Origin of the sequence: Faecalicatena contorta (assembly GCF_021531995.1) — a bacterium.
Classification (GTDB): domain Bacteria; phylum Bacillota; class Clostridia; order Lachnospirales; family Lachnospiraceae; genus Dorea_A; species Dorea_A contorta_A.
On sequence record NZ_JAFBIZ010000012.1, the window covers coordinates 1 to 44711 of the forward strand.

Annotated in this window: 35 protein-coding genes and 1 pseudogene; 34 read left to right on the top strand and 2 right to left on the bottom strand. The window is 43.2% G+C overall.

The genetic code is table 11. From position 1 onward, the window contains the following. The first annotated feature begins 57 nt into the window (after window positions 1-57). From JQM82_RS02910 to JQM82_RS02965, 12 genes and pseudogenes are all read left to right on the top strand, one after another. Entirely contained in the window at window positions 58-543 is a 486-nt protein-coding gene (locus JQM82_RS02910; RefSeq protein ID WP_235248500.1) for a class II glutamine amidotransferase, read from the top strand. Then, window positions 533-979: pseudogene (locus JQM82_RS02915) on the top strand (tRNA threonylcarbamoyladenosine dehydratase); the annotation flags it as partial. The gene JQM82_RS02910 and the pseudogene JQM82_RS02915, both read left to right, overlap by 11 nt. A gap of 117 nt (window positions 980-1096) precedes the next feature. Further along, complete coding sequence (gene dapA / locus JQM82_RS02920) at window positions 1097-1987, top strand: 4-hydroxy-tetrahydrodipicolinate synthase (protein ID WP_235248501.1); 891 nt, start codon at window positions 1097-1099, stop codon at window positions 1985-1987. Window positions 1988-2086: 99 nt separating this feature from the next. Continuing rightward, complete coding sequence (gene dapB, locus JQM82_RS02925) at window positions 2087-2845, top strand: 4-hydroxy-tetrahydrodipicolinate reductase (RefSeq protein WP_235248502.1); 759 nt, start codon at window positions 2087-2089, stop codon at window positions 2843-2845. A gap of 72 nt (window positions 2846-2917) precedes the next feature. Further along, window positions 2918-4870 (top strand): fructose-1,6-bisphosphatase, encoded by a 1953-nt coding sequence (locus JQM82_RS02930; RefSeq protein ID WP_235248503.1) that lies wholly within the window; start codon window positions 2918-2920, stop codon window positions 4868-4870. A gap of 123 nt (window positions 4871-4993) precedes the next feature. Beyond that, on the top strand, window positions 4994-5308 hold the full coding sequence (locus tag JQM82_RS02935; RefSeq protein ID WP_235248504.1) for a hypothetical protein: 315 nt from the start codon (window positions 4994-4996) through the stop codon (window positions 5306-5308). A gap of 153 nt (window positions 5309-5461) precedes the next feature. Beyond that, window positions 5462-6238 carry a phosphoribosylformimino-5-aminoimidazole carboxamide ribotide isomerase gene (hisA, locus tag JQM82_RS02940; protein WP_235248505.1) on the top strand — a complete coding sequence of 259 codons (777 nt, stop codon included), beginning with the start codon at window positions 5462-5464 and terminating at the stop codon, window positions 6236-6238. A 131-nt stretch (window positions 6239-6369) separates the two neighbouring features. Then, a complete protein-coding gene (gene secA / locus JQM82_RS02945; RefSeq protein WP_235248506.1) occupies window positions 6370-8934 on the top strand; it encodes a preprotein translocase subunit SecA in 2565 nt (854 codons plus the stop codon). Between the two features lie 44 nt (window positions 8935-8978). Beyond that, window positions 8979-10086 (top strand): peptide chain release factor 2 gene (gene prfB / locus JQM82_RS02950; RefSeq protein WP_235248543.1). Its coding sequence is split into 2 segments (ribosomal slippage): window positions 8979-9053 and window positions 9055-10086, totalling 1107 coding nucleotides; the frame shifts between segments, so codons are not numbered across the junction. A 12-nt stretch (window positions 10087-10098) separates the two neighbouring features. Beyond that, the gene (locus JQM82_RS02955; protein ID WP_235248507.1) at window positions 10099-11328 is read left to right on the top strand and encodes a homoserine dehydrogenase; all 1230 of its coding nucleotides are present in this window, start codon (window positions 10099-10101) and stop codon (window positions 11326-11328) included. A 65-nt stretch (window positions 11329-11393) separates the two neighbouring features. Beyond that, on the top strand, window positions 11394-12605 hold the full coding sequence (locus JQM82_RS02960; protein WP_235248508.1) for a cofactor-independent phosphoglycerate mutase: 1212 nt from the start codon (window positions 11394-11396) through the stop codon (window positions 12603-12605). Further along, on the top strand, window positions 12599-13807 hold the full coding sequence (locus tag JQM82_RS02965; protein WP_235248509.1) for an aspartate kinase: 1209 nt from the start codon (window positions 12599-12601) through the stop codon (window positions 13805-13807). Before JQM82_RS02960 ends, JQM82_RS02965 begins: the two co-directional genes overlap by 7 nt. Here the strand turns inward: JQM82_RS02965 and JQM82_RS02970 are convergent. Further along, a complete protein-coding gene (locus tag JQM82_RS02970; RefSeq protein WP_235248510.1) occupies window positions 13804-14211 on the bottom strand; it encodes a helix-turn-helix transcriptional regulator in 408 nt (135 codons plus the stop codon). The genes JQM82_RS02965 and JQM82_RS02970 overlap by 4 nt on opposite strands. A 111-nt stretch (window positions 14212-14322) precedes the next feature. After that, the gene (locus JQM82_RS02975; RefSeq protein WP_235248512.1) at window positions 14323-14766 is read right to left on the bottom strand and encodes a CYTH domain-containing protein; all 444 of its coding nucleotides are present in this window, start codon (window positions 14764-14766) and stop codon (window positions 14323-14325) included. 121 nt (window positions 14767-14887) lie between these two features. Between JQM82_RS02975 and JQM82_RS02980 the strand changes: the two genes are divergently transcribed. The 22 genes from JQM82_RS02980 to JQM82_RS03085 all read left to right on the top strand — a co-directional run bounded on the left by JQM82_RS02980 (window position 14888) and on the right by JQM82_RS03085 (window position 44699). After that, the gene (locus JQM82_RS02980) at window positions 14888-15433 is read left to right on the top strand and encodes a DJ-1 family glyoxalase III (RefSeq protein ID WP_235248513.1); all 546 of its coding nucleotides are present in this window, start codon (window positions 14888-14890) and stop codon (window positions 15431-15433) included. Between the two features lie 13 nt (window positions 15434-15446). Continuing rightward, complete coding sequence (locus tag JQM82_RS02985; protein WP_235248515.1) at window positions 15447-16124, top strand: hypothetical protein; 678 nt, start codon at window positions 15447-15449, stop codon at window positions 16122-16124. A gap of 103 nt (window positions 16125-16227) precedes the next feature. Further along, window positions 16228-17514 (top strand): trigger factor, encoded by a 1287-nt coding sequence (gene tig, locus JQM82_RS02990; RefSeq protein ID WP_235248517.1) that lies wholly within the window; start codon window positions 16228-16230, stop codon window positions 17512-17514. A gap of 38 nt (window positions 17515-17552) precedes the next feature. Further along, window positions 17553-18134, top strand: a complete 582-nt coding sequence (clpP, locus tag JQM82_RS02995) for an ATP-dependent Clp endopeptidase proteolytic subunit ClpP (RefSeq protein WP_235248519.1) — start codon at window positions 17553-17555, stop codon at window positions 18132-18134. Between the two features lie 33 nt (window positions 18135-18167). Beyond that, entirely contained in the window at window positions 18168-19424 is a 1257-nt protein-coding gene (gene clpX, locus JQM82_RS03000) for an ATP-dependent Clp protease ATP-binding subunit ClpX (RefSeq protein ID WP_235248521.1), read from the top strand. A gap of 81 nt (window positions 19425-19505) precedes the next feature. Next, window positions 19506-21860 carry an endopeptidase La gene (gene lon / locus JQM82_RS03005; RefSeq protein WP_235248523.1) on the top strand — a complete coding sequence of 785 codons (2355 nt, stop codon included), beginning with the start codon at window positions 19506-19508 and terminating at the stop codon, window positions 21858-21860. Window positions 21861-21870: 10 nt separating this feature from the next. Beyond that, window positions 21871-22482 (top strand): ribosome biogenesis GTP-binding protein YihA/YsxC, encoded by a 612-nt coding sequence (gene yihA, locus JQM82_RS03010; protein WP_235248525.1) that lies wholly within the window; start codon window positions 21871-21873, stop codon window positions 22480-22482. Between the two features lies 1 nt (window position 22483). Next, the gene (locus JQM82_RS03015; protein ID WP_235248527.1) at window positions 22484-24022 is read left to right on the top strand and encodes a nitrite/sulfite reductase; all 1539 of its coding nucleotides are present in this window, start codon (window positions 22484-22486) and stop codon (window positions 24020-24022) included. A 140-nt stretch (window positions 24023-24162) separates the two neighbouring features. Next, window positions 24163-25110 (top strand): FHA domain-containing protein, encoded by a 948-nt coding sequence (locus JQM82_RS03020; RefSeq protein WP_235248528.1) that lies wholly within the window; start codon window positions 24163-24165, stop codon window positions 25108-25110. A 21-nt stretch (window positions 25111-25131) separates the two neighbouring features. After that, entirely contained in the window at window positions 25132-26166 is a 1035-nt protein-coding gene (locus JQM82_RS03025; protein ID WP_235248529.1) for an AAA family ATPase, read from the top strand. 29 nt (window positions 26167-26195) lie between these two features. Continuing rightward, a complete protein-coding gene (locus JQM82_RS03030) occupies window positions 26196-28490 on the top strand; it encodes a serine/threonine protein kinase (protein WP_235248530.1) in 2295 nt (764 codons plus the stop codon). 2 nt (window positions 28491-28492) lie between these two features. Further along, window positions 28493-29332: a PP2C family protein-serine/threonine phosphatase gene (locus JQM82_RS03035; RefSeq protein ID WP_235248531.1), complete on the top strand. Its 840-nt coding sequence runs from the start codon at window positions 28493-28495 to the stop codon at window positions 29330-29332. 18 nt (window positions 29333-29350) lie between these two features. Next, window positions 29351-29605, top strand: a complete 255-nt coding sequence (locus JQM82_RS03040; protein WP_235248532.1) for an EsaB/YukD family protein — start codon at window positions 29351-29353, stop codon at window positions 29603-29605. Window positions 29606-29615: 10 nt separating this feature from the next. Further along, window positions 29616-34154 carry a type VII secretion protein EssC gene (gene essC, locus JQM82_RS03045; RefSeq protein WP_235248533.1) on the top strand — a complete coding sequence of 1513 codons (4539 nt, stop codon included), beginning with the start codon at window positions 29616-29618 and terminating at the stop codon, window positions 34152-34154. Continuing rightward, window positions 34141-34434: a WXG100 family type VII secretion target gene (locus JQM82_RS03050; RefSeq protein ID WP_235248534.1), complete on the top strand. Its 294-nt coding sequence runs from the start codon at window positions 34141-34143 to the stop codon at window positions 34432-34434. Before essC ends, JQM82_RS03050 begins: the two co-directional genes overlap by 14 nt. 93 nt (window positions 34435-34527) lie before the next feature. Next, window positions 34528-34992, top strand: a complete 465-nt coding sequence (locus JQM82_RS03055) for a YwqH-like family protein (RefSeq protein ID WP_235248536.1) — start codon at window positions 34528-34530, stop codon at window positions 34990-34992. 2 nt (window positions 34993-34994) lie between these two features. Then, on the top strand, window positions 34995-35270 hold the full coding sequence (locus JQM82_RS03060) for a hypothetical protein (protein WP_235248537.1): 276 nt from the start codon (window positions 34995-34997) through the stop codon (window positions 35268-35270). Window positions 35271-35284: 14 nt separating this feature from the next. Next, window positions 35285-35566, top strand: a complete 282-nt coding sequence (locus JQM82_RS03065; protein WP_235248538.1) for a hypothetical protein — start codon at window positions 35285-35287, stop codon at window positions 35564-35566. Window positions 35567-35584: 18 nt separating this feature from the next. Next, window positions 35585-36847 (top strand): hypothetical protein, encoded by a 1263-nt coding sequence (locus tag JQM82_RS03070; protein WP_235248539.1) that lies wholly within the window; start codon window positions 35585-35587, stop codon window positions 36845-36847. 34 nt (window positions 36848-36881) lie between these two features. Further along, on the top strand, window positions 36882-37934 hold the full coding sequence (locus JQM82_RS03075; RefSeq protein WP_235248540.1) for a tetratricopeptide repeat protein: 1053 nt from the start codon (window positions 36882-36884) through the stop codon (window positions 37932-37934). A 164-nt stretch (window positions 37935-38098) separates the two neighbouring features. Beyond that, window positions 38099-43768, top strand: coding sequence for a leucine-rich repeat protein (locus JQM82_RS03080; RefSeq protein ID WP_235248541.1), 5670 nt, complete (start codon window positions 38099-38101; stop codon window positions 43766-43768). 208 nt (window positions 43769-43976) lie between these two features. Next, the gene (locus JQM82_RS03085; RefSeq protein WP_235248542.1) at window positions 43977-44699 is read left to right on the top strand and encodes a hypothetical protein; all 723 of its coding nucleotides are present in this window, start codon (window positions 43977-43979) and stop codon (window positions 44697-44699) included. The last annotated feature ends 12 nt before the right edge of the window (window positions 44700-44711 follow it).

A 44711-nucleotide genomic window follows, 5' to 3' on the forward strand; every position in this document is an offset into this window, starting at 1 on the left:
ATATAATACATATTAAACTGATAGGAATAATATATAAACGAAGAAGGGAGACATCATATGTGCGAATTATTTGGAGTTAATTCAGTGGATTATATTCAGGTGAATGACTATTTAAAAGAATTCTATTCTCACAGCATCGAGCATCCACATGGCTGGGGGCTGGCATGTATGGAAGGATCAGAAGTTCAGATAGAAAAAGAACCTGTGCAGGCAACGAATAGTGCTTATCTGAAACAGCGTCTGTCCGTTCCTGTTACAGTGAAAAATGCATTTGCACATATCCGATATGCAACTATAGGTAATGTAGAGTATAAAAATTGCCATCCATATACCAGAAAAGATGAAAGCGGAAGGTCATGGACGCTGATTCATAATGGAACGATTTTTGATTATCCAAGACTGAATCGATATGTAACTGTGCAGGAAGGGGATACAGACAGTGAAAGAATTCTGCTATATCTGCTGGATCTGACCCCTTACTTTCAGAATCCGATTGCAATGGGAGCAGATCTGATCATTCACAGCGGGACAAAACGAGTTTGATTTTACACAATATTCATACATTATAGATGCGGTGGATACGGTAACTGCCAAGATTCAGCTGGTTCTGGAAGCAAAAGATGCCGGTGTGCCGATCATCAGCAGTATGGGTGCGGGAAACAAACTGGATCCGACGGGATTTCAGGTAGCTGATATCTATCAGACGTCTGTCTGCCCGCTTGCAAAAGTCATGCGGCGGGAATTAAAGAAGCGAAATATTGAACATTTGAAAGTTGTATATTCGAAAGAAAAGCCGATTCGTCCGATCGAAGATATGTCGATCAGCTGCAGAACTCATTGTATCTGTCCACCCGGAGCAAAGCATAAATGTACGGAACGAAGAGATATCCCGGGGTCAACCGCGTTTGTACCGTCGGTAGTGGGGCTGATCATAGCAGGAGAAGTGGTCAGAGATCTGGCAGGTGTCAGTCTGAAATAGAACAGGTTTGGTGATTCGCATGCCGGTATATGTAAGTAAATAGACTTTCTTCCATTGACATCACATTTCTTTGATGATAGAATTTTGATAGTTATAAGGAAAGGCAGGAGAAGTAAAATGGCTATTTTTACAGGAGCCGGTGTGGCAATCGTTACACCATTTCATGAAGATGGAAGTATTAATTATGATAAACTGGACGAATTGATTGATTTTCACTGCGAGAAAAAGACAGACTCTATTATAATATGCGGAACAACAGGTGAATCTGCTACGATGACTGAGGAAGAGCACATGGAATGTGTGAAGTTCACAATCAATCGCGCAAAGGGAAGAATTCCGGTTATTGCAGGAACCGGATCCAACTGTACCAGAACTGCAATTGATATGTCAAAAGAGGCAGCAGAATACGGAGCAGACGGACTGCTTCTGGTGACACCGTATTATAACAAGGCAACACAGAATGGCCTGATCGCTCATTTTACAGCCGTTGCAAAGGAAGCAAAAGCACCGATCATCATGTATAGTGTTGCGAGCAGAACCGGATGCAATATCGAGCCTGCAACAGTTGCGGAACTCGTGAAAAATGTAGATAATATTGTCGGAATTAAGGAAGCTTCCGGTAATATTTCTCAGATTGCAAAAATTATGGCTATGACAGACGGTAAGATTGATCTGTATTCCGGCAATGATGACCAGATTGTTCCAATTCTTTCTCTTGGCGGAAAGGGTGTTATCTCTGTACTATCCAATGTTGCACCGGATGAAACACATGATATCTGCGAAAGATTCTTTAACGGTGATATTGTTGGAAGTGCGGCACTGCAGTTAAAGGCGCTTCCGCTGGTTGAGCAGTTATTCTGTGAAGTGAATCCGATCCCGGTAAAAAAAGCGATGCAGCTGATGGGTGTAGACTGCGGACCGCTTCGTATGCCACTGACAGAGATTTCAAAAGCTCATGAGGAATCACTGGCAAAAGCAATGAAAGAATTTGGTATTAAGCTGGCTTAATAATAGAAAAAGTTGTATAATAAAAATTAGAAGGATATCATATCTGATGATACAATATGATATCCTTTTTTCACATGATATAACAGGAGGATGAAAAAGATGGTACAGGCAATCATGCATGGATGCAATGGACATATGGGACGTGTAATCACGGATATTATTAAGAACAGTGAAGGGATTGAACTGGTTGCCGGAATTGATAAATACATGGGAATCCCGAATGAATATCCCGTTTTTGACAGTATTGAAAAGTGTAATATAAAAGCGGACGTGATTATTGATTTTTCAAACGCGGCAGCGATAGATGCACTTCTTGATTACTGTGTGGAAAGAAAGGTTCCGGTTGTACTGTGTACGACGGGTCTTTCTAATGAGCAGCTTGCAAAAGTAGAAGAGGCCGCAAAAAAAGTGGCTGTCCTGAAGTCTGCCAATATGTCGCTTGGAATTAATCTGCTGTTAAAGCTTCTGCAGGATGCAACAAAGGTACTTTCTCCTGCAGGCTACGATATTGAACTGGTGGAAAGACATCACAATCAGAAACTGGATGCACCGAGTGGGACTGCAATCGCTCTGGCAGATTCTATTAATGAATCCGTAGGAAATCCGTATACATATGTATATGACAGAAGCCAGGTGCGTCAGAAAAGGGGAGGAAAAGAGATTGGAATCTCTGCGGTTCGCGGTGGAACGATCGTTGGGGATCATGAAGTGATCTATGCCGGAACGGATGAAGTGATCGAATTCAGACATACGGCTTATTCCAAAGCGGTATTTGGAAAAGGTGCTGTGGAAGCGGCAAGATTTCTGGCTGGGAAACCGGCGGGAAGATATGATATGTCGGATGTGATTCAATTTTAAGACGGGTATGCCTATATTCAGTTTGGAAGGAACTGTATGATATAGAATGTTATTATATTATGGGAGGAAGTTATGAAAGAGTTAGAAGAGAGGTATCTGGAGAGACTTTCTCAGCTTTATCCAACCATCGCCAAAGCATCGACGGAGATTATTAATCTGCAGGCGATTCTGAATCTGCCGAAAGGCACGGAACATTTTTTGACTGATATTCATGGTGAATATGAGGCTTTTTCGCATGTTCTTAAGAATGGCTCGGGATCAGTGCGCCGTAAAATCGATGATGTATTCGGAAATACTATGAGTAGCAGGGAGAAACAGACCCTTGCTACTCTAATTTATTATCCGAAGGAAAAGATGGACAGAATTAAAAAGACTGAGGAAAACATGGAAGACTGGTATAAGATTACATTGTACCGTCTGATCGAGGTGTGTAAGAGAACGGCAAGCAAATATACCCGTTCCAAGGTCAGAAAGGCACTGCCGCCTGATTTTGCGTACGTGATTGAAGAATTGATCACCGAAAAATCGGAGATTACGGATAAGGAATCCTATTACAATTCCATTGTTAATACGATTATTCAAATCGGACGGGCAGAGAAATTTATTATTGCGCTGTGCGAGCTGATTCAGAGACTGACGGTCGATCATCTGCATATTGTTGGGGACATATTTGACAGAGGGCCGGGACCACACATTATTATGGATAAGTTGATAAGCTATCATTCTGTAGATATTCAATGGGGAAATCATGATGTGTTGTGGATGGGAGCTGCCGCCGGGCAGAGAGGATGCATTGCCAATGTAATTCGAATCTGTGCGCGGTACGGCAATCTGGACATTCTGGAAGAAGGTTACGGAATCAATCTGCTTCCTCTGGCGACGTTTGCAGTGAGTACATACAGGGATGATCCATGTGAGTGCTTTAAGTTGAAAGGTCATCCGAACTATAACCCGAGCGAAATGTTGATGGATATCAAGATGCACAAGGCAATCTCAGTGATCCAGTTCAAGGTTGAAGGACAGATTATCAAGAAAAATCCGGGATTTAAGCTGGAAAAGAGAAATCTTCTGCATCATATTGATTATGAAAAAGGAACCATAGAACTGGATGGACAGGAATATGAACTGCTTGATAAGAACTTCCCTACGATTGATCCGAAAAAACCATACGCTCTTACCAAAGAGGAAGAGGATATCATGGAGCGTCTGGAACGGGCATTTACTAATTGTGAGAAGCTGCAGAGTCATATGAAGTTCCTCCTGAATAAAGGAGGACTGTATAAGGTATATAATGGCAATCTGCTGTATCATGGCTGTGTTCCGCTGAATGAAGACGGAACTTTGAAAAGAGTGCGTCTTTATGGACATACATATAAAGGAAAGAGTCTCTATGAGATTCTGGAGAGCTATGTAAGAAAAGGCTTCTATGCGGTGGACTCGAAGGAAAGAGAACGTGGAAAAGATATGATGTGGTACATCTGGCTCAGTGAGAATTCGCCGCTGTTTGGAAAGGATAAGATGGCCACGTTTGAACGGTATTTCCTTGCGGAAAAAGAGACGCATAAAGAGAAAAAGAATGCATATTACCGCCTGCTGGAAGACGAGAAAGTGGTCAATAATATTCTGAAGGAATTCGGACTTCCAAGTGAGGGCTCATATATTGTGAATGGTCATGTTCCGGTGAAGAGCAAGGACGGAGAAAATCCGATCAAATGCGGTGGAAAAGTCCTGGTTATTGACGGCGGATTTTCCAGAGCCTATCAGAAAGAAACCGGAATTGCAGGATATACACTGATCTACAATTCCTATGGACTGATTCTTGCTGCACATGAGCCGTTTGAATCCACAGAAGCAGCAATCGAAAAGGAAAGTGATATTCATTCGGACAGTACAGTTGTAGAACGGGTTCTGGAACGTAAAAAAGTAGGAGATACGGATACTGGAAGAGAACTGAAAGAACAGATTGAGGATCTGGAAATCCTGATGGCAGCATATCGCAGCGGTCAGATTGCAGAACGGCTGTAAAAAAAGAATAATTAGTAAAAAATCCCATGATTTCCATGGTATATGTCGGGCATAATCTGCAAATATTACAAGCAACAAGTAATACTTGATTATAGATGAATATACATGAAAGGGAGATCAAAAATGAAACAGTTGAAAAAATGGGTATTTATTCTGATGTGTACAGGAGTGATGATGGGGCTTACAGCCTGCGGCAATAATACAAATGATGACAATGCAGCCAATGACAATGCTGCGACGGAAGGAACCACAGATAACAATAACAATAACAATAACAATGGCGGTGTTGTTGAAGATATTGGAAATGATGTGCAAGACGGTATTGATAATATAGAAAACGGTCTGGATAACAATAACAATACGGATAATACTGCGAATGATACTGCGAATGATATGACAGACAATACAAACAATACGGTAGAAGAAAATCAGAAATAACAAGATCCTTTGGATCAGAAACCAGGAGCTGCAGGAAGTGCTGAAAAGAAATGGAGGCATTTCCTGTGGCTCTTTTACTGGACTTAAATGCTTTAGTGTGGTAAAATATGCCGATAAGAACAGCAGATACTATACAAGGAGTACATAGATAGAATGAAATTCAGACCATGTATTGATATTCATAATGGAAAAGTTAAGCAGATTGTGGGAGGGAGTCTTACGGATGAAAATGATCAGGCGGTGGAGAATTATTCATCCGTTCAGGATGCAGATTATTATGCACATCTGTATCAGAAAGACGGATTGAAGGGAGGACATGTGATCCTTTTGAATCCGCCGTCTTCCAGATATTATGAACAGACAAAGATGCAGGCAGTAAAGGCGCTGACAGCATATCCGGGCGGACTTCAGGTCGGTGGAGGCATTACAGCTGAAAATGCCGCGGAGTATATTGAGGCAGGGGCAAGTCATGTGATCGTGACTTCATATGTGTTTCAGGATGGAAAGATCCGATGGGAACGAATGGAGGAGCTTTGCAAGGCGGTAGGAAAAGAGCATGTAGTGATCGATGTAAGCTGCCGAAAAAGGGACGGAGAATATTATATCGTGACAAACCGGTGGCAGACCTTTACTCAGGTGAAACTGGATGCAGAGATACTTCAAAAGATTTCTTCATACTGTGATGAATTCCTGGTGCATGGAGTAGATGTGGAGGGCAAGGCTTCCGGCGTGGAGGATGATCTGATTGGAATCCTGAGCGCACAGCAGCAGATACCCGTCACTTACGCCGGGGGGATCGGAAGTCTGGAGGATCTGCGGCATTTTCAGAAGATTTCACATGGAAAGCTGGATTTTACCATAGGAAGTGCACTGGATCTGTTTGGAGGAACGATTCCTTATCAGAAAGTAAAACAGTACAGGCAGGAGTGAACTGTAACAGTGAGGTAAACAGTTTGTGAACACTTTATAAACGGGTTGAATTGAATTATAGATAGTGCTAGAATGGGGATTAGAGTGGTCGTATTGTGACTATAATTAGTAGTAAGGAGCATACAGTCAATATGGGTTTAATACAGAAATTATTTGGAACGCACAGTGAAAATGAATTGAAAAGAATCTATCCGATCGTAGATGCAATTGAAGCACTGGATTCTGAGATGCAGAGCCTTTCGGATGCAGAGTTAAGAAATAAAACGAAAGAATTCAAAGAGCGTCTGGTAAATGGTGAGACTCTGGATGATATTCTCCCGGAAGCATATGCGGCCGTTCGAGAAGCAGCATATCGTGTACTTGGAATGAAGCATTATCGTGTACAGCTGATTGGTGGAATTATTCTTCATCAGGGACGTATTGCTGAGATGAAGACTGGTGAAGGAAAGACGCTGGTTGCAACACTTCCGGCATATCTGAATGCATTGTCCGGAAAAGGAGTTCACGTTGTAACGGTCAATGATTATCTGGCAAAGCGAGATGCTGAGTGGATGGGACAGGTTCATGAATTCCTGGGACTGACGGTCGGAGTTGTATTGAACGGCATGGATAATGATGAACGGCGTGCGGCATACAATTGTGACATTACTTATGTTACGAATAATGAGCTGGGATTCGATTATCTGAGAGACAATATGGTTATATATAAGGAACAGCTGGTTCAGAGAGGACTGAATTATGCCTTGATCGATGAGGTTGACTCTGTATTGATCGATGAAGCAAGAACTCCGCTGATCATATCCGGACAGAGTGGAAAGTCAACAAAGCTCTATGATGCGTGTGATATTCTTGCACGGCAGCTGGAACGGGGAGAAGCCAGTGGAGAGTTCTCCAAGATCAATGCCATCATGGGTGAAGAGATTGAAGAGACTGGTGATTTTATTGTCAATGAGAAAGAAAAGAATATTAATCTGACAGAGGATGGTGTGAAAAAGGTTGAGAAGTTCTTCCATATTGACAACCTTGCAGATCCGGAAAATCTGGAAATTCAGCATAACATCATTCTGGCACTCCGGGCACATAATCTGATGTTCCGGGATAAGGATTATGTTGTAAAAGACGATGAAGTTCTGATTGTGGATGAATTTACAGGTCGTATTATGCCCGGACGTCGTTATTCGGATGGACTTCATCAGGCAATTGAAGCAAAGGAGCATGTAAAGGTAAAGCGGGAAAGTAAGACATTGGCAACCATTACGTTCCAGAACCTGTTTAATAAGTTTACAAAGAAAGCAGGTATGACAGGTACTGCATTGACGGAGGAAAAAGAATTCCGTGAGATCTATGGAATGGACGTTATTGAGATCCCGACCAATGTTCCGGTTATACGTAAGGATCTTGAGGATGCAGTATATAAAACACAGAAAGAAAAGTTTCGTGCTGTCTGTGATGCAATTGAAGAAGCCCATGAAAGACATCAGCCGGTACTGGTTGGTACGATTACGATTGAAAATTCTGAACTTCTGAGTGGCATGTTGAAACGCCGCGGAATCAAACATAATGTGTTGAACGCCAAATTTCATGAGATGGAAGCTGAAATCGTTGCACAGGCAGGTGTACATGATGCAGTAACCATCGCTACCAATATGGCCGGACGTGGTACGGATATTAAGCTGGATGATGAAGCGAGGGCAGCAGGAGGTCTGAAGATCATTGGTACTGAGCGCCATGAATCCAGGCGAATTGACAATCAGCTGCGTGGCCGTTCCGGACGACAGGGAGATCCGGGAGAATCCAGATTCTATATCTCTCTGGAAGATGATCTGATGCGTCTCTTTGGATCCGAGAAACTGATGAATGTGTTCAGTGCACTGGGCGTGGAAGAAGGAGAACAGATCGAACATAAGATGCTTTCCAGTGCAATTGAAAAAGCACAGGAAAAGATTGAGAACAATAACTTTGGAATTCGAAAGAACCTGTTGGAATATGATCAGGTAATGAATGAACAGAGAGAGATTATATATGAAGAACGACGTCATGTTCTTGACGGAGATAATATGCGTGATTCTATCTTCCATATGATGAATGATTATGTGGAGAATGTGGTAGATATGGTCATCAGTGCCGATCAGGACTATGACGAGTGGAACCTGACAGAACTGAATATGACCATTCATAATACGATCCCGATGGCGCCTGTTACAGAAGATGATGTCAGGGATATGAATCAGAAAAAACTGAAGCATATGCTGAAGGAACGTGCAGCAAAGGCTTATGAGATGAAAGAATCCGAATTCCCGGAGACAGAACAGATACGTGAGATTGAACGTGTGGTTCTTCTGAAAGTGATTGATGCGAAGTGGATGGCACATATTGATGATATGGATCAGCTTCGTCAGGGAATCGGTCTGCAGGCTTACGGACAGAGAGATCCGAAGGTAGAGTATAAGATGATCGGATATGAAATGTTCGATGAGATGACCAGAAGTATTACAGAGGATACCGTACGTACTATCTTCCATGTAAAACTGGAGCAGAAGGTAGAGAGAGAACAGGTGGCGAAGGTTACAGGTACCAATAAAGATGAATCTGCGACCCGCGCACCGAAAAAACGTGCGGAAAAGAAAGTATATCCGAACGATCCGTGTCCATGCGGAAGCGGAAAGAAATATAAGCAGTGCTGCGGACGAAAATAACGTCAGCAGAAGGCTTGATCATGAAACAGAAAGAGGTGAAGAAAGTGGTTGAATTAGATCAATTTAAAAGTATAATGAATGCTTATGAAGAACCTCTTGCCGAGATGAGGGATTCACTTTGACGTAACCGGCAAGGAGAGAAGAATCGAGGAGCTGGAACGTAAAGTAGAAGAACCCGGTTTCTGGGATAATCCGGAAGAATCACAGAAGCTGATGAAAGAATTGAAGAATCTTCAGGAACTGGTGAAAACCATTCATCAACTATATGCATCATATGATGATATCTGCATTCTGATTGATATGGGATATGAGGAAGAAGATTCTTCTATGCTTAAAGAAATCGGAGGAGAGATCCGGGAATTTGAATCTCTGTTTGAGGGACTTAGAATCCAGACGTTATTGTCGGGTGAATATGATGTCTGCAATGCAATCGTGACGATTCATGCAGGAGCGGGAGGAACGGAGTCCTGTGACTGGGCGAACATGTTATATCGAATGTACAGTCGCTGGGCAGAAAGAAAGGGATTTTCTCTGCAGGTCCTGGATTATCTGGATGGAGATATTACTGGGATTAAGGCGATCACATTTGAGGTGAATGGAGAAAATGCCTATGGATACCTGAAATCCGAAAAGGGAGTCCACAGGCTGGTACGTATTTCACCGTTTAATTCAGCGGGAAAACGGCAGACTTCATTCGCGTCTCTGGATGTGATCCCGGATATTGAAGACGATATTGATATTGAGATTGCAGATGAGGATCTTAAGATTGATACGTATCGTGCAAGTGGTGCGGGAGGACAGCATGTCAATAAGACTTCTTCCGCAATTCGAATTACGCATCTTCCTACTGGAATTGTTGTACAGTGCCAGAATGAAAGATCTCAGCATCATAATAAAGAAAAAGCCATGCAGATGCTCAAGGCCAAGCTTAAGCTTATCAAAGAACAGGAACAGGCAGATAAAGTATCTGATATCCGTGGTGAAGTGAAAGAAATTGGATTCGGTAATCAGATCCGATCCTATGTGATGCAGCCGTATACAATGGTCAAGGATCACAGGACCAATGAGGAAAACAGTAATGTAACCGCTGTTCTGGATGGAAATATTGATTCATTCATCAATGCCTATCTGAAAAAAACAGCGCAGAAATAGAGGGAGGACTTTATGATAAATATAGCAGTTATGGGTTATGGAACCGTAGGTTCCGGAGTGGTCGAGGTAATCAATACCAATGGAGCCCGGATCAACCAGCGTATCGGAGATGAACTGAATGTAAAGTACGTGCTTGATCTTAGGGATTTTCCGGGAGACCCGGTGCAGGAAAAAATTATACATGATTTTGATGTGATCCTTGAGGATGATGATATTCAGATCGTGGTAGAAGTCATGGGAGGAATTGAGCCGGCTTATACATTTGTCAAGAAATGTCTGCAGGCGGGAAAAAGTGTTGCGACTTCCAATAAGGCACTCGTGGCGGCACACGGTGCGGAGCTTCTGTCAATTGCTGCAGAGCACAGTATCAATTTCCTGTTTGAGGCAAGTGTCGGAGGAGGAATTCCGATCATTCGTCCGCTCAACTCTTCACTGACAGCAGATGAGATTGAAGAAATTACAGGTATCCTGAATGGAACGACCAATTATATGCTGACTAAGATGTTCTATGAAGGTGCAGATTATGATACTGTTCTTAAGGAAGCACAGGCAAATGGCTATGCCGAGCGCAATCCGGAAGCGGATGTGGAAGGCTATGATGCCTGCCGAAAGATTGCGATCCTGTCTTCTCTGATCTCGGGACAGCAGGTGGATTTTGAAGACATATACTGTGAGGGAATCACGGAGATCACAGTAGAAGATATGAAATATGCGAAAACGATGGGAACAACGATCAAGCTTCTGGCCTCCAGCAAACGTTATGCAGGAAACAGACTGCATGCCATCGTTGCTCCGTGTATGCTCTATCCGGAACATCCGTTATACAATGTAAATGATGTTTTCAATGCAATTTTTGTTCATGGAAATGTGCTGGGAGATGCAATGTTCTATGGAAGCGGAGCAGGTAAGCTTCCGACCGCAAGTGCAGTTGTCGCTGATGTAGTAGATGCGGCCAAGCATCTGAACCGCAACATCATGACGATGTGGAAAGAAGAAAAGCTTCATCTGGAGGACAAAGCAGATGCAAAGAGAAGATTCTTTATTCGTATCAGGGGAGAGGCAGACGAGCTGCTTCCGTCACTGAAAGAGTCTTTTGGGGAGGTTGAGATTGTTAAGGTTCCTGAACTGAAGGGAGAATTTGGATTCATAACTCCGGTGATGATGGAAGGAGATTATGAGACCAGATCAAAGTTGTATAAAAACCAGATATTACATATGATACGAGTGGAAGATCAAAAATAACAGTCAGGATGTCTCCGGATATCTGAACTGTGAGGATCAGGCAGAAAAGGAATGGGAGTGAGGACATGAAGTACATTGTAGTGCTTGGAGATGGAATGGCCGGAAGACCATTGAAAGAACTGGAAGGAAAGACAACACTGGAAGCAGCTGTTACTCCGATGATGGACGAGCTTGCAGCCAAAGCGGAACTTGGTATGGCATCGATGGTTCCGGAAGGAATGGCTCCGGGAAGTGATACTGCGAATCTGGCGGTTATGGGATATGATCCGAAGATATATTATACAGGACGTTCACCTCTGGAGGCGCTCAGTATAGGTGTGGATATGAAAGAGACGGATGTGTCTTTCCGATGTAATATTGTAACATTATCTGAAGAAGAAGGTGCATATGAGGATCGGACGATGATAGATCACAGTTCGGACGAGATCAGCACAGAAGATGCAGCTGTGCTGGTGGAAGCGCTGAAGGAAGGACTGAAAAAGGAAGGGTACGAATTCTATGTGGGAACCAGCTACCGCCATCTTCTGATCTGGAAAAACGGAAAAGTAGTGGAACTGACACCCCCGCATGACATACTTACAAAAGGAATCGGTGATTATCTTCCGGAAGATGCAGTGCTCAGGGAGATGATGAAGAAGAGTTATGAGATTCTGAATCATCATCCGCTGAATGAAGAACGTCGGAAAAAGGGGCTTCATCCGGCAAATTCTGCATGGTTCTGGGGAGCAGGGACAAAGCCGTCACTGACTTCTTTTGAGGAACGTACCGGTAAAAGAGGTGTGATGATCTCTGCGGTAGATCTGTTAAAGGGTATTGCAGTGGGTGCCGGAATGGATCGTATCATTGTTGAAGGTGCAAATGGAGGACTTCATACGAATTACAGGGGGAAAGCAACTGCTGCAGTGCAGGCACTTACCCGGGATGGATATGATTTTGCCTATATTCATGTGGAAGCTCCGGACGAGATGGGGCATCAGGGAAGCATTACTGATAAGATTACAGCAATCGAAAAAGTTGATGCAGAAGTGCTTCGGGTATTGGTTGACGGTTTGGAAGACGCCGGTGAGGATTACCGTGTTCTGGTACTTCCGGATCATCCGACTCCGATTGAGGTGCGAACACACACCGGAGAGGCTGTTCCGTATCTGTTATATGACAGTACCGAAAGCAAAGAAGGAAAGAACGCTTACAATGAGAAAACAGCAGCCACAACCGGAAGAAACTGGTCTGACGGTTATAGACTGATAGGGCACTTATTACAGGAGGAAACATGTTAATAGTAAAAAAATTCGGCGGCAGTTCTGTGGCCAATCAGGAAAGAATTTTTAATGTTGCCAGACGCTGCATTGAAGATTATAAAGCGGGAAATGATGTAGTAGTTGTTCTCTCTGCCATGGGAGATACAACCGATGAATTGATCGAGCTGGCAAATTCGATCAATCCGAATGCAAAAAAGAGAGAGCTGGATATGCTCCTTACGACCGGTGAGCAGGTGTCTGTGTCTCTGATGGCGATGGCAATGCAGGCCCTGGATGTTCCGGCAGTATCTTTAAATGCATTTCAGGTCAGAATGCATTCCACTTCGCGTTATGGCAATGCCAGATTCAAGCGTGTAGATACCGAAAGAATCCGCCATGAACTGGATTCCCGGAAGATCGTGATCATTACCGGATTCCAGGGAGTGAATAAATATGATGATATTACAACCCTTGGCCGCGGAGGATCTGATACCACAGCGGTTGCACTTGCGGCAGTACTGCATGCAGACAAATGTGAGATCTATACGGATGTAGACGGAGTATTTACAGCAGATCCGAGAGTTGTAAAGACGGCGAAAAAACTGGATGCCATTACTTATGATGAGATGCTTGAGCTTGCAAGCCTCGGAGCAAAAGTACTCCATAACAGGTCTGTTGAGATGGCAAAAAAATACAATGTAGAATTAGTGGTGCGGTCCAGCCTGAACCGTTCAGAAGGTACCGTAGTCAAGGAGGGGTCAAATATGGAAAAATTGTTAGTTACAGGTGTGGCTGCCGATAAAAATACGACCAGAATCTCTGTGATTGGAGTAGAAGATAAGCCGGGAACAGCATTTGCTATTTTTAATACGCTTGCAGCTAATAACATCAATGTAGATATTATTCTTCAGTCAGTAGGGCGAGAAGGAACAAAAGACATTTCATTTACAGTTGCAACGGATGATCTTCAGAATGCACTGGAAGTTCTGGAATCTAACAAAGAAAGACTTACGATCCAGCAGATTACATGGAATGAGAATGTTGCAAAGCTTTCCGTTGTAGGGGCAGGAATGATGAGTAATCCGGGTGTTGCGGCGAAGATGTTCGAATGTCTGTACAATTCCAGAGTAAATATCAATATGATATCAACATCTGAGATTCGTATCACGGTTCTGGTTGCAGAGAAAGATATTGAAAAAGCAATGAATGCAGTACACGATGGATTTGCATTGGGTGATTAATCGGCGGGAAAGTTGGAATTAGAACGCAGAAAACCGGTAATGATCTGTTTGTTCTCACGGGAGAGGGTACGGAATCTGAGAATCAGATTCAGTTCTTCTTCGGTGAGATAGATAGAATTACCGGTATTTTTATCTGATGTAAGAGTATATGAAACAGGAGTTTCACGGAGGGTATCAGAAGACGCAGTCATCCCCGGAAGGCTGCGAAATGCCAGATCATCCAGTGAAATCTGGTAATAACTGGACAGACAGATCAGGGTATCAAGATCCGGAGTACGGTTGCTGGTTTCGTAATTCGAATAAGCCTGTCTGGATATGTTCAATACTCTGGATACATCATCCTGAGTCAGATTGTGTTTTTTTCTGAGATAACGCAGGTTGTTGGCTAATTGTACGTTCGGCATAGTGTAGTACCCCCACAAGTGAATTTACTTGATAGTATAGCAATTTGGACAATAAATTCATATCTGTGCGCCAAAACGTAGCAATTGTGCATAACGCAACATTTTGTTGCGCTACACCTGGCTCAAATGACTGTTATGATATTCACCGGAAAATGTGACATCTTCTCCAAACCATTCAGGAGCAGTGAAGGTATTGGCCTCATCTTCAGAGGAAAATTCAACTTCAACAAGAGTCAGAGGCGCCAGTTCCCCTTCAAAGATATCCAGTTCTGCTGTCAGTTCAGAGGAGATTGGGATCATATAGCGCTTTTTTTGGATCAGACGTCCGTCAATTTTCGTCAGAAGATGCCCATAAGCTTCCTTTGTTAACGGAAGATTGTATTCCATGCGTGTCATATGGCCTTTGGATTTATAGGTTAGTTCATATTTGTCGTTATCCTTTCGGATGCGTACGACCGGGCTGGTATTCAGATAGCCTTGTTCAATCTGTCGGCATGGGTAGATTTCCAGATGTTCCGGTATATCAGAAACAAGATATTTGCGTTCGATTTCCATAATGTCGGACCTCCATTGTGTAATGTGTTATGATTCTATATAATAGTATAACATCAGAAGCTTACTCTTGTACACCTGAGGATAGTAATGTTAAAATGATTGATTAAGGAGGATGATTGCGATGAAAAAAGTAAGTGTAATGTTAGCAGATGGTTTTGAAGAGGTAGAAGCTCTGACGGCGGTTGATCTGTTGAGAAGAGCAAAAATCTACGTAGATACAGTTTCTATTACGGATGATTTTACCGTTCACGGTGCACATGGAATTAACATACAGACAGAAGATTTGTTTGATGAAGTTGATTTTTCGGAGACTGATATGATCGTGTTGCCGGGAGGAATGCCTGGAACCACGAATCTGAAGGAGCATGAAGGACTGAAAAAAGTTCTCTTAAGATTTGCAGAAGAAGGAAAATATATCGGAGCGATCTGTGCGGCGCCGACGGTACTTGATGAGATCGGAATCCTTCAGGGAAAGCGTGCCACCTGTTATCCGGGAGTGGAATCACAGATAAAGGATGCGGTATTGACACGTACTCCGATTATGAGAGACGGGAATATCATTACCGGACAGGGTGTGGGAACCGCCATTGATTTTGCACTGAAGCTGGTAGAAGTTCTTGCCGGAGAAGAAAAAGCAAAAGAAATTGCGGAAGCAATCGTCTATTAATGAGGACTGGCTGATGAAACTATATGACAGAGTGAAAATCCGAAGAGCAGTTGGGCTTATGCTCATAATACTGTTGCTGACAGGATGTGGACACAGATCAGATGCTTCCGGTTATGTGAAAGCAGTTCTGGCACTGACTTTTCAGGGAGAGACACAGGCAGCCATGGAATATATGGAAGAGCCCTCCAAGCAGCAGCTGATGCTCATATATCAGGATTCCATTGACCGTTTTGTTGCGGGAAATATTACAAATGAGATTCAGATGAGTGAATTGAAGACCAGTCAGTTTGCCGAGCTGGTGTCAAAGATCTTCATGACCATGCGATATCAGGTGGAAGAAGCCAGGAAGACAGATAAAGATACCTATGAGGTGCCGGTTGAGATTCAGCCTTCGGATGTGTTCGTTCAATATTATGATGCACTGACGGAGGATTCTCTGAAAATTGCAGAAAAAGTGGAAAATGGAGAATACCAGGGGACGGAAGAAGAGATTGATCAGCAGGTGTTGAATGATATTGTAAATCATGCTTATGAGTTACTGGATACAGCATATCTTGCCACCGGTTATGGGGAGAAGCAGACGGTAATTCTTCGTGTAACCGTAGAGAAAAACAAGGAATATACGATTGATGAAGATGACATGGACAATTTGATTGTAAAAATCCTTCGTTTAGATGAAATCGGGGGCTAGATATTTATAAATGTTTGTGTTATACTTCTGTAGTGAATGTAATGTAGGATACCTGCCTTTTTTGCTACCCAGAAGGCCGGTTAGAAACAGGAGGAAATGATAAATGAGTTTACAGGTAGAAAAATTAGAAAAAAACATGGCGAAACTTACAATTGAAGTTCCTGCCGATGATTTAGAGAAAGCGCTTCAGAGTGCATATATGAAGCAGAAGAACAAGATCTCTCTTCCGGGTTTCCGTAAAGGAAAAGTACCGCGTCAGATGATCGAAAAAATGTACGGAGCAGAGATCTTTTATGATGATGCTGCAAATGAACTGATCCCTAAGGCATATGCAGATGCTTACGATGAGTGTGAGCTTGAGATTGTGTCCAGACCGGAGATCAACGTTGTGCAGATTGAAAAAGGAAAACCGTTCATCTTTACAGCAGATGTTGCTACCAAACCGGAAGTGACTCTCGGAGAGTATAAGGGTCTGGAAGTAGATAAAGTATCTACTCGTGTAACACAGAAAGAGATCGATGCAAAGGTTCAGGAAGAAGCAGAAAAGAATGCAAGAGAGATCACAGTAGAGGATCGTCCGGTACAGGATGGAGATGAAGTGATCCTTGACTTTGAGGGATTTGTTGATGGTGTTGCGTTCGAAGGCGGAAAAGGAGAAAACTATCCGCTGAAGATCGGTTCAGGCTCTTTCATTCCCGGATTTGAAGAGCAGCTGGTAGGAGCAGAGGCTGAAAAAGAAGTTGAAGTAAATGTCACATTCCCGGAAGATTACCATGCAGAAGATCTGAAAGGAAAAGCAGCTGTGTTCAAATGCACCGTTCATGAGATCAAGGCAAAGGAACTGCCGGAGATTGATGATGAATTTGCAGCAGAAGTATCTGAATTTGATACATTAGAAGAATACAAAGCTGATATTAAGGCAAAGATTAAAGAGCAGAAAGCTGCTGAAGGAAAGAGAAAACAGGAAGATCAGGTAGTAGAGCAGGCAATTAAGAATGCAGAGTATGAAATTCCGCAGCCAATGATCGAGACTCAGACTGTACAGATGGCAGATGATTTCGCACAGAGAATTCAGTCTCAGGGACTGAGCATGGAACAGTACTTCCAGTTTACCGGCATGACTGCTGAGAAGATGATGGAAGAATTCAGACCACAGGCAATCAAGCGTATTGAGACCCGCCTTGTTCTGGAAGCAATTGCAAAGGCCGAAAATATCGAGATCTCAGATGAGAAGCTGGATGAAGAACTGGCTAAGATGGCTGAAACATACAATATGGAAGTTGAAAAACTCAAAGAATTTATGGGTGAGAACGAGAAGAAGCAGATGAAGGAAGATATGGCTGTACAGGAAGCTGTGACTTTCTTAGTAGAAAATGCTGTGGAAAAGTAGAACCCGAATTGCATATATAATCAGGAGGAGGCGTAAACATGAGTGTGATACCTTATGTCATTGAACAGACAAGCCGTGGAGAACGCTCCTACGATATCTATTCAAGATTATTAAAAGACAGAATTATCTTTCTTGGAGAAGAAGTAACCGATGCATCTGCAAGTGTAATTGTTGCACAGCTGTTATTCCTGGAGGCAGAAGATCCGGAAAAGGATATTCATCTGTACATTAACAGTCCGGGAGGATCTGTGACTGCCGGTATGGCAATCTATGATACGATGCAGTACATTAAGTGTGATGTGGAAACCATCTGTATCGGGATGGCTGCAAGTATGGGATCTTTCCTGCTGGCAGGAGGTACCAAGGGTAAGAGACTTGCTCTTCCTAATGCTGAGATCATGATTCACCAGCCGTCAGGCGGTGCACAGGGTCAGGCGACAGAGATTCAGATTGCAGCTGAACATATATTAAAGACCCGTCAGAAATTGAATCAGATACTGGCGGAAAATACAGGACAGCCGTTAGACGTAATCAGTGCTGATACAGACAGAGATAATTTTATGTCTGCGGAAGAAGCAAAAGCATATGGCCTGGTGGACGAAGTTATCACAAGCCGTTAATTTTGCGGACCGGTCCTTAGACGAGGTGAGAGAATGGGAAAGAACGACGATCAGATCAGGTGTTCGTTCTGCAACAAGACACAGAATCAGGTCAGAAAGCTGATCGCAGGTCCCAATGGGGCGTATATCTGTGATGAGTGCGTGGATGTCTGTGCAGAGATTATAGAAGAAGAATTTGAATATGAGAACGGAAGACACTGGAATCCGTTCTCTGATATCAATCTTCTGAAACCGGAAGAAATCAAAGAATTTCTGGATGAGTATGTGATCGGACAGGACGAGGCGAAGAAAGTTCTGTCTGTTGCAGTGTATAATCATTATAAAAGAATCATGGCCGGGAAGGACATGGGGGTGGAACTGGGCAAGAGTAATATTCTGATGCTCGGGCCTACCGGATGCGGCAAGACGCTTCTGGCACAGTCTCTGGCTAAGATTCTGGGTGTTCCATTTGCGATTGCCGATGCAACTGCATTGACAGAAGCCGGATATGTCGGAGAAGACGTGGAAAATATTCTTCTGAAGATTATCCAGGCCGCAGATGGTGATATTGAACGTGCAGAATATGGCATTATCTATATTGATGAGATCGATAAGATTACCAGAAAATCTGAGAATCCATCTATTACAAGAGATGTGTCCGGAGAGGGTGTACAGCAGGCTCTCCTGAAGATTATTGAAGGAACGGTTGCAAATGTACCTCCGCAGGGAGGAAGAAAGCATCCGCATCAGGAGATGATACAGATTGATACAACTAATATTCTGTTTATCTGTGGCGGTGCGTTTGAAGGAATTGAAAAGATTGTAGAAAAACGTATTGACCAGAAGTCAATTGGATTCAATGCGGAGATCGCGCAGAAGCATGAAGATGATGTAGACAGACTGCTGAAGCAGATCCTGCCTCAGGATCTGGTGAAGTTTGGACTGATTCCGGAGCTTGTTGGCCGTGTGCCGGTTACTGTTGCGTTGGAGATGCTTGACAGAGATGCATTGATCCGTATCCTTACAGAGCCAAAGAATGCGATTGTGAAACAGTATCAGAAGATGCTTGAACTGGATGGAGTCCACCTGAGTTTTGATCAGGAAGCACTGGAAGCGATTGCAGAAACTTCTCTGAAGAGAAAGACGGGTGCGAGAGGACTTCGTGCGATCATGGAAAATGTTATGATGGATATTATGTATAAGGCACCATCAGATGAGACATTAAAAACATGCCGTATTACAGAAGATGTTGTAAAGGGGCTTGGAGAACCGGAATGTGAACACTCCAGATTCCGGTCTGAAAGTGCATAATTATTTACAAGAGATATGAAAAGAGGGCGGGTGCAAGAGGAGCAGTTTGTACCCGCCTGTTCTATACCAGGAGAGTAATATATGATAAAAGAGACTTATAGTCTGCCGATGGTTGCTTTGAGAGGACTCGTGATTCTTCCGGAAGAGGTCAGACATTTTGATGTAAGCCGCGAAAAATCTCTGAAAGCCATTGAAGAAGCGATGTTGGGAGATCAGAAAATATTTCTGAGTATGCAAAAAGAAATTGATGCTGAGGATCCGGGAGTGGAAGATGTTCAGCAGATCGGGTGTATTGCAACGATACGGCAGATAGTAAAATTACCGAAAAAGATCAGCAGGGTTCTGATATCGGGAGAATCCAGAGCCCGCATTAATACAATGGAATTTGAGGAGCCATATCTCCGCGCGAATGTTACCGTAATTCCAGATATGGATACATCAGAGGAAAAAACGGGGGCGAAGGAGCATCCAATGAATCTGGAAGCTATGATCCGAGGACTAAAGGATGTGTTTAAAGAGTACATGGTGAAAAATCCAAAGCTTTCCAAAGAACTGGCTCTTAGAATCGATACCACCAATGAATTAAAGCCGCTGGTGGATATCATTGCGGCAAATATGCCGTTTTCCTGTGAAGATGCGCAGGAACTTCTGGAAGAGTCGGACGTTATGCTCCGATATGAATTACTGATCTATAAGATTGTCAATGAGATTCAGATTCTGAATGTAAAGGAAGAGATTCAGGCAAAAGTAAAAGCTCGTGTTGACAAGAATCAGAGGGAATATATTCTCAGAGAAGAGATGAAGCTGATCCGGGAAGAACTTGGAGATGACAATACACTGTCGGATGCGGATGAATTTCAGCAGAAAGCAGATGCTCTGAATGCATCCAGGGAAGTGAAAGAGAAGCTTGCAAAAGAGATTAAACGTTTCCGAAATTCCATGAGCAGTCCGGCAGAAATTGGTGTAATCAGGACATACATTGAGACGATGCTTGAAATGCCATGGGATAAAATGTGCAGAGAGCATAAAGACATTGCATACGCAAAAAAGGTGCTGGATGAGGATCATTACGGTCTGGAAAAGGTAAAGGAACGTGTGTTGGAATTTCTGGCAGTGCGTGCATTGACTAAAAAAGGAGAAGCGCCGATTCTGTGTCTGGTGGGGCCACCGGGAACCGGCAAGACATCTATTGCCAAGTCGCTTGCACGGGCATTGAAGAAGCCTTATGTCAGGATCTCTCTTGGTGGAGTGCGTGATGAGGCGGAGATTCGGGGCCACCGGAAGACATATGTCGGAGCAATGCCGGGAAGAATTGCAAACGGTATGAAGCAGGCAGGAGTTAAGAATCCGTTGATGCTGCTGGATGAGATTGATAAAGTCAGCAGTGATTATAAAGGGGATACTTTTTCTGCACTTCTTGAGGTTCTGGATGGAGAACAGAATAATAAGTTTGTGGATCACTATCTGGAAGTTCCGATTGATCTGTCCGAAGTATTATTTATCACAACTGCGAATACGCTTCAGACGATTCCAAGACCGCTTCTTGATCGAATGGAAGTGATTGAAGTCGGCAGTTATACAGAAAATGAAAAGCTGCATATTGCAATGGAACATCTGATTCCAAAACAGCTTGAAAAGCATGGTTTGAAGCCGGAGCAGCTTACGATCAGTAAAAAAGTAATCTGGAAGATGGCCCGGAATTATACAAAAGAAGCCGGTGTAAGACAGCTGGAGCGAAAAATCGGTGATATCTGCAGAAAAGCGGCAAGAGAAATTCTGGAATCAAAAAAGAAATCAATCCATGTGACGGAGCGAAATCTGTCTCAGTATCTTGGAAAAGAACTGTACTCCTACCAGATGGCTAATGAAAAGGATGAGGTCGGAATTGTCCGCGGACTTGCATGGACAAGCGTCGGAGGGGATACACTTCAGATAGAGGTCAATGTCATGCCCGGAGAAGGTGAGATCCTTCTGACAGGACAGCTTGGAGACGTCATGAAAGAATCTGCAAGAGCCGGAATCACGTATATCCGTTCTGTGAGCACCCGGCGGGGAGTCCCGGAGGATTTCTTTAAGAAACATGATATTCATATTCATATCCCGGAAGGAGCCGTTCCAAAGGATGGTCCGTCTGCGGGAATTACGATGGCTACGGCAATGATGTCTGCTGTTACAGGACGCAAGGTAAGAGCTGATCTTGCAATGACCGGAGAGATTACACTGCGTGGAAGAGTTCTTCCGATCGGAGGTCTGAAGGAGAAGCTTCTGGCAGCTAAAAATGCAGGAATCAGGACAGTGCTTGTACCAAAAGAAAACAAAACTGATGTAGCAGAGATCTCTTCAGAGATTACAAAGGGGCTGGAGATCATACCGGTATCACACATGGATGAGGTGCTGAATGTGGCGCTGGCGTCAGATGCGATAGAAGACAGATAAGGGGAATTATATGGTAATCAGAAGCATTAATTTGGAAACAGTATGTGGTATTACAAGCAAACTTCCGGAAAATACGCTTCCGGAGATTGCATTCGCCGGCAAGTCTAACGTAGGGAAATCCTCGCTGATCAATGCACTGATCAATCGAAAATCCTATGCAAGGACATCAGCAACGCCCGGAAAGACACAGACGATTAATTTTTATAATATCAATGAGGAATTATATCTGGTAGATCTTCCGGGATATGGCTATGCAAAAGTGTCGGAGCAGGAGAAGATCAAATGGGGCAAGCTGATTGAACGTTATCTGCATGAGTCAAAACAGTTGAAAGTAGTGTTTCTGCTAATTGATATCCGTCATGAACCATCTTCCAATGATAAGATGATGTATGAGTGGATTGTAGCACAGGGATACCAGCCGGTGATTATTGCGACAAAACTGGATAAAATAAAGAGAAGTCAGAAGGATAAACAGATTAAACTTGTAAAACAGGGGTTGAATGTTCTGCCGGGAACCAGGGTGATTCCATTCTCTGCGGAAACAAAACAGGGCAGAGATGAGATATGGGAACTGGTAGAGTCTGAGTTCCTGGATATAGAGAAAGAGAAGGGAGAACTGTAGTATGGAAAACTTGATCAAAGAATTTAAAGAAGATCTTGCAGAGTTTCATGAGATGACAGATAAGTTTTATGCAAAAGAAATCAGCATGAAAGAGTACAAAGGTTTTTCCGGAGGATTTGGAAGCTATGCGCAGAAAGGCGGAAATGCAAGTATGTTAAGACTTCGCCTGCCGGGCGGCCGTCTGACAAAAGAGAAACTGAAATTTGTGGCAGATGCCATTGCCGAGTATGGTGTGGATAAAGCACATTTTACAACATGTCAGACGATACAGCTGCATGATCTGGAGGCAGACACTGTCTGTGCAATTATGGAAAAAGCCATGGATGTCGGAATCATTACCCGTGGAGGAGGCGGAGACTTTCCGAGAAATACGATGGCATCCCCGCTTTCCGGAGTGGAAAAGGGAGAATATTTTGATGTGATGCCGTATGTAGAGGCTGTTTCAGATTATCTGATGGGAATCATCAAGACGGTAAAGCTGCCGAGAAAGTTAAAAGTATGTTTTTCTAACTCTCCGGCGAATGAGCCGCATGCGACGTTCCGAGATCTTGGGTTTGTGGCAAGACCGGACGGAACTTTTGATGTATACAGTGCCGGAGGTCTTGGAAATAATGCACGTATGGGCGTGAAGGTTGCAGAAGGGACTGATCCGGCTGAGGTGCTGTATTATGTACAGGCAATGGTGGATACCTTTGTTGCATATGGAAATTATGAGAACCGTGCAAAAGCAAGAACTCGCTATATGCAGGAAACGCTTGGTACAGATGGTTATAAAGAGGCATACGTTGAAAAACTGGCGGCAGTGAAAGCAAAGGGTAATCTTACGATTCATCCGGAGATCATAGAAGTGACCAAGACCGGAGACGGAAGTACGGCATCCGGAAAGCGTATCATCGGGCAGAAGCAGGAAGGATTGTATGCGGTTGCTTATCATCCGGTCGGAGGACTTCCGCCGGTTACGAAATTTGCAGAACTGTATGATGTAATCAAAGATATGGAGCAGGTGGAGGTTCGTATTGCACCGGATGAGACGATCTATGTGATCAATCTGACGGGAGATGAAGCAAAGGAAGTGGAAACTGTCACGGCCGATGGTGCACAGAATCTGTTTGAGACATCTGTATCCTGTATCGGAAGTACCATCTGCCAGGTAGGACTTCGTGATTCACAGGGGACACTGGCATCCATTATTGAAGAAGTGAGAAAACATGACTTTGCAGATGGGGTACTGCCGAGGATCCATATCTCCGGATGTACTTCTTCCTGTGGTACACATCAGATTGGCACACTGGGATTCCATGGCGGGGCCAAGCGAGTGAACAATGTGGCAGAACCAGCATTTACATTCCATGTCAACGGCTGTGATGTACAGGGGCAGGAACGATTTGGAGAGCCGTGGGGCATGGTGCTTCAGAAAGAGATGCCGGCATTTTTTGTGGAACTGGGAGAAGCAGTTCAGGCAGAGAGTGCGACTTTTGAAGAGTGGTATGCAAAAGATCCGGAAAAGCTCAGGAAAATTGCAGAAAAGTATCTGTATTAATTGAATAACAGGAGAGAAGAGGCTGTTGGATACAGTCTCTTGTTTGTGTAAAAATGATACATTTTGCTATATTTGATAGAAAAAGTATGATATATTGAATATAAGTTAGTTTTATAAAATAACAAATGGGAATGAGAAGTATGAAAACGATATTTGATGAAGGATTAGTTCAAAAGAGTGAAGGGGAGAATTATGTCTCTTATCTTCTCAGATCTGAGGAGAATTTTTCCCCGACTGGTTATAAGATGATGTTATCCGGAGCGTGCCGTGGAATTCTGAAGTGTACGAAAGTTATGTTTAACGGATGGCCGAAGTTTGTATATATTACGGATCAGTATCGCAGAATGGATCGAATTCTGGCTTCAATCAGTGAGGCAGATTTTCTGCAGATTGCAGGAAATATTGTCTCGGTGATATTAGAACTCAGGGAAAACACATTGTTAAAGTGCAGTAGCATGGATCTTACGGTGGATCATATCTTTGTAGATTATAAGACGAAAGAGATATATCTGATCTATCTTCCGGTGGTAAGTACTCAAATTGAGATGGAAGAGTATGAATTTGATCAGCTTCTTCGCACCAGACTGCTAGAATGGAGCAGGATTTTTACGAAAGTTCCGGGAGACAGGCTTCAGTATTTTCAGAACAAATTGCAGGATCCGAATTGCAGCCTGAAAGAGATTGCTTCGCAATTCAGAGATGAGGGGGCAGGATATGCCATAAAGTCAAAGTCGTCTGAAGAGGAGACAGATGAAAAAGAGCAGCCGAAGACAGAAGAGGCGGAGAAACTTACGAAACTGGTACTGCAAAGTGCTCAGAGAGAGAAGAAGCTTGAATTTATTATTTCTCAGGATGAATATCTGTTGGGAAGAAGTGTCTATCGTGCGGATGGACAGATCAGTGGAAATATGAGAGTGGGAAATGTACATTGTAAGATTGTCAGAAATGGCAGTAATTATTATGTCATGGATCTGCAGAGTCGCAATGGAACATTTTTGAATGGAGTACAGCTTCGTCCGGGTGCGGCCTGCTTACTGAATTCAGGTGATATATTAAAACTGGCAGATGAATCTTTTCGTGTGTTATAAAGAAGCATTGAGGAGAAAAAAATGAAAAGACCAATAGTTATTCTGGCAGATACGGATTATGAGTATCTGTTGTCATTAGAATTGAAGTTTATCGAGATATATGGAAACAGAATCGAACTGATCATTATTACGGAAGAAACATTTTTTGCAGAATATTTTGCAGTTCAGAGGGAGGCAGATGTTCTGGTGATCAGTGAGCTGCTTTATCAGGATGCTCTGAAAAAACATGAGATTCAGAGAATTGTTGTGCTCAGTGAAAATACACGTAGTACGGAATCGATTGGAAATCTTATCCGGGTAAATAAGTTTTCGAGTGTAAAAAATATCATGAATGAAGCTGTATATAGCCTGCATTTTACAGATGACGCAAAAGAGAAGAAGACAAAAGTGGTGACTGTCTGTTCTGCCATCGGAGGTGCAGGAAAGACAACGATCTCCATAGGGCTTTGTAAATGCTTGGCAGAGCATCATAAAAAAGTGTTGTTTATCAGTACAGAGTCGGTACAGAGTTTTGCGTTTTTTCTGAAAGACAAGATATATCTGGATGCGAATGTCTACCGGCTGCTGAGAGATGACAGCAGGAATCACTATGCAGATTTGAGACCCTATGTAAGGAATGAGGGATTCTCGTTTGTTCCGCCTTTGATGGCATCGCTGGATTCCCTTCAGATTTCGTGTGATATGTTCGCAAAGCTGATGGATGAAGCAGCAGAATCCGGAGATTATGATTATATTATTGTGGATACAGATTCCGGCCTCAGACCGGAGATTGCAGAATATATTGGAAAAAGTGATTTTGTGGGAATTATCGTCATGCAGGATCCACTTTCTGTAGAAAAAACAAAATTCCTGCTTCAGAATATGGACTGTAGTAATCCGGAAAAATATACATTTATATGCAATCAGTATGAGTCGAATGTCGATAATATGTTAAGTCAGGAGGTACTGGGAGAGCATCCTGTCAGTGAATATATTGAGAAATTCGAAAGGCATTTTACACTGGATGAGCTCGGAGAGTGTGAGGGAATAAAGGGCATGATGTGTATGTTATTATAAAAGGGAATGAGAGAGAAAAGGAGAAAAAGATGGACTATGAGTATAAGATAGGAACAAAGGTCTTTGGAGACTGGGAAATTGTGGAAGAACTGGGGTCGGGAGCTTATGGAACTGTGTATGAGATACATAAGATTGATTACGGAATCCGGACCAAATCCGCTCTGAAGGTGATCCGGGTTCCCAAGTCATCTTCGGATATCAAAGCTGTTCTCAGCGAGGGGATGAATGAACAGTCGGCAAGCAGTTATTTTCAGGGATTTGTGGACGAGATTGCCAAGGAAATCGTGGTGATGTCGGATCTAAAAAGTCATCCGAATATTGTCAGATATGAGGATCATCAGGTACGGGTGCATGAGACCTCTATCGGGTGGGATATTTTGATTCGAATGGAGCTTTTGACACCGCTGAATGATTATCGCTTGGAACATCCGATGAATGAGGCAGATGTACTGCGTCTTGGGAAAGAACTCTGTAGTGCGCTGGTATATTGCCAGAAAAAAGAGATGATTCACCGGGATATTAAGCCGGAAAACATCTTTATCAGCGAGACGGGACAGTTTAAGCTCGGAGACTTCGGAGTTGCAAGGACGATTGATAAGACGACCGGAAGTCATTCCCGAAAAGGAACGGAGAAATATATGGCTCCGGAAGTATATTTGCGTCATCCTTATGGTTCAAGTGTTGATATCTATTCTCTGGGACTGGTACTTTATAGTTTCATGAATCGGGGAAGAATGCCTTTTTATCCGCAGGATACGGCACAGATTCGTTATGAAGACCGGGAAAATGCCCTTGACAGGCGTATGGACGGAGAAGCACTTCCTGCACCGGTCAATGCCGGTGAAGCGTTTGCCTCCGTAATCCTGAAAGCATGTGCATTTAACCCGGAGGATCGTTACCATACAGCAGAAGAGATGCTGCAGGCGTTGAATAAAGTGAAGATTACCGATGCTTCCGGTGAGAAAAGAACAGATTCTTATTTCCATGACCTGGAAGAAAAGACTGCCGGAAATGACGAGGAATTTCCGGAAGAAGAGAAAACCATCGGTATGGAAGAATATATCCCGGAAGAAGAGAAAACCGTCGGTATGGAAGAATATATCCCGGAAGAAGAGAAAACCGTCGGTATGAAAGAATATGAATATGTCCCGGAAAAAGAGAAAACCGCCGGCAGGGAAGAACCTGTCCGGGAAGAGAGAAAAACGGATAAAAAAGGGAACAAAAAGATGCTCATTGGTATAGCAGCGGCAGGTGCAGCGGCTGTTATTGGAATTGTCATATTTATGGGACAGTCAACCGGTGGGAACAATGCAGCTTCCGGGGAGAATGTTCAGACGGTCAGAAGTTTCCTGACTTCTGAGGAGGAGGAATTGTTATCCTGGCTTCAGGAGGGAGTGGATGCCTATAATGAATCAGAAGTGAGGGAATCGCAGGAAGATACTATCTCTGTATGTAGGAACGGTGAAAGAGACAGCTATTCTTCGGTGATAACAATGGATACAAATATGCAGGTCTGTATGGAAAAAAGGTATTTTTCTGATGATCAAAATGATTATGATTATGACTATTATACAAAAGAAGGGGAAGATGAGTACTGGTACACAAATGCTTATAGTGCAGAATCGGGGGACTATTATGTGGAAAAAATTCTGCTGGATGAATCTGCACCGGAATATTACAGATATACTTATGAGATGGATATAAATGAAGTTAGGCTGCCGTTCGGGGGACTGGAGAATACGGATGGTTCCAGACTGCTTGATTATCAGGTTGTGAAAGAAAGCGAAGAAGACGGGGTGATCAAGATTTCGATTACTTATGAATGTCTGGAGTCGTCGGAGTACAACAGAGAAGATGCATTAGATCAGTGGGATATTACAGAAGAGGAGCTGGAGCTGGTTCCGGACGGAGAAGAGGTGCTGGAAAATTATATAGAACAGGAGAATCAGTCTCTGGAAAAAACATATACGAGTACGCGATGTTATTGGATTACAACGGAAGGACATCAATTAATACAGAGCTATATAGTGTATGATCAGAGTCAGAGTGAAGAGTTATTTGAAGCATTCAGAAGTATGAGTGATGTCGTTGATTATATCCGATATTACAAAGATTGTATTGAGAAAGGCGCGTCTCAGAGTACGGCACATATAGAAGCAGAGAGATCTGTAGAAGAGATGAATCAGTACGAAAGCACGTATGAAGAGTCGTCCGTGTCATCAGAAAGCATGACGTATTATGTGACGGGGGCAGATTGTGAATCAATTGTGCTGCCGGATTGGGAGAAAATGCGGACTTATCAAGAATATGAAGAGGAATATTAATCATGCTTAGACTGGATTATATGGCGCTGACACATCCGGGGAGAGTTCCGGAAAAAAATGAAGATAATTTTTATATAGACGGGAAAATGAAACAGAACGTGGATCAGGATTGTTTTCAGGTGTCAGGAAATGTGAAGAACGGACGGATGACAGCTGCCGTGTGTGATGGGATGGGAGGATATGCATCTGGAGAAGTATCCTCTCTGAAAGCAGTGCAGGCGCTGCAGGAATTTTGTGTTTTGCACGCAGGAGAAGAGCACCCACTTCGAAATGATCCGATGGAATACGTAACAGAAGCCAATGAAAGAATCTGTGAGGATCGGAGAAAGAAACGGAAAAGAATGGGAAGTACGCTTGCTGTTCTGGAATTTTCCGGTGATACGGTGTCGAGTATTAATCTGGGTGACAGCAGAATCTATCGCATGAGAAATGGAATTCTCGAACAGCTCTCGACAGATCATACCGTGATCGCCCGTATGATGCGCAGAGGACAGATTACACCTGAGGAAGCGGAAAAACATCCCATGCGGCATCAGATAACGCAGCATCTGGGAATATTTCCGGAAGAGATGCTGCTGGAACCTGCGAGCCGTACAGAAATGGAGGTTCAGGAAAAGGACCGGTATCTGATCTGCAGTGACGGACTTACCGATATGATCCGGGATGAAGAAATCGGGAAAATTCTTTTGCAGAATGAGCATATCGCAGATGCAGTCAGAGAGCTGGTGCAGAGTGCTGTGGATGCAGGTGGAAAAGACAATATTACAGTTGTGATAATTGAGGCAGGAACTGCGGCAGGGCTGTGGGACAGGCTGCGCGGCAGGATCACTGCAAAAAAGTAAGAGGAGGGGACGGAGTTCGTGAAAGAAAATGTCAGGATCATCGTGAGTGTTCCCGAAAAAGGCGTTCGGGAAGAACTGGAACTTCCGGTGAATATTACAGCCAATGAATTGATTACGGCGTTGAATCAAATCTATTCATTAAGCATGGATGCAGAAAATATATTTCAATATTATCTGAAAGCAGATAATCCGAAAGCACTGCTTCGAGGGAATAAGACGCTTCAGGAATATGGAATCCGAAACGGAACAGAAATATGCATATGGAATGAGTGAGAGGATAAATATGGAGAACAGGTATAAGCTGATGATGTCAGCAAAACAGTCATACAGGGAAGCGGAGATATCGGAATTGCAGCCTAAGATGATTGTCGGAACCGGAATCGAAGCAGATGTACGTTTTCGGGAAGAAGACTTTTTTGAGCCTTTTTTATTGGTAATCACCCTGCAGGAAGGAAAATGTCAGATTGAATGTGGGAATAATGTCTATCTGTCTGTGGGAGACGCCAGAAAGCTGATGATTGCAGAGCTGGATCCCGGAATGCAGATTGTATTGAAGTACAGAAAATCAAATGTAGAAGTTATGACCTTGTTCTATACACTGGATTTTGATTTTTATCGGCATCATTATGATCGAAGGATTGATCTTCAGGGGCTGTCTTCTGTCCGGATCGGAGGTACGGGAAGCTGTCAGATACAGCTCCCACATGAAAGTGTACATGATGACAGTCTTTTGATCAGCAGGCAGGGAAAGCAGTATCTGCTTTTGCCGGAACAGACAGGGAATGAGGTTCGCATCAACGGAAATGCACTGTCAGAATCGACGGTTCTTATGCCGCTGGATTTTCTTTCTGTCGGTCCTTATAGTTTCTGTTATCAGAATCAGGCACTGTATACAGACAGTGGCAGTGATATGATATTACACGGTGTATCTTATGCAGACGAAAAAGAAAGCCAGAGCTGGCATACATATCCGAAGTTTAACCGCAGTACACGAATTCATGAAATACTGCCGGATGAAGAGATCGAGATTCTGGATCCGCCGTCGCAGCCGAGAAAGCCGGATGGCAACATCATAATGAAGCTGTTTCCTTCGGTTGCCATGCTGGGGGTGGTCGTTCTGCTTCGGGGATTTATGAGTACGACAAGTATATCTTATCTGCTGATCAGTGCAGGTACGATGGGAGTCGGAATCATTACTTCGGTTATGTCGATCATTACAGAAAAGAAAGATTATAAAGAGGAAACAGAAAAAAGAGAAGAGAAGTATTCTGCTTATATTGAAGAAAAAAAGAAAGTAATAGAAGAGGCAAGAGGGCAGGAAATACAGATTCTGGAAAATCGGTATTATTCGGTTCCAAAGGAACTGGATCAGATTGAAAGCTTCTCTCCCAGGCTGTTTGAACGAGAAATGCGGGATGAAGATTTTCTGGAAGTGCGTCTCGGAACCGGATTGAGAGAGGCATATCGGCATATCTCATATAAGAAACAGGAGCGGATTGAATCAACAGATACTTTGATTGATATTCCGGGGAAAATGGCTGAGGATTATAAGATGCTTAAAAATGCTCCGGTGACGATGTCGCTGAAAGAGACGAGCATGGTTGGGATTACCGGCAGCAGAGATGCATTGTATCATATGTTAAAGTTGTTTACGCTTGATCTTGCTTCCAGACATTATTACACGGAGGTTCAGTTTTTATATTGTATCGGGGAAGAGGATATTGGAAGAATGTCATGGCTGCGGATGCTCCCACATGTGCAGAATGATCTCCTGCACAGGAGAAATGTAATCTGCGATGATGAAAGTAAAGGAATCCTGCTGGAGTACCTGTATAAGGAAATTCTCAACCGCAATAAAGAAAATTGTATGCCGAGGATGATTGTGTTTGTGTATCGGGATAACGGAATCCAGAACCATCCTGTATCTGCACTGATGCAGGATGCAAAAGAAAAAGGGATTACGTTCCTGTATTTTAATGAGCATGAAGAATATCTGCCGAAAGGATGTGAATACATCATTCGAATGGAAGATGTTCTCCATGGTATGAAAGTACAGGCTGCTGACGGGACGAAAGCGGAAGTATTTACGGCAAATGTGCTGGAAGACGCGATGCTTGCAAAGGCAGTCAATAAGCTGGCTCCGATTTACTGTGAAGAAATCAGTCTGGAAAGTACACTGACCAAAAGTATCACATTCTTTGAGATGATGAATATATACGGACCGGAAGATATTGATGTGGAGGAAAACTGGGCTTCATCGGAAGTGTATCGTTCCATGGCCGCACCGATCGGTGTGAAAGCGAAGAATCAGATCGTTTATCTGGATCTGAATGAAAAACATCATGGTCCACACGGACTGGTGGCAGGAACCACAGGTTCCGGTAAAAGTGAAACACTGCAGTCTTATATCCTGTCAATGGGACTTCTGTTTCACCCGTATGATGTAAGCTTTGTGATTATTGACTTTAAAGGCGGCGGTATGGTAAATCAGTTTCGAAAGCTTCCGCACCTTGTGGGAGCGATTACGAACATTGATGGAAAGGCAATGGAACGTTCCCTGTTGTCAATTCGTGCAGAGTTGAAGAAGAGACAGGAAATGTTTGCAGAGTATCAGGTCAATCATATCGATGCATATATTCGCTTATACAAGCAGGGAATTGCCAAAAAGCCACTTCCGCATCTGATTTTGATTGTAGATGAGTTTGCAGAACTAAAGGCAGAACAGCCGGAATTTATGAAAGAGCTGATCAGTGCAGCCAGAATCGGTCGAAGTCTGGGCGTTCATCTGATTCTTGCCACACAGAAACCAAGCGGAGTGGTAGACCCTCAGATCTGGTCAAACTCCAGATTTAAACTGTGTCTGAAAGTGCAGACGAGAGAGGACAGTAATGAAGTATTGAAATCTCCTCTGGCTGCTGAGATCACGGAGCCGGGACGTGCATATCTTCAGGTTGGTAATAACGAGATCTTCGAACTGTTTCAATCGGCATACAGTGGGGCTTCTGCCAGAACAGAGGGTGCGGCATCCAAAAAGAAATTTTCGATATCAAGACTGGACTTTGCAGGAAGAAGGACAAAAATCTATGAACAGAAGCCGGAAAAATCCAAAGAGCAGTCTCAGACGCAGTTAGAAAGCGTTGTCGCATATTTGTCGGAATATTGTCAGAAAAAGCAGATTGCTCCGCTTCCATATATCTGTCTTCCGCCACTTGGGGAAGTACTGACAACAGATCGGTGGGAGAGACCGTGTGAACTGTCAGAAGGTCTGAAGGCATATGTGGGTATCCTGGATGATCCGTCCAGACAGAGGCAGGATGAACTTGTAATGAATGTCACACAGGCGAATACCATGATCATTGGCTCTTCCGGAAATGGAAAGACAAATCTGCTGCAGACGATCATCCGAAGCCTGACATCCCAGTATACACCGGAGGAACTGAATCTGTATATTCTTGATTTTGGTTCCATGATATTCCGAAATTACGAATCCCTGCATCATGTAGGCGGTGTGGTGTGTTCCTATGAAGAGGAGAAATGCAGAAATCTTTTCAAGCTTCTAAGTCAGGAAATGGAGGAAAGAAAAGAGAAACTGGTCAATGCCGGAGTGAGCTCTTATGCATCATATCTTGAAACCGGAAAGGGTGACCTTCCGCAGATCGTGGTGGTGATTGATAATCTTACTGCATTGCGGGAGTTATATCTGATGGATAATGATTTTCTGCTTCCGGTATGCAGAGATGGAATTGCAGTAGGAATCAGTTTCGTGATTGCCAATGCACAGACCAGTGGCATCGGATACAAGTACCTGTCGAATTTTGAACAGAGAATCGCATTGTTCTGTAATGATACGACGGAGTATGGGGCACTGTTTGACAGCTGCAGAATGCGGCCGGATAATCTTCCGGGACGCTGTCTGATCGAACGGGAAAAGGTCATCTATGAGGCACAGACGTATCTTGCATTTGAAGGAGAAAAAGAGGTTGACAGAGTCAATCAGATTCTCACTTACAATCAGATGCAGAATGAATGTTATCCGGATTCCTATGCAAGAGCGATTCCGGAAGTTCCAAAAGACCTCACACCGGAAGTACTGAAGAGAAAATTCGGCTGCAGCCCTGACTGTATGCGGATACCGATCGGTGTGGATTATGACAGCATTGAACCCTGTGTCCTGGATCTGTCGGAGAAGAGTATCCTGGCAATTTCCGGTCAGGCAGACAGAGGAAGAATGCAGTATGTGGAATATCTGTGCCAGACATTTGCGGCTCAGGACATTGGAGTATATATCCTGGATGATGCGGCCGGAACTCTGTCCGATCATAAAGAAGAAAGTAATGTATGTCTGTACAGTCAGTCTGCGGCAGATATTGAAGAGATGCTGAAAGATATGGAGATGGAACTGGAAGAAAGAGAAAGCAGTGGATCTGACAGCTGGGAGAAGCCGATCATACTTCTGATCCATAATAAAAATGCGGTGGCAGCCATCAGCGAGGACAGAGGACTTCTGAGTATCTATAAACATATACTGAGTCTTTGCAGGAGTAGTCGAAGCTGCATCATATATACGAATCTGGACAATGATGCGATCGCGTTTAATTCTCCGGAAGTACTTAAGATCTTGAAAGAGAATCGTCAGTTCCTTGTGTTTGCCAATGCGACGGATATAAAGATGGTTGATATTCCGTCTTCCTTTGTCCGGAAAAACGGAAAACCATTGGATAAAAATGAAGCATTTTGGATTAATGGAAATGACATCAGCAGGCTGAAAGTTGTTCGAAACGAAGATATTGTGAGAGGAGGTGAGAAGAATGAGTGTAAATAAAGTGGATTATGATGTATTGGATCAGGCGAAGAGTGTATACTCCAATCAGGCGGGGATGCTGGATGAGATCATCAATACACTGGTTAAGACCAATGGTGATCTTCAGTCCGGATGGACGAACCAGACTTCAGAAGCATTTATCAATCGCTTTGAGACGGATCACAAAATTGCTCTGCAGAATGCGAGAGATGCATTGCAGGAAATCTCAGAATATATTGCACAGTATGTTGCAAATCGTATGGATGAAGATTCTCAGGGAGCAAGTGCGATTTCGCGTTAATCCAATTGGATGAGTCAAAAGAGAACGGAGATCTTCGTATGGAGATCTCCGGAAGAAAAAAAGAAAAACTGGTAAAGAATAGTGGTGAAGAATATGACAGAAGCAGAATTCGATGCACAGATTAACAGCAATAAAGAAGCAATTACCGGATATCAGCAGGACATCCGTAAACTGGAAGAACAGATCAATGAATTGAATAATATGAAGCGTCAGATGGGAGGTCTGCAGGATATCCTGCATGATACGGCGAACCAGGCGGAGAGTAAGATTAGTGGAATGACAAATTTGTGGGGAGCAGTGGCTTCTGTTTTAAATGGGAAATTTTTCTCAAACCTGTTAACTGCTGTGAAAGGGGCTGAGTATTCGGCTGCAGACAGCGGACTTGGAACCTCGTTGGAGATCATACAGGATAAAATTGATGAATTACGAAAACTAATTGACCAAAAGCAGACCGCGATTCAGTCATGCAGCTCGAAGATAGGATCTATTCAGAATGAAAAGGAAGATTATCTCAGACAGAAAGCACAGGAAGAAGCGGCAAGTGAAGAGAGGGCTTAGGTATGGATTTGATCATAGAGGATGAATATGTGAATGAGGTGGGAAACTACCTGAAAGTAGAAGCAGAAGATATTGAGAAAAAGTTAAAAGAATATATCTCTATTTTAAAAGGTGTCTGCGAAGAAGGAATTGTAGAAGGAAAGACGGCGGAAGCGTTAAAGGAATTCGTATCACAGGCAGAAGCGATGAAAGGAATTGCAGAATGCGGACGTGCAGCGAATACATACTGTAAAAATTTTATCAGCAGAATTGATGAGGCAGATGAGGATCTGTATTAGACAGGAGAATGCAAATGGCTAAATTCAAAGTAGATACCGCTAAAACAGCGGAGTATGTTGAAAAATTAAAAGTATTGAAAGATGAGAATAAAGAAGTAACGAAACGACCGGATACACAGGCAAGTTGTGGAAAAACATACGAAGAACTGCAGAATCTGTGTGATCAGGTGGCTGAAGTAAGAGCTGCCTTTGGAATATTGCTGGATAAGACCACTGAGTTCCTGGAGGTGGCAGATGATACTTTCAATACTTCTGATCAACTGGCGGCGTCCAGTGTATCGAAAAAAGGTTCATGAAAAGGCGGAAGATAGGGTATGAAACGAGATTTTTCAGAAAAAGCAAAACAACATCTGGAGACTCAGATCTATGAATTGGAAGATGAGACGTTATGTCCACTGACAGATGCATTAGGAGATCTGTGCCATAAGTTCAATTATTGGATTGGAATTCTGAATATTAATAATTTTACAGATCATGTAGATAGATATCATAAAAAAGTACTGGATATGAATAACACGACCAAAGCGCAGCTGGAACAAATATTTTCCAATGTATATTCGGTAGACGGCGAATATGCAGATAAATTTCTGGTCCTGACAGACAGAATGAAGGGGACTGCTTCAAAGATGCAGATCCTTTCGGATCAACTGCATCCATCCTTGTCCATTGCATCGGCAACAACGATTCAGAAAGAATGCAAAGGAATCAATAAAGAATTAAAAAACTCAGATACAAAAATGGCCGCAACCTATGATAAAGAACTTAGTTATCGTGAAAAAAAGGCTGCGATCGAGGCATTAAAGGGAATTCCGGGAAGCGTATTATCTTTTGCCGGAGATTTGTTTGGCTTTACGGCAGGAGTTGCAAAAGGTGTGGTAACAGGAGACTTTACTTCAGCGGCTTCAGCCGGCTGGGGATTGATCAATGCTCCGTTTAATTTAGGACAGGATCTTGTCGCGTTGTCTGTTGTCGGTCTGGGACTTGGAATCGGTTCAATAAGCGGTGACAAGAAAAATAAGATAAGAGAATCAACGTTGGAATATGCAGAAGATTATCTGGAAAGAGACGGATTGACATCAGAACTGGAAGCATATGCAGATGATGACAGTGTTCTTGGAAGGATTTACGGGATAGCGGCAAAGGGAAGCAAAGGACTGGACAAAGCAAAGGAAGTATATGATATCTATCAGGGTGCAAAGGATATTACGGAGCTGGCACTCGGTGAGAAGATAAAGAACCCCGGAGACTTTGGAGAACAGATAATGAAAGAGGCTGGAATCAATATAAATGTGACAGATGACGGACTTTCTCTGTCGCCGGATCGATTGAAAAACACGAAGAAACGGGTAACAGGAAGTCAGTTGAGAAAGTACAACGATATATATCAGAAAGCTGGCAGGAGTAAAAATATCATCTCCAATATCAAGACCGGGAAAGGATATCTGGAGGCATTTACAGATCCGGACAAGTCAGTAGGTGAAGAGCTCTTCGGTCATACAACAGGCGGAAAGCTTTTTACGGATACCTATGAATTTCTGGAAGAACTGTGGGAATCTTCGGTTCTTGTCGTGAATTAACAGATCATCGTATATACAATGGAGAAATCAGAGAATGAAGAACAATCAGAGCTTAAATGAGATAGAAAACAGGGTGGGTACAGCAGAAGAACTGATCCGCAGACGATCCTATCAGGAAGCCCTGGATATATTGAGCGAGGCGGCAAAAGCAGATCCGGAGAATGGAAGGATTGCATTTGATCTGGGGAACATTGCTGTCTTTCAGGAAGAATTTGAACTGGCCTTGAAATATTATACGGAAGCAGAGAAAAGAGGATATGGTTCTTATCGCGTGTATCAGAACATGGCGGTCGCGAAAGAAAAGACAGGTGAATGGAAGCAGGCAGAGCGGGCCTATCTGAAAGCTGTCGAACTGACGCAGACGCAGGAGGAGAGGCTGATCGTGCTTTCATCACAGGCGTTGTTCTATCTGCGCGGGAATATGATGTTGAAGGCAGATAAAACTGCCCGCCGTATTATGGAAGAATTTCCGGAGGAATATCAGGGACATCATCTGTATTATCTGGTACAGCTTCAGAGAGAGGAGTACCAGGAGATGGAGAACCATTTTGAAGAGATTGCGTCTGATTTTCAGAAACATCCACAGTATCTGATTGACCGTTTGGCCGGATTGGAGCTGTCAGGCAAGGAGATGGATGTTCTGCATATGATCGAGGAAAATCCATCTGTCATGAAGATGATTCCTAAGCTGGCACTTCATAAAAAGATAGAACTGTCTTTAAAAAAACAGGAACAACAGGGAGTAACAGAAGACACAGAGAAGGAAATCAGGCATCTTTTCGAAGAGTATGGCGATCTGGATGCGGCATTTTCGGTCATGGTTCTGGATATGACAAAAGGAAATTATGTGCGTGCAGGAGCCGTTTCCAATTGGATTCTGGAACAGGATTTTCCGAAAAAGAATCTGAGATTCTATGCGACAATGTATCTTCAAATCTTTATTTTCTATTTTTTGAGCGAAGGAAAACCAGAGGGGAACATACTGGAACTTATGAAAAAAGAAGCAGCGATATGTATAGAGTGGATGGAAGAAAACGGACTTGCGGATCAGGACATGTATGAGGCGCTTAAGATGGTAATATCATAAGTGACAGTATGATGTCATTGAAGCAATCCAGAATCTGCGGATAGATAGAATAAATAAATACAGTGATAATATAAAAAATATCGATTATGCCTGATCAGGCTTCAGAGGTAGAATAGTAATATCATTTTAGAATGGTAGGACTATGTGAACAGGAGGTAAAAAAGTTGAAAAAAACGAGAAAAAGACTTCTTGCGTTACTGCTGAGCCTGATCATGCTTTTGTCCTGTGCAGGCACGGCTTTTGCCGCAGATGTTGATGCACAGAGTGCAGATGCAGTCAATGCTCAGGAAGCAACAACGGAAGAAGAGAATGATTCTACTGCAGAAGAAGGGGATGCTGCAGTAGAAAGCAATGCTGCAGTGGAGGCGGATGCGACAGAAGAAACGGTCCAGGAAGAGCAATCTGCAGCGGAAGAAGTACAGGAAGAACAGGAAGCAGAAGTTCTTGCTGAGGAAGGGGCGCAGGAAGAGATTGATGCTTCTGTCTGGACATCTGAAGACTTTACATATGTAAGTTATGAAAAGTTATTATATGGATGTGACTATACCAGAGAAATCACGATCAAAGGTACAGCAATTGCAGGATTTTCAGAATCCGGAGAAGCAAAGCTTGCCCTGAATACAGATCTGGTGATTCCTTCTGTAGACGACGAAGGGGATATGATCGTCGGAATCGCAGAAAGTGCATTTAAGAACAAGGGGCTTACGTCTGTAAAATTTCCATCCGGAATGATGGTGGATTATGATGATACCGTAACCAATATCGTTACAAAACGTGGTAATTTCATCATTGCAGAGAATGCATTTGCAGGAAATGATCTTACATCCGTTACGTTGCCGGAGGGAGTGATCGCAGTCCTTCCGTCTGCATTTAATAACAATCAGATTCAGACGGTAAAACTGCCTAAGACCATCTGGTGGATTGAGACCATGGCGTTTGCAAGTAACCGGATTACAACGGTTAATTTCCCGACGACCTGTGATTTCCGGCTTGAAATGCATGGTCTTGCTTTTGCAAAAAACTTTATCACATCTGTAAGGCTTCCGGATTATACCGAGGTTGTCAATAAAGATGTGTTTGCATGGAACACGGGCAAGGAACCGATCGCAGAAGATGCGAAGGATACTTACAAAACATATACCGTTGATGGTGTCACGTATGACGCTGGTGTAGTCTACATGTATACAGATAATGCAGATCTTGCCAATAAAGACCGCATTCATCATACAGAAAAGGCAACTGCGGCACAGCTGTCCTATGTACAGAAACTGATCGTCAATGACGGAACGGAGGAAACGCAGAATCCGGATCTCCCATGGAATGTGAACGATTTTGTGATTGAAGGAACCGTAATCACGGGGCTTTCTGATTCCGGTATCGCAAAAAGAGCTGTGAACAAAGATCTGGTACTTCCGGATATGAATAAAGACGGAGAGTATATTACAGAGATTGCGGCGGCAGCAGCCGGCGGCTATGGTCTGTTCGGAGCGGAAGGTGAGGGATATGATTCGGTATATCTTCCGAGTGAACTGGAAGTAATCGGTAATTTTGCATTTCAGAATAACGGACTTGAAGAAGTGACATTCCCGGATAGTCTGACTACGATCGGAAATGTGGCATTCCAGACGAATAATCTGACAAGTGTTGTACTGCCGGATTCTGTGACATCTCTCGGATCCGGAGCATTTGCGACCAATCCGAAGCTGGAAAGGATCATTCTTTCGAAGGGACTGACTGTGATTCCGGCATCTGCATTTGGCTGCAGCGATGCGGATAACTGGATGGAGAACCTGACAAGTATCGAGATTCCGGAAGGTGTTACCAGTATCGGAAGCCGAGCATTCTCAGGAAATAATTTCAGTGAGATCAATATTCCTTCCACGGTAAAGGATATTGGATCTTATGCTTTCTCAACCAAAAATTATCTTACAACTCCTTGTACGGTAACCTTGTATGAAGGACTGGAAACCATCGGAGCGGATGCGTTCAGAAATAAAGTGATTACAGAGATCACACTGCCAACTACCGTAACCAAGATCAATAAAAATACATTCCGGAAAGAGTATTCGGACGGCACAGAAGCGATCATTACGAAAGTATACGTATCTTTGCAGTCTCAATATGAGGATGTCAAGAACTTCCCGGATTCCGATTATCATGAGATCTATCTGACGGATGCGTCTGTATGGACGACAAAAGACTTTACATATGGAGAACAGGGATTTGCGCTTTATCCGGCGGCAGAGTATTCTTCCACACCAAACTTTAATGTATGGGTAGTGACGGGATTCTCTGAAGAAGGGGAAAAGAAGATTGCAGAGAATACCGAAGTTGTCATTCCGGCGGAAGATACGGATGGAAAGAAAGTACAGGGAATCGGAAACAGCGCTTTTAAGGGCAGAGGAATCACATCTCTGACACTCCCGGAAAATGTAAAGGCTGAATATGATGATTCTATATGGGAAACGACCGGAAAAGGGCTTACGGAGAGAGGAGACTTTTTCATCGGAGCAAGTGCATTCATGAAGAATAATCTGACGGAGCTTGAACTTCCGGATGGCGTGATCTATGTAGGAAGCAGTGCATTTAGTACCAATCTACTGACGACTGTAAAACTGCCGAAATCCATTATGATGGTAGGAAACAGCGCGTTTGGAAAGAACAGTATCTCCTCGTTGGAATTTCCGGCAGAGACAGACTTTGCCTTCCAGGCTGATAGTATGGCTTTCGCAGTCAACAGTATCAAAGCAGTTCAGATTCCTGCAAATACAGAAAAGTTACACAAGTGGGCATTCCTTCAGAATACAGGAATGGAAGAGATTACCGAGGGAACTTCCGCTGAGAAAAAAGGAGGACTCGTATATCTGTATCTGAATACAGAGTCAGCGGGCGCTTATGTGGATTATAAGACCAAAGGAACTTCTAATGTACAGGAAATCATCTTTGGAACGATTCCGGATGAACAGGCACCATGGAATGTGAATGATTATACGTACGACGAATCCGGAACTACGATCATAGGTCTTTCTGATGCGGGAAAAGCAAAGATCAAGGCAAATCCGGCACTGGTACTTCCAAAAGCAGGTCCGACGGGCGAGGCGATCACAGCGCTGGGTGACGGAACGAATCTGACGGGTATCTTTGTCTATACAGAAGAAGACAAGAATTATGCGCCGGAAAGCGTACTGCTTCCAAAGACTCTTACAAAGATTGGAAAATGGACTTTTGCGTTAAATCCAAGTCTCACTTATGAAGCGGAGATGACATCGATCGTTCTTCCAAATGGACTTTTGGAGATCGGACAGACGGCATTCCAGAATTCCAGATTGACGTCTGTATCCATTCCGGACAGTGTGACGACCATGGGAAGCGGAACATTTACAGGAAGCGGTGCGTTAACAAGCGTTAAACTTTCCAAAAATGTAACGGATATTCCACAGTCAGCATTTAATGCAGGAACGGTTACAGATATGAAACTGGAAACGCTTGTGATTCCGGAAGGTGTGAAGACCATTGGAACTTCTGCGTTTACAGGAACACATGTGGAGAACCTGACAATTCCGGATACACTTACATCCATTGGAAATACTGCATTCCAGAATCATCAGCTGACAGAAGTTGAGATCCCGGGAAGTGTGAAGACCATTGGAACTTCTGCATTTAAGATTACGCAGACCGGACTGGAGAAATCACTTACGAGCGTTATTTTACATGAAGGGCTTGTGACAATCGGTAAGGAAGCATTTATGGGAAATCAGATCTCAGAGATAGAACTTCCGGGTACGGTTGTATTATCCGCAACCAATAAAGCGGCAGACTGCATCTTCGGAAATGCGAAGACTCCTGCAGATCCGATTGTTGTATTAAAAACATCAGATAAAGAGACGGTAGATACCTGCAATACAGAATTTGCGAATAATTATTCTCATATTGTGGTATATGATAAGATGGTAGGCACCGGCTGGACCAAAGACGACTTTACATATGATGAGGAGACAGGAACGATTACCGGCTGGACCGAAAGCGGACAGGCAAAACGAACGACGTTAAGAGAACTGGTTCTTCCTGATCAGACACCGGATGGTAAGGATATCACTGCAATTGGTGAAGGTTCGTTCAAGATTCCGGATGAGGAAGTTGTTGTTACAAAATTTGGTATTGATTCTCCAAACGGAATGATTTCTGTAAATCTTCCGGAAAATGTGACTGTGATCGGAAAAGAGGCGTTCTCACAGAATGCACTTACAGAAGTAGATCTGACCGGAGTAACATCGATCGGAGAAAGCGCCTTCTATGGAAATGATCTTGTAAAAGTGGAACTTCCGGATACCGTAACAGAACTCGGAGGAGGAGCATTTGCAACCAATGATATTACGGAACTGAAGCTTTCCGCAGGTGTTACCGTGATCCCACAGGGTGCATTCTCCATGAATATCCGATTAGAGAATGTCACTATTCCGGATACTGTAACTGAGATCGGCGCGACGGCGTTTGCCGGAGCAAGGCTGACTTCCCTGATTATTCCGGAATCTGTAACGAAGATTGGGGAAAAGGCATTCCACTTACATCATCTGACCGAGCTTACGATTCCCGGTAATGTAAAAGAAATCGGAGAATCCGCATTTGAGGGAACTTATAAAGCTACGACACTTATAAAGCTTGTGATTGAAGACGGTGTGGAATCTATTGGCAAGTATGCGTTCAAAGAGGCACTGTTAGAGACAGTTCATTTCCCGAACAGTATTCAGAACGTAGGAGAGAAACCGTTCCTGAATAATAAAGGCAAAGACGGTTCTCATGTGGTAGAGGTTACAACCAGTAATCCTGCACATACAAGCTTTACGGATGATACTTATGTGATCAGGCTTGTCGGAGGATGGCAGCATGGCAGCAAGGGATGGTGGTACCGCAACGCGGATGGAACCTATCCGAAGAGTTGCTGGAAACTGATCGACGGTGACTATTATTACTTCAATGCCAGTGGATATCGCGTAGAGAACAAATGGCAGGGTGATTACTATCTGGGATCTGACGGAAAGATGGTAACAAATGCATGGGTAGGCGACTATCATGTAGATGCCAAAGGTAAATATCAGAAAGGCTGGATCAAGCTGGAAGAAGGTTGGTATTATCTTGGAACAACCGGAAAAGTACAGACCGGCTGGTATCAGTGGAAAAATGTGTGGTATTACGGAGATCCGAAATCAGAAAATAAGGGTCTGATGGCAACAGGACTTCGTGAGATCGGAACCAAAACGTATTACTTCAGTTCATCCGGAGCAATGCAGACCGGATGGCAGGTAATTGCTGGAAGTGATTATTACTTTGCGTCCAGCGGAGCAATGGTAACGAATGCATGGGCAGGAAGTTACTATCTCGGAGAAGACGGAAAGATGGTAACGAATGCATGGATCGGTGATTACTATGTAGGAGCAACCGGAAAATATCAGAAGGGCTGGATCAAGCTGGAAGAAAGCTGGTATTACCTTGGAACAACCGGAAAAGTACAGACCGGCTGGTATAAAGATAAGGGTATCTGGTATTACGGTGAGCCTGATTCAGATCCAAAAGGAAAGATGAAGACCGGCTGGCTGACGCTTGGAGGAAAGACTTATTATTTTGATGAGTCCGGAGCAATGCAGATCGGCTGGCAGGTAATCAATGGAAGTGATTACTACTTTGCATCCAGCGGAGCAATGGTAACGAATGCATGGGTTGGAAACTACTACTTAAAAGAAGATGGTGTAATGGCCTGTGATGAATGGGTAGATGGTGGAAAATACTATGTAGATGCAACAGGTAAATGGGTACCGGGAGCCACGAAAGAGGAATAGAAGAAAGAGAAGCAGGTTCATAGAGCCTGCTTCTTTGTATGTAAAGAACCGGAGGGATCGATGGAATAGATTCCGGAAAACGGCAGGACAGATATTGAGAAGTCTGTTTGTTTGTGATAAAATTTTACTGGTTTATGATATTCATATACTCAATAACATCAACAAAGATAAACCAGAAGGGAAGGAAATGCATATTGCATGAGCAGAAATGAAGATATGTCCTGTATGTAATAAAAGATATGAAAAAGGTTCTTATTGTACACAGTGTGGAGCACAGTTAGTCGATCAGCAGGATTGCAGTGGCGCTTCAGATGCGAAAGAAAAAGAATCTTACATGAAGAATAATACGAGTAAGCTAAAAAAGCCATCAAAGACAGAATTTGTTATCATCTTTTTGGGTGCTCTGATTTGTTGTGCACTTGTGGCTGGTTTGATTGTGGCTCATTTTAATAACAAAAAAGAAGAGGCTGAGTTTTTGAGTGAAATACAAGAAGAAAAGGAAGCTGATAAGGATGTGGACAGGGATAAGGATGTAGAGGAGGAATTAGAAAAGGAGATCATCAGCAGCGATGCTGAACCAGATCCTTCTGATCTGGCAGAGAAAGAGAATCATAGATTTGATAATCTGGATGTGGAAGCGGAAGTGGAACAAATTCGTTCGTGGTATTATTCTCCAACTGAAAGTGACGAAAAATTTGTTTTAAATAATGGAACCGACGGATGGAACTATTCACGAGAATACTATTTCCATGATGGAGTATTGTATTTTGCATTTGTCTTTAACGGGACGGAAGAACATCGATTATATTTTAAAGACGGTGTCATGATCAGATATATTGATGAGAATAAGAATGTATATGATTATGGAAATACAAGCCAGTTTTATGACTGGGAAAGCAGAGTGCTGCAGGAATCAGAACAATTTTATTAAAACCTCTTATAG

What these genes read in the sequence shown, in the direction of transcription:
- essC (WP_235248533.1), top strand. Translation starts at nt 29,616, where the DNA reads ATGGAGAACAGGTATAAGCTGATGATGTCAGCAAAACAGTCATACAGG.
- dapA (WP_235248501.1), top strand. Translation starts at nt 1,097, where the DNA reads ATGGCTATTTTTACAGGAGCCGGTGTGGCAATCGTTACACCATTTCAT.
- JQM82_RS03065 (WP_235248538.1), top strand. Translation starts at nt 35,285, where the DNA reads ATGGCTAAATTCAAAGTAGATACCGCTAAAACAGCGGAGTATGTTGAA.
- clpP (WP_235248519.1), top strand. Translation starts at nt 17,553, where the DNA reads ATGAGTGTGATACCTTATGTCATTGAACAGACAAGCCGTGGAGAACGC.
- JQM82_RS03025 (WP_235248529.1), top strand. Translation starts at nt 25,132, where the DNA reads ATGAAAAGACCAATAGTTATTCTGGCAGATACGGATTATGAGTATCTG.
- JQM82_RS03030 (WP_235248530.1), top strand. Translation starts at nt 26,196, where the DNA reads ATGGACTATGAGTATAAGATAGGAACAAAGGTCTTTGGAGACTGGGAA.
- tig (WP_235248517.1), top strand. Translation starts at nt 16,228, where the DNA reads ATGAGTTTACAGGTAGAAAAATTAGAAAAAAACATGGCGAAACTTACA.
- JQM82_RS02965 (WP_235248509.1), top strand. Translation starts at nt 12,599, where the DNA reads ATGTTAATAGTAAAAAAATTCGGCGGCAGTTCTGTGGCCAATCAGGAA.
- JQM82_RS03035 (WP_235248531.1), top strand. Translation starts at nt 28,493, where the DNA reads ATGCTTAGACTGGATTATATGGCGCTGACACATCCGGGGAGAGTTCCG.
- JQM82_RS02960 (WP_235248508.1), top strand. Translation starts at nt 11,394, where the DNA reads ATGAAGTACATTGTAGTGCTTGGAGATGGAATGGCCGGAAGACCATTG.
- JQM82_RS02955 (WP_235248507.1), top strand. Translation starts at nt 10,099, where the DNA reads ATGATAAATATAGCAGTTATGGGTTATGGAACCGTAGGTTCCGGAGTG.
- JQM82_RS02985 (WP_235248515.1), top strand. Translation starts at nt 15,447, where the DNA reads ATGAAACTATATGACAGAGTGAAAATCCGAAGAGCAGTTGGGCTTATG.
- JQM82_RS02930 (WP_235248503.1), top strand. Translation starts at nt 2,918, where the DNA reads ATGAAAGAGTTAGAAGAGAGGTATCTGGAGAGACTTTCTCAGCTTTAT.
- JQM82_RS02970 (WP_235248510.1), bottom strand. Translation starts at nt 14,211, where the DNA reads ATGCCGAACGTACAATTAGCCAACAACCTGCGTTATCTCAGAAAAAAA.
- JQM82_RS02935 (WP_235248504.1), top strand. Translation starts at nt 4,994, where the DNA reads ATGAAACAGTTGAAAAAATGGGTATTTATTCTGATGTGTACAGGAGTG.
- JQM82_RS03050 (WP_235248534.1), top strand. Translation starts at nt 34,141, where the DNA reads ATGAGTGTAAATAAAGTGGATTATGATGTATTGGATCAGGCGAAGAGT.
- JQM82_RS02975 (WP_235248512.1), bottom strand. Translation starts at nt 14,766, where the DNA reads ATGGAAATCGAACGCAAATATCTTGTTTCTGATATACCGGAACATCTG.
- JQM82_RS02910 (WP_235248500.1), top strand. Translation starts at nt 58, where the DNA reads ATGTGCGAATTATTTGGAGTTAATTCAGTGGATTATATTCAGGTGAAT.
- JQM82_RS03075 (WP_235248540.1), top strand. Translation starts at nt 36,882, where the DNA reads ATGAAGAACAATCAGAGCTTAAATGAGATAGAAAACAGGGTGGGTACA.
- yihA (WP_235248525.1), top strand. Translation starts at nt 21,871, where the DNA reads ATGGTAATCAGAAGCATTAATTTGGAAACAGTATGTGGTATTACAAGC.
- JQM82_RS03055 (WP_235248536.1), top strand. Translation starts at nt 34,528, where the DNA reads ATGACAGAAGCAGAATTCGATGCACAGATTAACAGCAATAAAGAAGCA.
- dapB (WP_235248502.1), top strand. Translation starts at nt 2,087, where the DNA reads ATGGTACAGGCAATCATGCATGGATGCAATGGACATATGGGACGTGTA.
- hisA (WP_235248505.1), top strand. Translation starts at nt 5,462, where the DNA reads ATGAAATTCAGACCATGTATTGATATTCATAATGGAAAAGTTAAGCAG.
- JQM82_RS03015 (WP_235248527.1), top strand. Translation starts at nt 22,484, where the DNA reads ATGGAAAACTTGATCAAAGAATTTAAAGAAGATCTTGCAGAGTTTCAT.
- JQM82_RS03020 (WP_235248528.1), top strand. Translation starts at nt 24,163, where the DNA reads ATGAAAACGATATTTGATGAAGGATTAGTTCAAAAGAGTGAAGGGGAG.
- JQM82_RS02980 (WP_235248513.1), top strand. Translation starts at nt 14,888, where the DNA reads ATGAAAAAAGTAAGTGTAATGTTAGCAGATGGTTTTGAAGAGGTAGAA.
- JQM82_RS03060 (WP_235248537.1), top strand. Translation starts at nt 34,995, where the DNA reads ATGGATTTGATCATAGAGGATGAATATGTGAATGAGGTGGGAAACTAC.
- JQM82_RS03070 (WP_235248539.1), top strand. Translation starts at nt 35,585, where the DNA reads ATGAAACGAGATTTTTCAGAAAAAGCAAAACAACATCTGGAGACTCAG.
- JQM82_RS03085 (WP_235248542.1), top strand. Translation starts at nt 43,977, where the DNA reads ATGAAGATATGTCCTGTATGTAATAAAAGATATGAAAAAGGTTCTTAT.
- clpX (WP_235248521.1), top strand. Translation starts at nt 18,168, where the DNA reads ATGGGAAAGAACGACGATCAGATCAGGTGTTCGTTCTGCAACAAGACA.
- secA (WP_235248506.1), top strand. Translation starts at nt 6,370, where the DNA reads ATGGGTTTAATACAGAAATTATTTGGAACGCACAGTGAAAATGAATTG.
- lon (WP_235248523.1), top strand. Translation starts at nt 19,506, where the DNA reads ATGATAAAAGAGACTTATAGTCTGCCGATGGTTGCTTTGAGAGGACTC.